Raw genomic sequence first — 57,671 nt, 5'->3', positions numbered from 1 at the left:
AGGACGAAAGCGATGAGTCCGATGGCGGCTGTGGGGAAGAAAATCTGATGGGCGATTAGCGAGATCGCCATCACGCGGCGCGTCAGGCTCCATGGCGAACGCCAGATCGGCAGGACGGTCTTTTGCGCGACCTGCACGAATCCGTTCGACCATCGCCTTTGCTGGCGGCGGAAATCGCGGATTCCCTCCGGCACCTGACCGGGAATCGCCGGCTCCGAGACAAAAAGCCCATGCCATCCCTGGAGCGCCGCGCGCACGGTGAGGTCGAGGTCCTCGCAGAGCGAATAGTCGGACCAGCCGCCGGCGTCCTCGACCGTCGCGCGTCGCCAGATTCCGCCGGTGCCGTTGAATTGAAAGAGCCATCCCGCATGCGCGCGTGAGCGCTGTTCGACGAGATAATGGCCGTCCTGCACGAGGCCCTGGGCGCGCGTCAGCCAGTTTTTCTCGAAATTCTGGAACTCGCAGCGCGACTGCACGAAGCCGATGCGCTCGTCGGTCAAAAAAAGCGGGACCGTTCGCTTGAGCCAGTTGGGCGGCGGACGGAAGTCGGCGTCGAGCATGGCGACAAAGGGTTCGTCGGTGAGCGTCAGGCCATGCGCGCAGGCGCCCGCCTTGAAGCCCGAGCGATCGGCGCGCCGCACATGGTCGATCACCGCGCCGCCGATGCGCAGCTCCGCCGCCACCGCGTCCGCCCGAGCGCTTGTCTCATCCGTCGAATCATCGAGAAGCTGAATGCGCAGTCTGTCCTTGGGCCAATCGAGGAGCGCGACGCAGCGCAACGACTGCTCGGTGACGAGCGGCTCGTTGAAGACAGGAATTTGAAGCACGACCCGCGGCAGATCCGTGTCTGCGATGGCAGGCGCTTCGGGATCGCGCACGCCGCGCAGCTGGTCATAACAGAAGCGGCCGATGACGATCAGATAGCCGATTCCGATCGCCATCAGGATCGAAGCGCAGACCATCGCGACCGAGTCGACGAGGAATTGAAAAAGCCCCAGCAAACGGCCTATCCTTCTTCGTGCGGAACCGGCGAGGGCTTCGCCCCGGCGCGCGCATTCACGCTGTCCTTCGCCCAAACCACCTGGTCAGTGACCCAGGCGTTCAACCAGACCGCCAGCATCGTCGCCTCGCGAACCACAAACACCGCGGGCGCGGCCCACGATAACTGCCATCCTTTGGCCACGGAAAGCAATGTCTCAAGCGCAAACCACAGCATAAGCGTCGCCGACCCGGCGACAATTGGCGCGATCCCGACGAGCGGCGCCGCGAGCGCCGAAGCGATAACTGCTGGAACCGCTTGGCATATTGGCTCGGCAAGGAAGGAGATGAGCTCATTGCTGCGGCGAACGACGCTCCAGCGCAATTGCCGCTGGTAAACATCTTCGAACAGGCGCGCGCCGAGTTCCTGGCGCACCAGCCTGTGAGAAAACACCGGCCGTTTGCCGATCCGCCGCATCGCTTTGGCCAAGGCGTTGTCTTCGCCGACCGTATGGGAAATCGCGTCAAAGCCTCCCGCGCGCAGGAAGTCCGAACGTCGAAACAACATAATCTTGCCGACGCCATGCCCCTGCCCCAGCGCCGAGGCGAGAAACAGCATGCGGGCGTGCGGACCGTTAATGATCGCGGCCTCGACTTGGGCGGCGAAATTTTCAAGGCGCGCGCAATAGGGAATGGCGCAGACCAGCCCGACCTCGTCCGTCAGCTGCCTGACGTGCTGCGCCAGCGCGTCGGGCTCGAGCAGCACATTGGCGTCCTTCATCAGTATGACGTCGTGCGTCGCCTGCATGAACGGCGCATAAAGATTGTCGACCTTCGGACTGACGGCGAATTTCGCTGTCGAACGCAGAATGCGCGCGGGCACAGACGGGTGAAGCGCGAGAATGGCGCGCATGCGCTCGACTGCCGGCCCCTCGACGTCGGTTGCGGAGACGGTCACGTCGAAATCGCCGTAGTGCTGCGTCAGCGCCGACTCTTGCGTGCGGTCGAACTGGTCTTCGAGCATCTTAACGGGAAGCACGATCGAGACCGGCGGCTGGTCGCGGCGCGTGGCGCGGCGCGCGGCGAGCCAGGGCTGCGCGACCGTCGCCGCGACAGAGACGACAAGCAACACGACGGCGATCGTCCAATAGGCGCCTGCGGCCCACGCGAGGACGCTGTAGGCCGTCACGAAATCTCCCGTTCCGGCGTCTCTGGGACTTCGGCGGGAAACTGGCGCATGACGCCGTCCACGAGCGCCGCCGGCAAGAGCGAGAAGAGGCGCATCGCCCAATACATGTAACGCGGAAAGGCGATGACGTTGCGGCGGCGTTCCAGCCCGTTCTTGATGATGCGCGCGGCTTCTGCGTCGGACATGGCGCCGGGTTGCCAGGATTCGACGCCCGCCGACGCTGACGTTTCTTTGGCGCGCGCCGAAAAAGGCGTCTTCACGATGGTGCGCGCCGACATGGGCGTCTTCACATACCCTGGCACGATCAGCGCGACATGCACGCCATGGGCTGCGAGCTGGGCGCGTAGGCTGTCCGCCCACATGTGCACGCACGCCTTCGCCGCACAATAGGCCGGCGAATGCGGGAGCGCGCGCACGCCGGCCATCGAGCCGACAATGGCGATCCTGCCGCTCTTTCGGGCGCACATCGGCACAATCGCCGGCTCGACCGTGTTGAAGACGCCCTCGACATTGATCTTGAGCATTGCTCGGACCGCCTCGGGCGTTTCAAGAAGCTGGCCGGGCGAAAGGCCCGTCGCGACGCCGGCGTTGGCGACCAGAATGTCGATCGGGCGCTTTTCATGCGCAGATCGAACGATGCGCGCCATGGCTTCGCGATCCCGCACATCGGCGATGTGAGTCTCCGCCTCCTCTGCGCCGGCCGCGAGACAGGCGCGCGCGGCGGCCTCGAGCCGCTCGGCGTCGCGGCCAAGCAAGACAAGGCTTGCGCCTTCGCTCGCATAGGCGAGCGCCAAGGCGCGTCCGATGCCGCTTGAGGCGCCGGTGATAAGAACCCGAACAGCGCTCTTAGCCATATGCGCGCCCCGCCCTGCGGCGCAGCCGATCGTTCATGTGGTTGGCCCCGGCCGCAAGGTCGCTTCGCCGACGATGCCGGGCGCCCGCGCCGCGCCATAGGCCACCAGACGGACGAAAATCTCGTTTTCAGTCGCGCGCAGCACGCGCCCCGACAGCCTGACGGTCTCGCCGCGCAGGATCGGTTGCACGAACTTCCCGGCGATGGAAGAGATGACGAGGTCGCCGCGCCACGCCCTCAGCATTGGTTCAAACGCGGCCAGGAGCTTCATGCCATGTACCGGCGGCGCGGCAAGCCCGATCGCCGCCGCCACGGCGTCGTCGAGATGCAATGGATTTGCGTCGCCCGAGACCTCGGCGTAGCGCGCAAGCGAAGGCGCGTCGAACGGACCAATGACGCTCTCCGGCAGCTTGTCGCCGACTTTGATGGGGTCGCTCATGACGCGCTCCCAAATCCCGCGCGCGGCACGAGCCGCAATATGGTTTCGATCCGTGCGCAGGGCTCGCCTTGGGGCGTTGCGACTGTCCCGACCATCGTCAGACGCGGCGGCGTTTCCTCGCTGCTCATGGTGACGCTCAAGTCGTAGCTCTCGCCCGCGACGAGCGGCGCGTCATAGGAAAAGCTCTGCGACTCATGCACCGGCACGACGTCGCGCTTCGCGCACAGGTCGCGCACAACTGAAAAAAGTGAAGGCTCGGCGAGCCAGATCGCCGGATAGGCGAGCGGAACGCTCGCGCCATCGCCGCCGGTCTCGCGCGCATAGGCCGCGGCGCGCGCCGGATCGACACGCAACCGAAAAGGTCCCAGCGCAAGCGGCGGGTCAGACGGCATGACGCACGATCAACACGGCGTTGATCCCTCCGAAGGCGAAGGAGTTCGACATGGCCGCGTCGATCTTGTGCTTGCGCGCCGCGTTCGGGACGACGTCGAGCGGGCACCTCGGATCGTGCTCCAGGAAGTTGATGGTCGGCGGGACGATTTGTTCGTGCAACGCGTTTATCGTAATCGCGAGCTCCAAGCCGCCGCTGGCGCCGAGCGCGTGGCCGTGAATAGGTTTCGTGGACGAGACCGGCACGACCCGTCCATAATCGCCAAACACGCGCAGAATCGCTTCGGCTTCGGTGATGTCATTGGCGTGGGTCGCGGTGCCGTGCGCGTTGACGTAATGAATCTCCCGCGGAGCCATTCCGGCATCTTCGAGCGCCAAAGCGATTGCGCTCGACGCGCCTTCAAGATCCGGCCGCACGGGGTCCTTGGCGTCGCTCGTCGTGCCGTAGCCGACGAGTTCGCATAGGGGCGCGTGGCCGCGGGCCCGCGCCGCCTCCTCCGTTTCCAGAACGAAAACCGCCGCGCCTTCGCCAAGCGACATGCCGTTGCGGCCTTTGGAGAAGGGGCGGCACAAATTCGGGCTCAGCACGCGAAGGCCTTCCCACGCGCGGATCGTCGCGTTGATGACGCAAGCCTCGGCGCCGCCGACGATGGCCTTGTCCACAAGGCCCTGTCGGATCATCTGCATGCCAAGTCCGATCGACTGCGACGCCGAGGAGCAGGCGCTGCCGATCGCGAATGTCGGGCCTTGGCAAGAATAGCGCATCCCCAGCGTCGCAGGCGCCGCGCTCGGGATGAGCTTGGGAACGCTCAACATCTCGGGCCGCGTGCCTTCGACGTAATAGCGGTAGATGCCGTCCTCGATCGTCGTCATGCCGCCGATGCCGGAGCCGATGATGACGGCCGTTCTCGGCCCGGCGACGTCCTTGCGTCCGAAACCCGCCTGCGCCACCGCTTCGTCGGCGGCGACGATGCAGAACTGCGTAAAGGGATCGCAGAACGGAAGAACGTTGGGTTCGATATAGTCGGCGGGATTGAAGTCGGGGACCTGCGCCGCGATCTTGATGCGCCCGTCATAAGGGCGCTCCGTCTTGAGCGGACGTATCTGGGCGACGCCGTCGCGCGCCGCTTCCCATAGCTTTTGCGCGCCGACTCCAGAGGCGCAGACCGCGCCCATGCCAGAAATAACGACGCGGCGCCCCTCGGCCCGCGCTCGCGAGAATGCCATTTACTGCTTCTCGCGCTCTTTCTGGATGTGGTCGGCGATCGCCTCGATCAGACTTTTGACGTCCTTGGCTTCCTGCAGCGACCCGTCCATGGGGATGTAGACGTTGAACTTTTCCTCGAGCGCCGTGAGAATCATAACGATGTCGACGGATTTGAGGTCGAGGCTCTCGATCGACGCGTCAGGGGTGATCTTGCTTTTGTCGACCATGCCTTCCGACGCGATCACTTCGATGATCTCGTCGACGAGCTGATTCTTGTCCTGCGGATTATCAGTCACGAATCCCTCCGTTTCAGGCTCTTCGCCGCCCGGCGACAACCCGCGCTCGCGCGCGACGCATTGACGCGGCGGCGCCGATCCGACGCCTTAATTCCGGGCGCGTGGCCAGAACCGCCCGCCTCTGGCTCTTCTCGCTCCAGCGCCCCGTTCCCGCCCTCGGGCGCAGTCGGCACTGGTTAAGGCGTTTGGCCTCGAAAATAAAGCCCGCCGCGCTCCCGGCCGATTTGCAGTGGCCCGGCGGAGCGCTTCATGCGAAAACGCCGCCCGAAACAACGGAGGGCGACAGCGAAAATGACGGGACAGGAGACGGCGCTGGCGGGGGTGTTTCCGCAGGCCACCGACGCGCAGTGGCGCACCCTTGTTGAGCGGGCGCTTAAAGGCGCGTCCTTCGAAACGCTCGTCTCCAAGAGCTACGACGGGCTTTCCCTTGAGCCCATCTACGCTCGCGCCGCTGGTTCGCCCTTCCCGGTCCTGCGCAAAAACCCCGGCCGCTGGGCGATTCTCGCGCGCGTCGACGTCCCCAACGCTGACGCCGCCAACCGCTTGGCGCTGCAGGACCTCGACGGCGGCGCCGACGGATTGCATCTGGTTTTCGCCGGCTCGATCGGCGCCTACGGCGGGGGGCTCGTTGGCGACGACGATGACGCCATCGCTCACGCGCTCGCCAATGTTCGCCTCGACTACGGCATTCCGCTGTCGCTCGACTCGTCGCCGCGCGCGCCTGGCGCCGCGCAGGCGCTCATGCGTTTCGTCGATCGCCAACATATTGAACCGTCGCTCACCCGCGTCTCGATGGGCTTCGATCCGCTGGGCGCGCAGGCGCGGCACGGATTCGCTGCTGACCCCTGGGCGCAAGCATCCAAGAACTTCGCGCGGGACGTGAAGGCGGCCGCCGACGCCGGCTTCGTTTACGCGACCGCCGTCGCCGACGCCCGCGTCGTGCATTCGGCGGGCGGGACCGAGTCGCAGGAGCTGGCTTTCGCGCTTTCGTCGGCGCTCGCCTATTTACGCGCGCTGGCGGACGCCGGAGTCGACCTCGACGCAGCGCGCGGACTGATCGCGTTTCGATTCTGCGCCGATGCCGACGAATTGCTGGGCGTGGCGAAATTCCGCGCCGCGCGGCGCCTTTGGGCGCGCGTTGAAGAGGCCTGCGGCCTCTCTCCCAAACCAGCGTTGGTCTTCGCCGAGACAGCGTGGCGGATGATGTCGCGGCGCGACCCATGGAACAATATTTTGCGCGGGACGCTCGCCGCGTTCTCGGCGGCGATCGGCGGCGCCGACGCCGTCGCCGTTCTCCCCTTCACCCAGCCGCTCGGCGCCCCCGACGAATTCGCGCGACGACTGGCGCGAGACACCCAGCTCGTGCTGCAGGACGAATCGCATATCGACGCCGTCGACGATCCGACGAGCGGCGCAGGCGGCTTCGAGGCGCTGACCGACGCGCTGTGCGCGCGGGCGTGGGGACTTTTTCAGCAGATCGAGGCCGATGGCGGCCTTCCCACAGCGTTGGAGACGGGAGTGTTTCAGGCGGGAGTCGCCGAAGCGGCCGCGTTGCGGGCGAAAAACGTCGCGCGCGCCAAGGATAAGCTCACCGGCGCGAACCAGTTTCCCGACATTCACGAGGGGGCGCTCGACGTCCTCGCGCCCTATGACGCTGCGGCTGAAACCATTGAGCCGCCGACTGGCGCGCGAAAGAGCGCTCCGCTCGCGCCGCGCCGTCTCGCCGAGCCCTTCGAGCTTTTGCGTGAAGAGTCGGACGTCCGCCTTGCCGAGTTAGGCGATCGCCCCAAGATATTTCTCGCAAATCTCGGCCCCGTCGCCGCATTCACCGCGCGGGCGAATTTCGCGAAGAACTTTTTTGAAGCCGGCGGCGTCGAAGCGGTTTTTGGACCTGAAACGGAAACCACGACCGAATTGGTCGACGCCTACCGGGAGTCTGGCGCCAAACTCGCTTGCCTCTGTTCGTCCGACAGGATCTACGGAGACTCGGCGGAAACGGCGGCGCTGGCGCTAAGGGGCGCAGGCGCAGGGCTTTATCTCGCCGGCCGGCCGGGCGAACTCGAGGAGCGTCTGCGCCATGCGGGCGTGATGGAGTTCATCTACGCGGGCTGCGACATGCACGGCGCGCTGCGGCGCGCGCTTTCGGAGGCCAAATGAGAATTTTAGCGTTGGCGCTTGCGGTCTGCTTAGCGGCCGCGGGAGCGTCCGCCAAGCAGCCGCGCAGCCAAAAGGCCAACAACGAACAAGCCCTGTCCGGCCGGGTCGGCGATCCAAACGGCAGATGGAATATCGAAGCGACGACGACCGTTGGAGAGTGTCGCAGTCTCATTCCGCCGTCTTTCGACATCGTCGGCAATAAAATCGCGGCGGCGCCAGGGCCGGCTGCCTCAATTTGGGGCTATGTCGATGACAAAGGCACCATCGTGGCGCGATTCACCGGCGACGGCGAGCGGGTCGTGCGCTTCCACGGAACGCTGCGGGGCGGCATGGGTTCCGGGCCTTGGTCATCGTCTACCGACCTTTGCGGCGGAACCTGGCGCGCTTCGCGCAGCGCCGCTGCGGCGCAATAGGGCCGCAGTTTTACCGGGTGCGCTCCTCGAAATAGCTGTCGTCATCGCTCGGGAACAGCCCTTCGCCGCGCACCGGACGCGCCGCCTGCACCACCGGCGCCGGCGTATCGGCGCCGGCGGACCGCACGCCGAGGCCGTCGCGCTGGTAGATGTCGTCGCGAAACTGCGTGACGCCGTCCGGCGCCGCCCATGCCGTAATGTAGACCCAGTAGACCGGCACGGCCGGCGTGATCTTGACGTCCACGCGTTCGCCTGAGGCGATGACCTGGTCAATATGGTCGCGGTCCCAGCCGGGCGTCTCCTTCAGCAGCCAGGCGACATAGTCGCGAACATTCTGAAGCCGGATGCAGCCCGAAGAGACGAAGCGGAAGTCGTCGCCAAAAACGCCTTTAGCGGGCGTATCGTGCATGTAGACGCCGTAGGGGTTGGCGATGTCGATGCGCACGACGCCAAGCGAGTTGAAGTCGCCGCCGATGTCCTGGCGGAAGCGGAAATTAAGCGCGTCGAGCGAGCGCCAATTGATCTGCTCGGGCTGCAGCTCCTGATTGTCCTTGCTGTAGACACGGATGTGATTGGCGTTGAGATAGTTTGGATCCGCCTGCATCTTGGGGATCAGATCCTTGCGGATCACCGACGCCGGCACCGTCCAGAACGGATTGAAATTGACCTGGATCGCCTTGGTCTGCATCACCGGCGACTGGCGGTCGATCTTGCCCACTCCCGCCATGTGATGGGTGACGACCTCGTCGTTTTCGACTGTCTCGACCGACGCGGCCGGGATGTTGGCGGTGACGTAGCGGTTGCCGAGGCCGTGCGAAAAACTGCGCAGACGCACCAGATTGGTCTCGAGCTGCTTCAGCCGGGTTTCGGCCGGCACATTCAACGCCTGAACGGTCTGCTGATTGACGACGCCGGTCGAAATGATGCCGTGGCGCGCCTGGAACCGGCGCACCGCCGCTTCGACATAGGAGTCGAACACCGGGCTCGCGCCGGTTTCGGCCCCAATGTCCCCGGAAACGATCAGGCGGCGGCGTAACGCCGAGACCGCCGGACTGTTCGAGCCTAGCCGCAGCTGTTGGCCGCCCGGCACCTGTGGCCAGCCGCCATTGGCCGCGATTTCGCGCAAACGCTCGATCGCCGCTTCCGTGGCGGCCACCGTATGAGTCGACAGGATGGGGGTCGTCGATCGCGACACGGTCAAGCGGGCGTCGGCGTCATAGCGCTGCGCCCATTCAGCCTGTCCGTCCTGGTCCCAGGCGGCTGCGGCGGGCGTGAGAGCGACCGCGCCAAGGACGAGCGCGGCGCCGGCAAACTGGAAAATTGCGGATTCTCGCACAGATCGCTCCAATCGCATCGCCGGATGCATGCTCCGGCGGTCAAGCCGAAAGACGACGCCGCCTAGAGGACCGCGCCGGCTCTTTCGATCGAGTTGTGCATCTTCGACGTTAACAAGGCGCGAATAGTCCGGCGATTTTGTGGCCTGCCGGCGCGCGGCGAACGGCCGCCGCCAAGCCTTAGCCCATTCCTGCGGCTAGTCCACGCGGACCCAGCCGCTCATGCCCAGGCGCTCTTGAGGCAGGAAGCGCGACTTATATTCCATCTTGCGCGAACCTTCGACCCAATAGCCAAGGTACACATGCGGCAGACCAAAGGCGCGGGCGCGCTCCGCATGATCCAGAATCATGAAGACCCCGAGGGATTTGTGCTCGAGTTCAGGCTCATAGAAGGAATAGACCATCGACAGCCCGTCCGAGAGCCGGTCGGTCAAGCAGCAGGCGACCAGCGCGCCGCTCTCGCCATTGCCTTGGGCGAGACGATATTCGACGAGCCGCGTGTCGACGTGGCTGTCTTCGATCATCATCTGATAGTCGATCATGCTCATGTCGGCCATTCCGCCGTCGGAATGGCGGGCGCTGACGTAGCGGCGAAACAAGGCGTATTGCTCCTGCGTCGCCCGCGCCGGCCGTGTTTCGATGACAAGCTCGGCGTTACGCCGGCGGACGCGACGCATGCCGTGCGACGGCGTGAATTCGTCGATCTTGACTCGCACCGACACGCAGGCTCGGCACTGCTCACAAGCGGGGCGGTAGGCGATGGTCTGCGAGCGACGGAAGCCGGATTGCGTCAGCGTGTCGTTGAGCGCCGGCGCGCGCAGCCCGATCAGATGCGTAAAAACCTTCCGCTCCTCGCGGCCCGGCAAATAGGGGCACGGAGCCGGAGAGGTCAGATAGAATTGCGGCGCGTCGCGCGGCTCTTTCGTCACGCTCTAAAATCCCAAATCCCAAAAATTATCTAGAGCGCCCACCCGGCGCGCGCCAAGGGCAGATTCGGCGTCGAAGTTGCGGATTTTAAGACGAGCGCCGCAAGACGATGACGTCCGCCAGCATGTCGTGCAGGCAGCGCTTGTCGCCTGCAAACAGCGAAACGAGCAGCAGCGGCGGGAACAGCCATGTGACATAAAACAGCACGGCGTGGACGGCCGCCTGCAGAAACGGCACCGGGTCTCCGTCCATCGTGCGCATCTCCAGGTCCATGAAGGCCATACCGGGCGTCGCCATCCTCCGCCCCGACACCGTCAGGCCATTGTAGAAAAAGGCGACGATCGGGAACAGAGGCGGCAGGATGAACGCCGACAATCCGGCGCTGAGGATGAAGAGAGCGACGAACAGCGCCGCCGACATGCCGGAGACGAGGATCAAATCGAGCATCACGGCGCCGATGCGGCGCGTGCGCACGCCCTCGAGCGCCTGTGGCGGTATGTAAGGCGCGGCGCGCGCCCCGATGGGGGCCATGGGGCGCTCGCGACTGGAAAAGGGATCCCGCTCGGTCATCAATTTACGGCCTTTCTGGTGGCCCGCCAAAGATCGGCGACCTTAAGGCCGGTTTCAAGTGCGCCGCTCGGGGTGCGGAATTCGGGGATTAGTGGCCCTGCCGCCTTGACGAGCGCCGCTGGTTTGTCGCAAGGCTCCCGCCCAGCCGGCGCGCGCCCCGCCCGCCCGGAGCAGCCTCGGGAATTGCACATGACCAGCAACGCCGTCGACGGCGGACATTTGCGCGCCTTCATCGAGCGGATCGAGAAGCTCGAGGAGGAAAAGCGTGCGATCAGCGATGACATCAAGGATGTCTACGCGGAAGCGAAAGGGACCGGGTTCGACCCCAAGGTGATGCGCAAGATCGTGTCGATACGCCGTTTGGATAAGCACAAGCGGGAGGAGGAGGAGGAAATCCTCGACCTCTATCTTTCCGCGCTCGGCATGGAATAGGCTCAATCAAACCCAAGGCGGCCGCGGGGGACGGTTCGCCTCACGCACGGCGTCAGTGGGCGCGAGTTCCGAGACTCCATATGGATTTTGGCGCGCAAGATGAAGTCGTGCGCTTTCTCGCCTCGCTCGAAGGCGGCGCGGAGCGAATCGTCACGACTCACATTTCGGTCGTCGCGCTCTGCGGAACGCGCGCCTACAAGCTGAAGAAAGCGGTGCGCTTCCCCTATCTCGACTTTTCGACGCCGAGCCGCCGATGGGAGATGTGCGCGCGGGAAGCGACGCTCAACGCGAGCTTCGCGCCCGAACTATATCTCGGCGCGCATCGCGTGACCCGCGAGAGGGACGGCCGGCTGGCGCTCGACGGCGCGGGCGAGATGATCGACGCCGTGGTCGTCATGCGGCGCTTCGCCGACGAAGACCTCTTGGAGCAGATTGCGAAGGACGGCCGCCTGACGCACGTGATGGTGGAGGCCCTGGCGCGCCAAATCGCGAAGACCCATGACGCGGCGGCGCCGAACTATGAAAAGGGCGGCGCGGCGGCGATGCGCCGAACGCTGGACGATACGGCTTTGAGCTTGCGCAATGCGGCGGCTGCAAGCGCGGAACAAATCGGTTCGCTTATCGCCCGGCTTAACGGAGCCCTCGACGCGCAAGGGGCTCTTCTCGACGCGCGCAAGACGCGGGGCAAGGTGCGCCGCTGCCACGGCGATCTGACGCTACGCAACATCTGTCTGTTCGAGGGCGTCCCGACGCTCTTCGACTGTCTCGAATTCGACGACGAGATCGCGACGATCGACGTGCTGTATGACGTCAGCTTCCTGCTGATGGATCTCTGGCGGGTCGGCGCGTTCGGCTGCGCCAATCTGGCGTTCAACCGCTATCTCGACGCCCGCGACGAAACTGATGGCCTGCCGCTGCTTCCCTTCTTCATGTCGCTGCGCGCCGCCATCCGCGCGCATGTCGAGGCGTCGCAGCAAAACTTGGAACGCGCGCGCCTCTATTTCGATTTGGCGATGGCGCTGCTCGCGCCGGCCACAGGCGCCGTCATCGCGATCGGGGGGCTGAGCGGATCAGGAAAATCGAGCGTCGCCGCGGCGCTCGCCGCGAGCATCGGTAGTCCGCCCGGCGCGCGCGTCATCAACAGCGATCGCATGCGCAAACGGCTCTTCGGCGTCGCGCCGACCGCGCGTCTTCCGCAGGAAGCCTACGCGAGCGCCGTGTCGGCGCAGGTCTATGGCGAAATGTTCGACGCCGTGGCGCGATCGGCCGCGCGCGGCTGGCCCGTCATCGTCGACGCCGTCTTCGACCGTTCTCAAGATCGCGAAGCAATAAAAACCGCGGCGGAGCGTGCGCGAGCGCCGTTCCTCGGGGTCTGGCTCGATCTCGATCTCGACCGGCGCGCGGCGCGCGTCGATGCGCGCGTCAACGACGTGTCGGACGCGACGCGCGACGTGCTCGAAGCGCAGATGGAGAAGCCGAGCGGCGAAATCGAATGGATCAAGATCGACGCGTCGAAAGACACGGCGATCATCGCCGCCCAAATAAGAAAGGCCTTTGAGTCCCGCCACGCATTGCCCTCACGGGAATGATGCAGGCGTTATGCGTCGTCATTGCGAGCCGAAGGCGAAGCAATCCAGAATCGCGCAACAGCGTGGATTGCTTCGGCGCTGTCGCGCCTCGCAATGACGGGAAACATGTCAAAGTCTAATGCAGCGCTGTCCTATGGAATCAGCACCGCGGCGCCTTGCAGCCGACCCTCGCGCAGATCGGCGAGCGCCTCATTCGCCTGCGCCAGAGGATAGCGCGTCGCATGCATGTTCAGCGGAATCGTCGGCGCGAGCGCAAGAAACTCGCGCGCGTCTTCGCGCGTAAGATTCGCCACAGAGAGCAGTCGTCGCTCCTCCCAAAGCAGCGCGTATGGAAAACTCGGAATGTCGCTCATGTGAATGCCGCCGCACACGACCGCGCCGCCTTTTTTCGTCGCGGCGAGCGCGCGCGGAACGAGCGCGCCGACGGGCGCGAAGATCAGCGCGACGTCGAGCGGCTCTGGCGAGGGCGCGTCGGAATCCTGCGCCGAGGCCGCGCCGAGCGAGCGCGCGAATTCCGCCGCCGCCTGATCGCCCGGCCGCACAAATGCGTGAACGCGCTTGCCTTGAGCGATCGCAACCTGAGCAATGATGTGGGCGGCGGCGCCGAAGCCGTAGATGCCGATCGCTTCCGCCGGACCCGCCATCTTCAGCGTGCGCCAGCCGATGAGGCCCGCGCAGAGCAATGGCGCGAGCGTCGCCGGATCGCCAGTCTCCGGCAACGGAAAGCAGTAGGACGCATCCGCGACCGCATGCGACGCATAGCCGCCATCGCGCGTGTAGCCGGTGAAGAGCGGATCGTCGCATAAATTTTCGCGCGCGCTCATACAGTAGGGGCAATGCCCGCAGGTGTGGCCAAGCCAGGGAACGCCGACCCGCTGTCCAAGCGAGAAACCGCTCACGCCGCGACCGATCGCCTCGACGCGCCCGACGATTTCGTGGCCCGGAACGATCGGAAGCTTCGGCTCGGTCAGTTCGCCATCGACGACATGGAGATCGGTGCGACACACGCCGCAGGCCTCAACCTTGAGCCGCACGTCTCCGACGCCGGGCGACGGGGTCGGCCGCTCCTCCATGACGAGCGGCGCGTGGGGCCGCAGCAGGACCATGGCTGTCATGATCTCAGTCATCGGAAAAGCTTGCTTAGGGAGATGCGGCTGTGGCCCGGCGGAAAATCCGCGATTTCGCCCGCGCGCGCGAAGCCGAGCCTCTCATAGAATGCAGCGACGCGTTTCTCGAATGTGTCGATATAGACGCCGACGCAACCACGGTCCCGCGCGAGGCGCTCCGCCTCCCCCATCAGCCGGGCGCCGAGGCCCTGGCCGCGCCGCGACTCCGCCACCCAGAGATGGCGCACATAGGCCCATCGCCAATGGATGAGGCCATTGATCCCGCCGATCAGCGCGCCATCTTCCCCGCGCGCCAGAATGGAGAAAGGCGTTTCGTCCCGCACGCCGAAACGTTCGCCAAGCGCCGCGCCGAGACGCGCCGCAAGCTCCGCTGATTCCGCCGTTTCGATCGACAGAGCGAGCTTCTCAATCTCTTCTTTTTTTATCATGATCGGGCCGTGAGACGGGTCGTCGTTCTGCTATTGTGGACATGCGTAGCCGGCGCCGCAACGGCGCGCGGTGAAGACAGCGCCTGCGCTCCGGTCGAGATCATGCCCGGGGTTCCGCCGACGCGCGAGCGAGTGCGCGCCTATGCGCCGGTTTTCGAGAGCTGCGCGAGCGAAAGCGGCGCAGCGCGGCTGGCCATCCGGCGCATGAGCGTCGACGGGACGCCGCTGATCCTGACCGTCGATCCACAGTCGCTACAAACGTCGCTGGAGCGCGCCGCCTGCTGGCGCTGCCAGGAGACGAGCGATGCGGCGCAGGCCGAGACGCGCTATCTCAAAGCGCTGCATCCGCCGCAAGACCCGGCGCGTCCGCCGGCGCTCGTCAACGCCGGCCTCATTCACGGCGCCGGCGGCGGCGCCTTTGTGACCGGCGACCTCTGCCCGAGCCGCAAGCCGCTGGACCGCGCCTTTTTCGAAGAACTCGCCGCGCAGGGGCCGCGCACGCCCGTAATGCTCGCCGTCTCCGGCGGCTGGATCGCCCGCCACGGCGCCGACTTCGCCTGGCTGCGCGAGAAGGCGCGCAGCGGCGCGCTCGACATCGCCTGGGCCAATCATTCCTTCAGCCATCCCTATGTTCGCCGCCTTCCGGACGGGCGGAATTACTTCCTGCGGCCGGGCGTGGACGTCGATCGCGAGATTTTCGAGACGGAGAAGCTCATCATCGCCCAAGGCGAAACGCCGTCGGTTTTTTTCCGCTTTCCAGGTCTTGTCGCCGACGCCGCGCTGCTGGAGAACGTCCGCAGCCGGCATCTCATCGCGCTCGGCGCCGACTCCTGGCTGGCGCTCGGCTTAAGGCCCCGCCCGGGCTCGATCGTGCTCGTGCACCCGAACGGCAATGAGCCGGTCGGCATAAAGCAATTCTTGCGGCTGATGCAGTCGGGCGCGATGCCGTCGCCCCTGCGCCCGATCGATGAAGCGCCTTAACGCGGGAAAGGCCCTTCATTGACAAGGTTTCCGGCGGCTCTTATCTCTCGCGCGGAAACGCCGCGTCGGTCTCGGCGCCCCGCCGCCATTGGGTCGATGTCGCAGGCGTATGTTATTCATGCATTATGTGACGTTCCGCCGGCCGCCATTCCCCGGCGCGCCGAGAAGGCGGCAGACGCTGCGCGGGAGAAAGGTTCGCAAGAATGATCGGCGCACTCGCCAAGAAGATTTTCGGCACGGCGAATGATCGCCGGCTTAAGACCTACGCGCCGAAGGTCAACGCGATCAACGCCCTGGAGGCGGACGTCGAAGCGCTGACCGATGATGAGCTACGGGATCGCACCCGCCAGTTCCGCGAAGAGCACGCCGCCGGCAAGTCGCTCGACGATCTGCTCGTTCCGGCTTTCGCCACGGTGCGCGAGGCGGCCAAGCGCACCCTCGGCCAACGCCACTTTGACGTCCAGCTCATCGGCGGCATGGTGCTGCACGAAGGCGCGATCTCGGAGATGCGCACCGGCGAAGGCAAGACACTCGTCGCCACGCTCGCCGTCTATCTCAACGCGCTCGCCGGCAAAGGCGTCCATGTCGTCACGGTGAACGACTATCTCGCCAAGCGCGACTCCGAATGGATGGGGCAGATCTACAGATTTCTCGGCATGAGCGTCGGGGTCGTGGTGCATGACCTCATGGACGAGGATCGCGCCGCCGCCTACGCCTGCGACATCACCTACGGCACCAACAACGAATTCGGCTTCGACTATCTGCGCGACAATATGAAATATGAGTTCTCGCAGATGGTTCAGCGCGGACATAATTATGCGATCGTCGACGAAGTCGACTCGATCCTCATCGACGAGGCGCGCACGCCGCTCATCATCTCGGGCGCCATCGACGACAAGTCCGATCTCTACAATACGATCGACAAGCTGGTGCCCAAGCTCAACGCCGACGACTTCGAGCTCGACGAGAAGCAGCGCACGGTTCATCTGACCGACGCCGGCAATGAGCATATGGAAGAGCTGCTGACCGAGTCCGGCGCACTGACGGAAGGCGCGCTTTACGAAGCGCACAACGTGACGCTCGTGCATCACGTCAATCAGGCGCTGCGCGCGCATAAGCTCTTCCAGAAGGACAAGGATTACATCGTCCGCAAGGGCGAGGTGGTCATCATCGACGAATTCACCGGCCGCATGATGCCGGGCCGACGCTATTCGGAAGGCCTGCATCAGGCCCTCGAAGCGAAGGAGCGCGTTCAGGTTCAGCCTGAAAACGTCACCCTCGCGTCGATCACCTTCCAAAATTACTTTCGTCTCTACGGCAAGCTCGCTGGCATGACCGGCACGGCGGCCACGGAGGCGAATGAATTCGCCGAAATCTACAAGCTGGACGTCGTCGAAATTCCGACGAACCGCGACGTCTGCCGGCTCGATGAAGATGACGAGGTTTATCGCAGCGCCAAGGAAAAGCTCGGCGCGATCGCCGCCGAAATCCAGGACGCAAACGGGCGCATGCAGCCGCTTCTCGTCGGCACAACGTCGATCGAGAAGTCGGAGCAGCTGGCGGAGTTCCTGCTCGCGCAGGGCTATACGATGATCGACTTCGCCGATCCCAAGGGGCTGACGGGACTCTACGCAGCGGCGCGGTCCGGCAAGCCGTCGAAGCTTTTCGCGGTGCTCAATGCGCGCTTCCACGAGCAGGAAGCCTATATCGTCGCGGAAGCCGGCGTGCCCGGCGCGATCACCATCGCCACCAATATGGCTGGCCGCGGCACCGACATTCAGCTCGGCGGCAACGTCGAGATGCGCGTGATGCAGGAATGCGCCGGGCTCGAAGGCGACGCGCGCGCCAAGAAGGAAGCCGAGATCCGCGAGGAAGTCGCGGACTTCAAGGAGAAGGCCATCGCCGCCGGCGGCCTTTACATCATCGGCACCGAGCGCCACGAGAGCCGACGCATCGACAATCAGCTTCGCGGCCGCTCCGGACGTCAGGGCGACCCTGGCCGCTCGAAATTTTTCCTGTCGCTGCAGGACGATCTCATGCGCATCTTCGGCTCCGAGCGCATGGACTCGATGCTGGTGAAGCTCGGCCTGCAGGAGGGCGAAGCCATCGTCCATCCTTGGATCAACAAGGCGATCGAGAAGGCGCAGCATAAGGTCGAGGCGCGCAACTTCGACATCCGCAAGAACATCCTCAAGTTCGACAACGTCATGAACGACCAGCGCAAGGTGATCTTCGAGCGCCGGCGCGAAATCATGGACGAAGAGAGCGTCGAGGAGCAGACCGCCGACATGCGCGCCGATGTTGTCGACGCGATGGTGTCGCTGCACATTCCGCATGACGCCTACGCCGAGGCCTGGGACGTGAACGGGCTGGCGGAAGACGTCAAAGCGAAGCTCAATCTCGATCTGCCGGTCGTCGGCTGGGCGAAGGAAGAAGGCATCGCCGACGAGGAGCTCAAGGAGCGCCTGCTCGAGGCGGCCGACGCCGCTTACGCCGAGCGCGTCGAAAAGAACACTGAGCCGCTGATGCGCATGATCGAGAAGCAGGTCGTCCTGCAGTCTCTCGATACGCTGTGGCGCGAACATCTCGTCGCGCTCGACCACCTTCGTCAGGTGATCGGCTGGCGCGGCCTGGCGCAGCGCGACCCGCTTAACGAGTACAAGTCCGAAGCGCTCGAGCTGTTCAAAAGCCTGATGACGCGGTGGGATGAAACGGTGACCACGCAATTGATGCGCGTGGAAGTGTCCTTCGAGGCCCCGCCTTCCGCGCCGCCGGAGCTGCCGCCGATGGAAATGTCGCATCCCAATCCCGAGGCGCTGATCGGCGGCGGCGCGCAGCTTGCGCTCGATGATCTCAATACGCGTCTCGCGGGGGCCGATTTCTCGGCGCGCGGGCTCTCGGTCAGCGAGGCGCCCGTTGCGCGCGACGCAACCAATCCCGCCACTTGGGGCAAGGTGGGCCGCAATGAGCCCTGCCCTTGCGGTTCGGGTAAGAAATATAAGCATTGCCACGGCGCTCTTGTCTAAGCCGGGGATGCGGGCGGCGATGTGGAAGATCAGCGTCTCGGCTCTCCTGTCGACGCTGGCGTCTTCCGCATCGGCCCGCGCCGAGTGGGTGCAGGTCTCCAAGGACGATTTCTCGACCGTCTATCTGGACGCCGGCTCGCGTCGGACCTCGCCCGACGGAATCGTCACGGTCGACGCGCTCACCGATTACAACGCCGCCTCGCCAAAAGCCGCGGCGTTCGGCCTTGCCGAAAAGGGGCTATCGGAAATCGAGAAAGTGTCGCTCGATTGCGCCAATCGGAAATACAGGTCCGAAGGCGGCGGCTGGCGGCAGGGCCAGATGGGCGAAGGAAACATCACCAAGCCCTATCCGCCGAAAGACGAATGGTCGCCGGTGCCGCCCTATTACGATGGACTCTTCGCCAAAGTCTGCGCGCGCACGTCCTCGGATGAGCGGCCGGAACGATTTGAACCGCCTCGCGCCTGAGAATATAAGCGCAGCGCGGTTGGAGCGCCGCCGTCTCGCGTTCGCGAGAAAGCGGCCGCCGCGGGTTTCCAGGAGCTTGTCGTGACCGCCATTGATTTTTCTAAAGTGCTCGTCGCTCAGGGCGGCGGCCCCACCGCCGTCATCAATCAGTCGCTCGTCGGGGCCGTGCTGGAGTCCCGCAAATTTCGCGAGGTCGAGCGAGTTTATGGCGCCTTCCACGGCGTTCGCGGCATCGTCAACGAGGATTTCGTCGACCTCACGCAGGAGACGACCCATAATCTCGAGCTCGTCGCCTGCACGCCGTCTTCGGCGCTCGGCTCGACGCGCGACAAGCCGGATCTCAAATATTGTCAGGAAATCTTCCGCGTCCTGCGCGCGCATGGGGTCGGCTGCTTTTTCTATATCGGCGGCAATGATTCCTCGGACACGGTGCGCATCGTCTCGCAGGAAGCCCAAAGCGCCGGCTATCCGCTGCGGACGGTGCACATTCCAAAAACCATCGACAACGATCTGATGGTCAACGACCACACGCCCGGCTTTCCCTCGGCGGCGCGCTGGGTGGCGCAGGCGTTCGCCGGCGCCAATCTCGACAATTGGGCTCTCCCCGGCGTATATATCGCCGTCGTCATGGGCCGGCACGCGGGCTTTCTGACCGCCGCCTCGGCGCTCGGCAAGAAATTCCCCGACGACGGCCCGCATCTCATCTACATCCCTGAGCGCGCCTTCATCATCGACAAATTCCTCGCCGACGTTAAGGCGACGATGACGAAATACGGCCGCTGCGTCGTTGCGGTGTCAGAAGGCGTCTGCGACGAAAACCATACCCCCATCGCCGAAAAGCTCGCCACGGCCGTGGAGCGCGACGATCACGGCAATGTCCATCTCGGCGGCGGCGCGCTGGCCGACGAACTCACCCGCCTCGTGAAGGACAGGCTCGGATTCAAGCGGGTGCGGGCCGATACATTCGGCTATGTGCAAAGGAGCTTCGTCGGTTGCGTTTCCGACGTCGACCAGCGCGAGGCGCGCGAGGTCGGCGAAAAGGCCGTGCAATACGCCATTTGGGGCGACCGCGACGGCTCGGTGACGATCCACCGGACCGGCTTTTATTCGGTCGATTATCAGTTGACGCCGCTTGAAGCGATCGCTGGAAAGACAAAAGTCATGCCGGACGAATACATTAGCCCCTGCGGCACGGACGTCACCGACGCCTTCCGGATGTATCTTCGCCCCTTGCTTGGAAGCGGCATGCCGGACGCCTATCGGCTACGGCTCAATCGAGTTCCCAAGATCGTTACCGCCTGAGCTGCCGGCGAGGGCGCCTTTCTTGCTTCGACAGAGTTTCCGGCGAAGGTTGCAATTTGGCCGTCGTGTAAAATACACTAACTAGTCATGGTTCTCGGGCGCTCGTCGCTGACGACCGAAACTGGATGGGAACGGGCACGCCAGCCGCTTCCACTTTTTGTTAGTCTGGCGCCGGTAACACAGGTGTTCGGGCCGATTCGCCCGGCAGGCCGGCCCGATAGGAGAGCAATATGAGCAAGGTCGGCGGCGGCGATTCCAAGAACACGCTTTACTGCTCCTTTTGCGGCAAGAGCCAGCACGAGGTCCGTAAGCTCATCGCCGGACCGACGGTGTTCATCTGCGATGAATGCGTCGAACTGTGCATGGACATCATCCGCGAGGAGAACAAATCCTCGCTGGTCAAGCAGCGCGACGGCATTCCTACCCCGCGGGAAATTTGTAAGGTTCTGGACGACTATGTCATCGGCCAGTCCCAGGCCAAGCGCGTTCTCTCGGTGGCGGTCCACAACCATTACAAGCGCCTCAACCATGCCACCAAGCATGGCGACGTGGAGCTGGCGAAGTCCAACATTCTGCTGATCGGACCGACCGGCGTGGGCAAGACCATGCTGGCGCAGACTCTGGCGCGCATCCTGGATGTTCCGTTCACCATGGCCGACGCCACGACCCTGACCGAAGCGGGCTACGTCGGCGAGGATGTCGAGAACATCATTCTCAAGCTTCTGCAGGCGTCGGACTATAATGTCGAGCGCGCCCAGCGCGGCATCGTCTATGTCGACGAAATCGACAAGATTTCGCGCAAGTCCGACAATCCTTCGATCACCCGCGACGTTTCGGGCGAAGGCGTGCAGCAGGCGCTGTTGAAGATCATGGAAGGCACCGTCGCCTCCGTGCCGCCCCAGGGCGGCCGCAAGCATCCGCAGCAGGAGTTCCTGCAGGTCGACACGACGAACATCCTGTTCATCTGTGGCGGCGCTTTCGCCGGGCTTGAAAAGATCATCTCCTCCCGCGGACGCAACACCTCGATCGGCTTCGCCGCCACCGTGCAGTCGCCCGACGAACGGCGCACCGGCGACATTTTTAGGCAAGTGCAGCCGGAAGACTTGCTGAAATTCGGGCTCATCCCCGAATTCGTCGGCCGTCTCCCGGTCATTGCGACGCTCGAGGATCTCGACGAGGACGCGCTCAAGCGGATCCTCACCGAGCCCAAGAACGCGCTGGTCAAGCAGTATCAACGACTCTTCGAGATGGAAAACGTCGAGCTCACCTTCCAGGACGACGCTCTTTCGTCCGTCGCGCGCAAGGCGATCGAACGCCATACCGGCGCGCGCGGCCTGCGCTCGATCATGGAAGGAATCTTGCTAGATACGATGTTCGATCTGCCAGGTCTGGAGGGAGTCGAACAGGTTGTGATCGGACCGGAAGTCGTCGAGGGCAAAGCCCGGCCGCTCTATATTTACGCCGAACGCAGCGAAAAGAGCGGCACGAGCGCCTGACGCGCGAAGACGAAGCAGCTATGCGGCGGCGACGCCGCGCGCCGGTTTAAGCTTGGGCGCCGCAGCGCCTTGAATCAATTATTCGCGTAACCATTTGCGTTAACGGGGCCGTCGGGCGCATCCGCCGGCGGTCTTTAATTGGCGCGAAATCGGCGGGCGACCGTATTCGCGGCCTAAACCCAAAAATCGCCCTGCGGTCTCGCGCCGCCGCTTTAGCGGGACGCGTCAAGGACAGGACAAAAAGAATGTCGAACGAAAAGCGAGACGCCGTCACCCCCGGAACCATCGAAAGCTATCCGGTGCTGCCGCTGCGCGACATTGTCGTCTTTCCGCACATGATCGTTCCTCTTTTTGTCGCGCGGGAGAAATCCATTCGCGCGCTTGAAGAGGTGACGAAATCCGACAGGCTCATTCTGCTGGCGACGCAGAAGAACGCCGGCGACGACGATCCCTCGGCCGACGCGATCTATCCGATCGGCACGCTCGCCTCGGTGTTGCAGCTTCTGAAGCTGCCCGACGGCACGGTGAAGGTGCTGGTCGAAGGCGTGGCGCGCGCCAGCGTTCGCACATATACGCGCGCGGACGATTATTACGAAGCGGACGCCGAAGTTGTCGCCGACGATCTCGCCTCTCCGGTGGAAGTCGAAGCGCTCGGCCGGTCGGTGATCGCTGAATTCGAAAGCTATGTGAAGCTCAACAAGCGGGTCTCTTCCGAGGTCGTCGGCGCGGTGACGCAGATCGACGACTATTCAAAGCTCGCCGACACGGTCGCATCTCACCTGTCGGTGAAGATCGCCGAGAAGCAGGACGTGCTTGAGACGGTCAGCGTCGCGCGCCGCCTCGAAAAATGTCTGTCGCTGATGGAGAGCGAGATCTCGGTCCTGCAGGTCGAGAAGCGCATTCGCACGCGCGTCAAGCGCCAGATGGAGAAGACGCAGCGCGAATATTATCTCAATGAGCAGATGAAGGCGATCCAGAAGGAGCTGGGCGACGAGGACGGCAAGGACGATCTCGCCGAGCTCGAGGAGCGCATCAAGAACACCAAGCTCTCAAAGGAAGCGCGCGACAAGGCCTTGGCCGAGTTCAAGAAGCTGCGGCAGATGTCGCCGATGTCCGCCGAAGCCACCGTCGTGAGGAACTATCTTGACTGGATCCTGTCGATCCCGTGGGGCAAGCGCTCCAAGGTGAAGCGGGATCTCGGACAGGCCGAGGAAGTGCTCGACGCCGAGCATTTCGGCCTCGAGAAGGTCAAGGAGCGCATCCTTGAATATCTCGCCGTGCAGAGCCGCGCCAACAAGCTGACGGGACCGATCCTGTGCCTCGTCGGGCCGCCTGGCGTCGGCAAGACCTCGCTCGGCAAGTCCATCGCCAAGGCCACGGGCCGCGACTTCGTGCGCATGTCGCTGGGCGGCGTGCGCGACGAAGCGGAAATCCGCGGTCATCGGCGCACTTACATCGGCTCAATGCCCGGCAAGATTATCCAGTCGATGCGCAAGGCGAAGACGTCCAATCCGCTCTTTCTCTTGGACGAGATTGACAAGATGGGCATGGACTTCCGCGGCGATCCGTCGTCGGCCTTGCTCGAAGTGCTGGACCCGGAGCAGAACGCGACGTTCAACGACCATTACCTCGAAGTCGACTACGACCTTTCGAATGTGATGTTCGTGACGACGGCGAATACGCTCAATATTCCGGCGCCGCTGATGGACCGCATGGAGATCATTCGCATCGCCGGCTACACGGAAGACGAGAAGGTCGAGATCGCGCGCAGGCACCTCCTTCCCAGCGCGGTGCATAAGCACGGCCTTTCGCCTGACGAATGGATGGTCGCCGACGACGGGCTGCTCACCATCATTCGCCGCTATACGCGCGAAGCGGGCGTTCGCAATCTGGAGCGCGAACTCTCCAATCTCGCGCGCAAGGCGGTGAAGGAAATCCTTCTCAAGAAGAAGGAGAAGATCCTCGTCACGAGCGAGAACATCGGCGATTATCTCGGCGTGCCGAAGTTCCGCTATGGCGAGGCCGAACTCGAAGATCAGGTCGGCGTCGTGACCGGACTCGCCTGGACCGAAGTCGGCGGCGAATTGCTGACGATCGAAGGCGTCATGATGCCCGGCAAGGGCAAGATGACCGTGACGGGCAATCTGCGCGACGTGATGAAGGAGTCGATCTCCGCGGCGGCGTCTTATGTGCGCTCGCGCGCGGTCGACTTCGGCGTCGAGCCGCCGGTCTTCGACCGACGCGATTTCCATGTGCACGTGCCGGAAGGCGCGACGCCCAAGGACGGACCGTCGGCCGGCGTGGCGATGGCGACCGCCATCGTCTCGATCATCACCGGCATTCCCGTTCGGCGCGAGATCGCCATGACCGGCGAGATCACGCTGCGCGGCCGCGTGTTGCCGATCGGCGGCTTGAAGGAGAAGCTGCTGGCGGCGCTGCGCGGCGGCTTGAAGAAAGTGCTGATCCCGGAGGAGAACGCCAAGGATTTGGCGGAAATTCCGGACGCGGTGAAGAACCGCCTGGAAATCGTGCCCGTCGCGCGCATGGAAGATGTGCTGCGGCACGCGCTGATCTCCCAGCCGACGCCGATCAAATGGCAGGAAGACGCCGCCGCGATCGCTAAACATGCCGTCGGCGACGATGACGGCACCGGCGTCCGCGCCCACTGATCGCAGATCGTACAACACACTCAAGAGCCCCGCTCCCCCAGAGCGGGGCTCTTTGCTTTTGGGCGGCTGATGCACGCTGCATCCCCCAGATTGTATGAGCATTTCGCGGCAGAGCCGCCATTTCCCCCGGAAAACCAGCGATTCCTGGCCTTTGGCGGCCGGTAAGCCTTGCTTTTCCTGCGATTCGCGACCAACACTCGCCATCGCTGCGCAACGCCGATTCGAGGTCGCGCATTCTTACGCCGGGCGGCTCGCAGTGAAGGAGAAGGAAAAGCCATGAACAAATTGGAACTCGTTGAGCACGTCGCGAGCGAGACGGACAGCTCGAAAGCGGCGGCGGCCGCCGCCATCGACGCCGTCATCGACGGCATCACGAAGGCCCTCAAGAAGGGCGACGAAGTTCGCCTCGTCGGCTTCGGCACTTTTTCGGTCAAGAAACGCGCCGCCGGCAAAGGCCGCAATCCGGCGACCGGCGAAGAAATCAAGATTCCCGCGTCCAAGAGCGCCCGCTTCAAGCCCGGCGCGACGCTGAAAGCCGCGCTCAACAAAGCCAAGTAGCTCAGCGCGCGAGGCCCTGGCGTCGCAGGCGTTTTTTGAAAGTTCGCACGACGGCCGTCGGAGCCCCGGCGGCCGTAGTTTTTGAACCGGCTTGCCTCCCGCGGCGCCCGCCCTTAAAACCCGGCGGGCGCGCATCATGTCAGGGCGGTTAGCTCAGTTGGTAGAGCATCTCGTTTACACCGAGAGGGTCGGCGGTTCGAGACCGTCACCGCCCACCACTGGCGCCCTCGAGACGGCACAGGGCTCGCCGCGGGAATTGGTGTTCCAAAGCCCAGGAATTCGCTTTAGCTTGCTGGGACAAAGAAGGCCGCCCGGATGAGATTGATCAAAACCGTTTTCATTGCGCTCTGCGTCGCCGCCTTCGTCCCCACCTTCGCGCATGCCGAAGAGATGAGCTTTCGCGTCGTCAGCGTGAATTCCGGCGGCTGCGGCGCAAACTGCCCACAGGTGATCGCGGCGCAAGGCGAAATCGGCCCGGAGACGCCCGACGCCTTCGTCGCCTTCGTGCGCGAAAACGCTCGCGGCGGCAATCTGCACGGAATTGTGCTGCTCGACTCGCCTGGCGGAAAGGTCGTCGCCTCGATGGAGCTCGGCCAGGCCATCCGCAAGCTCGGGATGGCGGTGATCGTCGCCCGTCCCGGGGCGGATCAATCGCGCACGATGGCGCTCGTATCGGGCCGCTGCTATTCGGCCTGCGTCTATGCGCTGATGGGCGGCAGGAGGCGCGTGATCCCGCCGCAGAGCAGCGTCGGCATTCACCGCATGTTCAATTATTCGACGAGTTTCGACATCGCCGAGGGCGGACTCGTGCGCGAGCGAAATTATGACGATGGCGGCATGCTCCAGACGCTTTCCCGCTACGCGGCGATGATGGGCGTGAGCACCGAACTCGTGAAGCTCGCCGAGCGAACGTCGCCCGATAAGCTTTACGTGCTGACCGGCGCCGACATCGCTCGTTGGCGGCTTGGGTCGCGCAAGCTCTAGACGCGCCGGATCACAGCCATAATCAGCAACCAGGGCAGCACATGAAACATATTTTCGACGGGCTTGAACGGCGGCGCGCGTCTGCGAGGCTTGGCGGCGGACAAAAGCGCATCGAAGCGCAGCACGCCCGCGGCAAGCTCACGGCGCGTGAGAGAATCGAACTGCTGCTCGATCACGGCTCGTTCGAAGAATTCGACATGTTCGTCGCCCACCGCTGCACCGATTTCGGCATGGATCAGGGCGAGAAAATCTCGGGCGACGGCGTCGTCACCGGTTGGGGGACGGTCAACGGCCGCGCCGTCTTCGTCTTCGCCAAGGACTTCACCGTCTTCGGCGGCTCTCTTTCCGAGACTCACGCGCAAAAGATCACCAAGCTGCAGGACATGGCGCTGAAAAATCGCGCCCCGATCATCGGCCTGTTCGACGCGGGCGGCGCGCGCATCCAGGAAGGCGTCGCGGCGCTCGGCGGCTATGGCGAGGTCTTCCAGCGTAATGTCATGGCCTCTGGCGTCATTCCGCAAATCTCGGTGATCATGGGCCCCTGCGCCGGCGGCGACGTCTACTCGCCGGCGATGACGGACTTCATCTTCATGGTGCGCGACACGAGCTATATGTTCGTGACCGGGCCCGACGTCGTGAAGACGGTGACGAACGAGACCGTCACGGCGGAAGAGCTCGGCGGCGCTTCGGTGCACACGACCAAAAGCTCGATCGCCGATCGCGCATATGACAACGACGTCGAAACGCTTCTGCAGATGCGCAGGCTGATCGATTTCCTGCCCTCCTCCAACCAGGACGAGGCGCCGGAATGGCCCGCTTTCGACGAGGTGGACCGGCTCGACGAATCACTCGACACGATTGTTCCGGATAATCCGAACAAGCCGTACGACATCAAGGAACTCATCCATAAGATTGTCGACGAGGCGGACTTCTTCGAGATACAGGATGCGCATGCGCGCAATATCGTGATCGGCTTTGGCCGCATCGAAGGGCGCACGGTCGGTTTCGTCGCTAATCAGCCTCTCGTGCTCGCCGGCGTGCTCGACATCGACGCCTCCAAGAAGGCGGCGCGTTTCGTGCGTTTTTGCGACTGCTTCAACATTCCGATCGTCACCTTTGTCGACGTGCCCGGATTCCTGCCCGGCACGGCGCAAGAATATGGCGGCCTGATCAAGCATGGCGCGAAGCTGCTGTTCGCATACGCCGAAGCGACGGTGCCGAAAGTGACGGTCATCACGCGAAAGGCGTTCGGCGGCGCCTATGACGTTATGGCGTCAAAACATCTCCGCGGCGACGTCAACTACGCCTGGCCGTCGGCGCAGATCGCCGTCATGGGCGCAAAGGGCGCCGTCGAAATCATCTTCCGCGCCGATCTCGGCGATCCGGAGAAGATCGCTCAGCGCACAAAGGAGTATGAAGATCGCTTCTTGTCGCCATTTGTCGCCGCGGAGCGTGGTTATATCGACGAGGTGATTACGCCGCGTTCGACCCGCAAACGAATCGCTCGCGCGCTTGCGCTGCTTCGGCACAAGGAATTGGAGAATCCCTGGAAGAAGCACGACAACATTCCCTTGTAACGCGGCGCAATAACGAGCGCGGCGCCGTCGCAAATGTGATCGCGTCGCGCCATTGAGGCTGGGTCCGCGTGATCCGCCTAATTCAGCGGCGCCCGATCACAAAATTCGTCAAACTGCACATTTTTCAAGTGACAGTCCGCCCGTTTTGTCCTAGTGTTCGCTCGCCAGGTTGGTTGGGGTAAAAGCCTAAGCGTCGTATGCGTCGCAGGAATTAGGCCCAGCTACGGTCCAAGTCGGGGAGGACGCCGAACAGAACGCAGTTCGCCGAGGCTCGCAAGATGAGTCGGCGCGAACGGGGCTATCGGAGCGACTTAAGACTTCGGAGCTTGGCGTTTCAGTTTGGTTAAGGACGGGGTACCAAAGAGCGGGGAGCGGCGGGACGCCCTTCCCGCTCTTTGTGTTTTTTGTCGGCGCGCGGTGTTTTTATCGACGCGCGACACATACGTTTGCGACACATGCGTTTAATGAATCGCTAAGCGTCGCGGAATGATTCCGATCGGTCAGAACCTGAACTGCTTGGGACGTCGCCTTGACGGGCGATGGCGCGCTTCCTACGTTCCGCGCACGTCTAACGAAAAGCCCAATGGAAGGCCGGCCATGACCACGCAGAAAATCACTGACGCCACTTTCGAACAGGAAGTGCTCAAATCCGCCGAGCCGGTTGTTGTCGATTTTTGGGCGGAATGGTGCGGTCCCTGCCGCATGATCGCCCCGGCGCTGGAGGAGATCGCCGCGGAGATGAAGGGCAAGATCAAAGTCGTCAAGCTCAACATCGACGAAAATCCTGCCGTGGCGAGCAAGCTCGGCATCCGATCGATTCCGACGCTCATTCTGTTCAAGGACGGCAAGGCGGCCGCGCAAAAGGTCGGCGCCGCGCCCAAGGGCGAATTGTCGCGGTGGATCGCTGCAGCCGTGTGAACGATTCTTGCAATTGGGTCCGGCAATTGGGTCCAGCGGCCGGCGCATCGCAACAGGCATGCTCTCGAGCCATCAAACCTTGGGAGCTGCGTAGATGCGCCGACTGCATGATTTTCTCGCCGTCTGTTGCCTGATTGTGTTGACGCTCGCGCCGCTGCGCGCGGCGACAGCCGGCGAAATCACCATCGCGGCGGCGTCGGATCTCAAATTCGCGTTGCAGGAAATCGTCTCCAACTTTCAAGCCGCCCATAAGGGCGACAAGGTCGATGTTATTTACGGCTCTTCCGGCAAGCTGCAGACGCAGATCCGCGAGGGCGCCCCCTTCGACATTTTCTTTTCGGCCGACATCGCCTATGCGCGCGCGCTGCGCAAGGACGGCTTCGCGGCGACCGAGCCCATGCCCTACGCGGTCGGCAGGATCGTTTTGTGGAGCGCGACGCGCGACGCGACAAAAATGCGCTTGGAGGATCTTGCGGATCCCAAGATCGGCAAGATCGCGATCGCCAATCCGGCGCATGCGCCTTACGGCAGATGCGCGGAACAAGTGCTGCGCGCCGCCGGCCTTTGGGACAAGGTGAAGGACAAGCTCGTGTTCGGCGAGAACATCTCGCAGGCGACGCAATACGCCGAGACCGGCGCCGCCGATGTCGCGTTGACCGCTCTTTCGATCGCTTTGAGCAAGCAGGCGGCGGACAGAGGTGGTTATTCTCTGATCCCTGAGACGCTGCATTCACGACTCGAACAGGCCTATGTCGTGACCCGCCAGGGCGCCGACAAACCTTTGGCGAAGACCTTTCTCGACTATCTCAAGACCGGACAGTCGCAGACGATCATGATAAAGTTTGGCTTCGCGCCCCCCGGCCAGGCCGCGCGGTAGGCCGTTCCGCGCGTGCACGATTCCGCTAAAATGTGGAACAGGCGGACGCTGACCGTCTTCCGCCTGTCCTAACCTTACCGCCGCCGCTCGCCGGCAGGTCTCACATGCCGACATCTGAAGATTTCGCGGCGATCTGGCTGACGCTCAAGCTCGCGACGATCGTCACCTGTCTGCTGCTCCTGATCGGCGCGCCATTGGCGTGGTGGCTGGCGCGGACGCGGTCCTGGCTCAAAGGTCCATTGGGCGCCGTCGTGGCGCTGCCGCTGGTTCTGCCGCCGACGGTGCTGGGCTTCTATCTGCTGCTGACCATGGGCCCGCATGGACCCTTGGGCAGGCTCACGGCGTTCCTCGGCGTCGCGCCTTTGCCCTTCACCTTCGCCGGCCTCGTCGTGGCGTCGCTTTTTTATTCGCTGCCTTTCGTCGTGCAGCCGATCCAGAACGCCTTCGAGGCGATGGGCGATCGTCCGCTGGAGGCCGCCGCCACCTTGCGCGCGAGCCCGCTCGACGCTTTCTTCACGGTGGCGCTGCCGCTCGCCAGACCCGGTCTCGTCACCGCGGCGATCCTCGGCTTCGCGCATACGGTCGGTGAATTCGGCGTCGTTCTGATGATCGGCGGCGCCATTCCGGACAAGACGCGGGTGGTGTCGGTGCTGATCTATGACCAGGTCGAGTCGATGAACTACGAGCGCGCACATTGGCTCGCGGGGGGCATGCTGCTGTTCAGTTTCTGCGTTCTGCTCGCGCTCTATGGGCGCCGACGGAACGGCCGCTATGGCTGACGGCGCCATCGCCGCGCGTTTCCGGCTCGCCTATCCTGGCTTCGCGCTCGACGTTGACCTCGAGCTGCCGGGACGCGGCGTCACAGCGCTCTTTGGCCCTTCCGGCTCCGGCAAGACCACCGCCCTGCGCTGCATGGCGGGGCTGGCGCGCGCGCCCGACGGGCTTCTCAAGATCGGCGGCGACGTCTGGCAAGACGAGGCGCGGGGCGTCTTCGTGCCGACGCATCGCCGCGCGCTCGGCATGGTGTTCCAGGACGCGAGCCTTTTTTCGCATCTCACCGTCAAAGGAAATCTCGACTATGGAATGACCCGCGCGCGCGTCACCGCGGCCGAAGCGGGCCGCGACGCGATCTGCGAAATGCTCGACATCGCCGCTCTCGCGCAGCGCTGGCCGGATACGCTTTCCGGCGGCGAGCGACAGAGAGTGGCGATCGCCCGCGCCCTGCTGACGCGCCCGCAACTGCTGCTGATGGATGAGCCGCTGGCGTCGCTCGACGTGGCGCGCCGTCTCGACGTGTTGCCCTATCTCGAACGGCTACGCGACGAACTCGACATCCCGATCATCTATGTCAGCCATGCGCCGGAGGAGGTCACGCGCATCGCCGACGAGGCCGTCGTGCTCGATCGCGGCCATGTCGTCGCGCGCGGCGCGCCGCTCGACGTGCTGCCAAGCGCGAGCCGTCTTGTCGAAGGCGGCCGATTCGGCGTGGTCAACGCGCTCAAAGCGCGCGTCGTCGCCGTCGACGACGCTTACGGCGTCACGCGGCTCGCCCATCCGGCGGGCGAGATCTTGATCGCTGCGCGTCTGACGACGCAGCGCGAGGCGCGCGTCGTCATGCGCGCGACAGACGTTGCGCTTGCGATGTCCGAACCCCGCGACACCAGCGTGCGCACGATCTTGCGCGGCCGCATCGAGAAGATCGATGCGTCCGAGAGCGCCCTCGCCTTCGTCACGCTGACGCTCATCGGCGGCGACCGTCTTGTCTCGGCGATCACGCGCCTCGCGCTCGACGAGTTGCGGCTGACCGTCGGCGCGGACGTATTCGCCCTGGTGAAGTCTGTCGCTCTCGACGAGCGCGGTTTATAGGCGAGCGAAATCCGCCAACCACAACGCCGCGAGCGCGCCGGCGACGGCGAGAGCGGAAGCCGCGGCCAGTCTTTGGCCCATCGCGGCGCCGCCGATAACCCAGCCCATCACGACTTTCGACGCCGTATTCGACAGCAGCGCCAGCAGCACCGCTCCCGCCGCGGCCTTTATGCCGATCTCGGATGCGCCGAGCCGCGCCATGGTCAACCCGATCGCGTCAACGTCGACGATGCCGGAGATGGCCGCGAGGGCATAGGCGCCGGCGCTTCCGGCGAAATGAGTCGCGAGCCGCGAGAGGATCATCACGGTCGCGAGGAGCGCGCCGAATTTCAGCACCGCCATCAGATCCAGCGGATTGCCAACAGAAAAGCCGCTCGATTCTGCAGGCCGCTCGCTTCGTCGCAGGAGAAAGACTCCGGCGAGCGCGAAGAGCACGCCGCCCGCAACGACCGGCGGCGCCAAGCGCCACGCGAGCGTCGGATTGATGACCGCGATGACGGCGATGATTCGCGGCGCCATCACCGCATTGGCGAAGATTGCGCCCGCCGCCGAAGCGCCAATCTGCTCGGGATGTTCCCGCGCCAGCCGCGACATCGCCGCTGTCGCGGCCGTCGACGACGCCAGTCCTCCCGCCATGCCGGCGATTGCGACGCCGCGGCGGTAGCCGATGATTCGAACGGCGACGTAGCCGACGAACGAAATCACGCCGATCAGCACGGTCATCAGCCACAATTCAAAAGGGTTCACCGCTTGCCACGGGTCAATGGCGCGATTCGGCAAAACCGGCAGCAAGATGAAGCTCATCGCCAGCAACGCCAGCCCGGAGCGCAGCTCGTCCCAGGTGATGCGCTTGACGAAGCCGTGGAGAAACCCTTTGAGCGCCAGGATCGCCGTCGTCGCCACCGCTGCGGCGGCGGCCGCCTGTATGTCCCCAATCACGGCGAAGGCGCCGAGGGAAAAGGCTAGCGACGCCGCGACGACGGTCGTCGCGCCAAAGGTCTCATCATGAACATTTTCGCGATAGCGATAGACGCCGATCAACGCGCCGACGAAGACAAGCGTGATCGCCAAAGCGACCACGCCGACGCCGCCGTAAGGCTGAACGATGGCGCCCCATACGCCGCCGAGCAGTCCGGCAAGCCCATGCGTGCGAAGACCGGCGGCGCGCTCGCCTTCCGACTCGTCGCGTGACGTCCAGCCTCGTTCGAGACCGATGAGAAGGCCGATCGCCAGGGCGATCGACAGTCTCTGAATCAGCTCGGCGGCGCTTAATTCGTACATTTGTTTTTCTTTTTGGTCGTTTTCTTTGTGGCGTGGCGCCAAGCCGTTTCAAGCGCGTCGCGCAGCTCCGAGACATCCATCGCTGCGAGCAGAATCGTCGTCCATCCCTGCCGCCCCCAGGCGTTGGGAACAGGCGCAAAGGCATGCGGCGCCATCATGGATTTGAACGACTGCTCTTCGGGCGCCAGTTTCACGTTGGCCGTCAGTCCCGTCGGCGGCGAGAGTTGCGTAGATCCGCGCGACCTTAAAAGCAGTTCTGTCGAAATGCGGCGCTTCGCGCGTTCCCTCGAGCGACAGTGCGATGCGCCGGAAATCACGGCTGGTGGCCACGACTACTCCATCAAGACCTGACGCGGCGTGCGCCGCTCAAGATCATATGGCGCGTGGCGGCCAGAGCGTGCGCCTGACTGAGATTAGCAATAGAAGGCTTGTATGAACGTACCCCTACCCCCATCCCGTCGCTCCCATATCGCGCCTTTCATGGCGATGGACGTGCTGCGCGACGCGAAAGCCTTGGAGCGCGCCGGCCGCAGCATCATCCATTTGGAGCTTGGCGAACCTGGGGTCCCCGCGCCGCGCCGCGTGCGCGAGGCCGCCGCCGAGTCGCTTGCCCACGGCTCGATCGGCTATGGCGAGGCTCTCGGCGACGCGCCGCTGCGCGATCGCATCGCGCGCCACTATCGCGAGCGCTATGGCGTCGAGGTCGCGCCCGACCGCGTCATCGCCACGACGGGCTCATCCGGCGGCTTTCTGCTCACCTTCCTCGCCGCGTTCGATCCGGGAGCGCGCATCGCCGTCACCGCGCCTGGCTATCCGGCCTATGCGAACATCCTTTCGGCGCTCGGCTTGGAGCCGGTCCTGCTCGACGTCGGCCAAGAGACGCGCTTTGCGCCCACCGCGGCCATGCTCGAAGCCACCCATCGCGACAGGAAGCTTCACGGCGCGCTCTTCATGAGTCCCGCCAATCCGACCGGCGCGATGATCGCGGGCGATGAATTGGCGCGGATCTGCGCCTTCTGCGACGAAGCCGAAATAGTTTTCGTCTCCGACGAGATCTATCACGGACTCGAATATGAGATGCGCGCGGAGACCGCGCTGCGGTTCTCGCAACGCGCCCTCGTCATCAATTCCTTCTCGAAATATTACGCGATGACCGGATGGCGGCTCGGGTGGCTTGTCGCGCCGGCCGAATTGATGCGTCCGCTCGAGCGCTTGCAGCAGTCGCTGGCGATCTGCGCCCCGACCTTGTCGCAGCGGGCGGCCCTCGCCGCTTTCGACGCGGGCGACGAATTGGAGGCGAACCGCGCCGCCTATGCGCGGAACCGGGCGCTTCTACTCGACCGGCTTCCCAAACTGGGATTGGACAATTTCGCCCCGCCCGACGGCGCTTTTTACATCTACGCCGACATCTCGCGTTTCACCGAAGATTCGATCGGGTTCTGTCGGCGGATGTTGCACGAGGCCGGCGTCGCGACGACGCCCGGCCTCGATTTTGATCCGCGCCGCGGCGCAAAAACGCTGCGGCTTTCTTACGCCGGGCCGGAGGCGGACGTGCGCGAGGGCCTCGCCCGCCTAGAAGCCTGGCTGCGGCCCTGAAGCAGGTTCCAAAAAAGTCGACGGACTTTTTCGATGAGAACCTGCTCCAGCGTTTTGACTTTGAGCGATTCCTTTTCGATCACACGAGTCCGTGTGATCGGGAAGCGCTCTAACTTCCGAAAGGCGTGCGCACGCGCTGCCACCAGCCGCCCTTCTTCGGGCGGTCGGGGTCCGCTTGCGTAATGACCACTTCCGTGGGCTCGCGCGGGGCGACCGGCTGCGGGGCGGGCTCGGGCGTCGGCGCCGCCGCCTGAGGCGGAGCGATCTGGGCGACCGGCTCGCTTGAGCGCACTTGGGAGGGCGGCTGGGGGGGCCGCGCAATCTCGGCGCCGTTTACCGGCGGCGGCGCCGGCAAAGGCTCCGGATAGTCCGGCATCTGCGCTCCACGCGGAGAGATCAGCGCCTCAGCGTCCTCTCCACCCTCGTCGAACGCGAAGACTGCGGAAGGATCCTTGAATTCCTCGGCCAGGGGGGCGGATCGCCGCCAACGGCCAGGACCGCGATCTGAACCGCGATCTGGACTGCGGCCGCCGCCGCGTCGGCCGCCGCGGCGGTCAGACCGCTCCTCGGCAGGCGCCGGCGCGCCCTCAATCGCCGCCATGATCGCAAGACCTTCATCGGACGGCTGCTCGGCGCCGGGCGGCAAGGGCTCGCCGCCCTGTGCGCCGCCGCCACGGCCTCGACGACGGCGACGGCGACGGCCGCGCGATGCGTCTTCTTCCGCGCCCAAGCGCGATCGTTCGCCGTTCTCGTCACGCTGGTCGCCGTTCGACTCGACGGTTTCCTCTTCCACCTCGACGATTTCGCCGCCGATCACATCTTCCGGCGCCTCTTCCTCAAGAGGTTCGGCGCGCAGCGAATCGACCCGCAGAGGCGCGTCGCGCTGCGAAACGCGCGGACCGGTCGCGAGTTCTCCGCGCTCGAGCGCATGATAGGTCGCGCCCGTCAGCGTATCGTCGGCGGCCACCGTGATGTGGACGCCGAAGCGGCGCTCCAGCTCCTGCAAATGGGCGCGCTTCTGGTTGAGGATATAGAGCGCCACCACTGCGCGGGTGCGCAGCGTCACGTCATGCGCGGCGCTCTTGACCAGCGCCTCTTCGAGCACGCGCAGCACGTGCAGCGCGACGGAAGCGGTGGAGCGCACGTGACCGGCGCCGAGACAGTGCGGACATGGCACTGTCGAGCCTTCAACGACGCCCGCGCGGATGCGCTGGCGCGACATTTCGAGCAAGCCGAAATGCGAGATGCGGCCGACCTGAATGCGGGCGCGGTCGTTTTTCAGCGCGTCCTTGAGGCGTCGCTCAACAGCGCGATTGTTGCGACTCTCCTCCATGTCGATGAAGTCGACGACGATCAGCCCCGCGAGATCCCGCAGTCGTAACTGCCGCGCCACTTCGTCCGCGGCTTCGAGATTGGTGCGAACCGCCGTGTCCTCGATATTGTGCTCTCGCGTCGAACGTCCCGAGTTCACGTCGATGGCGACCAAGGCCTCGGTCTGGTTGATGACCAGATAGCCGCCCGATTTCAGCGTGACATGGTTGGAGAACATCGCATCGAGCTGGGCCTCGACGCCGCTTTCGGCGAAGATCGGAAAGGGCTCGCGATGCAGGCGCACGTTCTTGGCGTGGCTCGGCATCAGCATCCGCATGAAGTCTTTGGCCTCGCGATAGGCGTCTTCGCCGGAAACGACGACTTCCTCGACGTCGCGCCCATAAAGATCGCGAATCGCCCGCTTGATGAGCGAGCCTTCCTCATAGACGAGGGTCGGCGCCGCGGAGCGCAGGGTCAATTCGCGCACGCTCTCCCACAGCCGCAGCAAATATTCGAAATCGCGCTTGACCTCCTGCTTGGTCCGCGTCGCGCCGGCCGTTCGCAGGATGACGCCCATCCCCTCCGGCACTTCGAGATCATGCACGATCTCCTTCAACCGCTTGCGGTCCGCGCCGTCGGTGATCTTGCGCGAAATGCCCCCGCCACGGGCGGTGTTGGGCATGAGCACGGAATAACGGCCGGCGAGCGAAAGATAGGTGGTGAGGGCGGCGCCCTTGTTGCCGCGTTCTTCCTTGACGACCTGAACGAGCAGCACCTGGCGGCGCTTGATGACCTCTTGAATCTTGTACTGGCGACGGGCGCGCGGCGCGCGATAGGGCGCCTCGTCCATCGCGTCCCCGCCGATGTGCTCGACGTGATCGTCCTCGTCGTCGTGCTCTTCCTCGTCATGCTCCTCAGCCGGGGCGTTGACGCGGGCGTTGACCTCAGCCGTTTCGCCTTCCGAATCTTCGCGGGCGCGTTCCCGCGCCTCGTCGCGCTCGTCCTGGCGGCGCGCTTTCAGTTCGTGGTCAGGCTCCGGCGCCTCGAGGACAAACTCCTCGGCTTCGCCGGTCTCGACCGAACCGAAACCGGCCGGGTCGATGGAAATCCGCTCATGCTGCGCCGTAGCGCTCGGTTGATCGCCCGCCTCGGCCTCAACGTCCGTGCTCTCCGCCCGAAACTCGGCGGCTTCGGCGTTCCCGGCCTCGGGCTCCTCCGCCTCGACGTCTTGACCCCTCGATTCGGTCTCCGCGGGCACTGGCCGGGCTTCCAGATATTCTTGCGACTCAGCTTGGAGCGCGAACTCCGGCGCGGCTTCGGACCGTTCCTCAGCCGATTCGGCGAAGCCAGTTTCGGCCTGATCCTCAATGACGATCGGCGAAGCGCCCGCGTCGTCGAGGGGCTCGCTCGTCACAGCCTCATCGGCGCTCGCACGCTTCTCGGCGCCCTCGTGTTGGCGGCGGCGCGAACGGCGCCCGCGACCATGCGGAACCCGCTCTTCCTCGTCGGCCTGCTGATGGGCGCGGCTCTCTTCCTCGAGCAGCGCCTGACGGTCGGCGACGGGGATTTGATAGTAATCAGGGTGAATTTCGGCGAAGGCCAGAAAGCCGTGGCGATTTCCGCCATAGTCGACGAAAGCGGCCTGAAGTGACGGCTCAACCCGCGTGACCTTCGCGAGATAAATGTTGCCGCGCAGGGGTTTTTTGTCAGCAGCCTCGAAATCGAATTCCTGAACGCGGCTTCCACGTAGAACGACTACGCGGGTCTCCTCCGGATGGGAGGCGTCGATGAGCATCTTGTTAGCCATGGGGAACTCTTCTGCGGCGTCGCGCGCAATAACGCCGACGGGGCAAGCCTGAGTCCTCGAGGGGACTCGGCGACCGCTCTTTGGCGCATCCTGACGGCGCGAACGCTTCTTGTGAGGATAAGGGAGACAGGCCTGAGACCTGCGATACGCTTGCCGGCTTGGGAGCCGGCGGGACAAAGCGCATCGCGCCTCGTCCCCGTGAAATGACGAACGAGCCAAGAGGACATGTTTTTTGCTAGGCTGCGCCCTTCCGCGCGGACAAGCCACACGGAGGAAACGACTGCTCTCGCGCCTATCACGGTCCTGGCCATGAGATCGTCAAAAAACCTTTCGCACCGCCAAGTGGCGGCGACCAAACGTCACGACCTGCACGGGGCGGCGCAACGGAAAGCAACTGTCCGAAATTCTGTTGGCTCGACTTGACGGCCGCAATTTGCGGCAAATATCGCGCCGCAGAATTCCGCAGCTATCTCCTTACATATCGGTCGAAGTCGGCCGGTGCAAGCGCCGGCTCGGCTATTCACCGAAAAATTCGTGGAGAAATGTCCCGGAATCGACGGCTTTCAGATAAGCTAACGATGCGTTAACGGCGCTCTTCCAAAATGCCAATCGCCGGATCGAAACGCCGCGCGAAATTTGGGGACACGGGTGAGGAGGACAGCTTTGCGTGCAGGAGCGCCACGACCGTTGATCGTCTTGATCGTCATGGCGGCCGCGCTCCTCATGGCTCTGGGCGCGCGGCCCGCCGCCGCCGACGAGCAGCAGAAGGAGGTCTCTGCGCTGACCGCGCGAATCGAGGCGCTCCCCGATCGTTCCCGCCTCCTCTTCGATCTCACCGGCTTGCCGCCGGTGACCGCCCATCCCGTGGCGAACCCGCCGCGCATCATCGTCGATTTGCCGGAAGTGCTCTTCCGCATGGAGGCGAACGCCGGCCTGTCGCCCGGCGACAAGCTCATAAAATCCTATCGTTATGGCACCTTCGCGCCGGGACGCTCGCGCGTCGTGATCGATCTCGTGGGGCCCGCCAAGATTCTCAAGGCGGACAGCGAGGTCGCCGTCGGCGGACCGCGGCTCGTCATCGAACTCGCCCCGACCAGCGCCGGGCATTTCGCTTCGACCGTCGCCGAACAGGCGCGCCTGCAGCCCGCAGAACCGCCCAAACTGCCAGCGACGGCCGCCAAAGCGCCAACGGACAAGCCCATGGTGGTCATCGATCCGGGCCATGGCGGGGTCGATATGGGCGCAACCTCCAAGCACGGCGAAATGGAAAAGGACGTCGTGCTCGAGTTCGCGCGTGCGCTGCGGGACAAAATCCAGGAAACCGGGCGCGCGCGCGTGCTTTTAACCCGCGACCACGACATGTTTCTCCCGCTCGGCGAGCGGGTGCGAATCGGTCGCGAAAACAATGCGTCGCTGTTTATCTCGGTTCATGCGGACACGCTGTCCGCGTCCCGCGTCGAGGGCGCGACCGTGTACACGGTCTCCGAGCGCGCCTCGGACGCCGAAGCGGCGCGGATGGCCGAGAAGGAGAATCTCGCGGATCAGGCCGCCGGACTTGAAAGCAAGGCGGACGCCGAAGAGGTGGGCGACATATTGTTCGAACTCACGCGGCGCGAGACCCGCGGCTACAGTCGCCAGTTTTCGCATTCGCTGATCTCATTCTGGAAGGAAGTCGGGGCGCTCAACAAAAATCCAAGCCGTTCGGCGGGCTTCGTTGTGCTCAAAGCCTTTGACGTCCCCTCGGTGCTGCTCGAACTTGGATATCTTTCGAGCGAAAAGGATCTTTCCCGGCTGACGTCCCAGGACTGGCGCGAGCGCGCGGCGCAGAAAACCGCCGAAGCTGTTGACGCCTTTATCAGCGCGCGTAGCCGTGAAGCGCGGGCCCCCGCTGAAGCGCCCTCGGGCGCGGCGCGCCCACAATAAAACACAAAATCACGGCACATGGAGACAGTCGCGACGCACGATCGCCCGCGCGTCGCAGCCGCCGAAGAACGAGAAACGCAGACTCGGCGTCACACACTTGCGGATAAACGCTTCTCGCGTCGCGGCAATTTCGTGACCGGCGGCGTTCGCAGTCAAAGGCGCCGCGAGCCGGCGCCGGGAATTCGCCGAACGGTGGAATGATCCAAACGGGCGTTGTGAAAGAAAGCGACCCAAAAAGTGCGATCGCTCACTATATCTGAGCTGAACGAGTCGCTCTCGCGCGCCGGCCAGGCTCAGGCGCCCGCGGTTGCGACACGGACTTTGGCATTGAAACAATAGCCGACGCCAGCCGCCGGCCGCTCTAAGGGTGATATTTCATGCGAATGCTCGCAAGGTTTTTGGGCTTCGTCTTCGCGACCGCGACGATCGTTTTCCTCATCGGAGCGATCGCCGGGTCCGGGCTGATCTATTATTTTTCCAAGGATCTGCCCGACACAGCCCAGCTGCGCGACTACGAGCCGCCAGTGACGACGCGGTTGCACGCCGGCGACGGCTCGATCCTCGCCGAATATTCGCATGAACGCCGCCTGTTCCTGCCGAGCTCCGCCATTCCGCAGCTGGTGAAACAGGCGTTCATCTCCGCCGAAGACAAGAATTTCTACAACCACGTCGGCATCGATCCGGAAGGCGTGATGCGCGCCGTGACGGTGCTCGCCCAGGGCGGCCGCCATGTGCAAGGCGCCTCGACCATCACTCAGCAGGTCGCCAAGAACTTCCTCGTCGGCAACGAGCGTTCGATCGAACGCAAGATTCGCGAAGCGCTCGTCGCCTTCCGCATCGAAGCGGCCTATCCCAAGGACAAGATTCTCGAGCTTTATCTCAACGAGATCTATCTCGGCCTTGGAAACTACGGCGTCGCCGCCGCGGCGCTCAATTATTTCAACAAATCGGTCAATGAGCTCACGCTCGCCGAGGCGGCCTATCTCGCCGCGCTTCCCAAGGCGCCGAGCAATTATCATCCGTTTCAGAATCGCGAGCGCGCCCTCGAGCGTCGCAACTACGTCATCGATCGACTGATCGCCGACGGCTATGTGACCGCCGACGAAGGCGCGAAGGCGAAGGTGGAACCGCTTGGCGTCAATCCGCGCGTTCTCTCGCCCAACACTTATGTCGCGGGCTATTTCGCCGAGGAAGTACGCCGTCAATTGCTGGAGCAACAAAGCGAGAAGAAGCTCTACGAGGGCGGGCTGTCGGTTCGCACGACGCTCGACCCCAAGATGCAGGCCCTCACGCGAAAGGCCCTGGCCGACGGTCTCGTTCGCTACGACGAGGCGCATGGCTTCCGCGGCGCGATGAACCACATCGACATCTCCTCCGACTGGGGCGTGACGCTCGCCGCTATCCCCGCGCTTGGCGACGTCAAGCCATGGCGCCTCGCCGTCGTGCTCGATGTGACCGGCGACGCCGCGCGCATCGGCCTTCAGCCGGGACGCGAGAAATTCGGCGAAGTGGCGCGCGAACGCGAGACCGGCCTTCTCACGGCCGAAGGCATGCGCTGGAGCGGCCGCACGCCGCGAACGGCCTTGACGACGGGCGACGTGATCTACGTCGAGCCGCTCGCGGGACGCGCCGGCCAATATCGTCTGCGCCAGATCCCTGACATCTCCGGCGCGATGGTGGCCATGGACCCGCATACGGGCCGCGTCTTCTCCATGGTCGGCGGCTTTTCCTTCGACCAATCGTCGTTCAATCGCGCGACTCAGGCGTTGCGCCAGCCCGGCTCCTCGTTCAAGCCCTTCGTCTATGCGACGGCGCTCGACAATGGCTATACGCCGTCGTCGTCAATCCTCGACGAGCCGATTTCCATCCAGCAGGCGGACGGCACCTATTGGACGCCCGAGAATTTCGAAGGCGGCCACGGCACCGGCGCGCATCCGCTGCGCTACGGAATCGAGCATTCCAAGAACATGATGACGGTGCGTCTGGCGAAAGACGTCGGCATGCCGCTCATCGCCGAATACGCCAAACGCTTCGGCGTCTACGACGAGATGACGCCCTATCTCTCCATGGCGCTCGGCGCCGGCGAAACGACGCTTTTGCGCATGGTCACCGGCTATTCAATGCTGGCGAATGGCGGCAAGCGCATCAAGCCCACGCTGATTGACCGCATTCAGGATCGTTGGGGCAAGACGCTCTACCGCCACGATGAGCGGCAATGCATCGGCTGCGACTCCGCCAAATGGGAAAATCAGCTCGAACCGAAGCTCATCGACAAGCGCGAACAGGTGCTCGATCCGCTCACCGCCTATCAGATCACCTCGATCATGGAAGGCGTGATCCAGCGCGGCACCGGCGTCTCGATCCGGGCGGTGGGCAAGCACCTTGCCGGCAAGACCGGCACGACGAATGACGCCAAAGATCTCTGGTTCATCGGCTTTTCGCCCGATCTCGCGGTCGGCGTCTTCATCGGCTACGATCGGCCGCGCTCGCTCGGCAGCCACGCCCAGGCCGCGCAGTTCGCCGCGCCGATCTTCCGCGACTTCATGACGGTGGCTCTCAAAGACAAGCCGGATACGCCGTTCCGTGTGCCGCCGGGGATCAAGCTTATTTCCATCGACGTGCATTCCGGCCTGCGTTCGTCGGGAGCCGGCACGATTCTCGAAGCCTTCAAGCCGGGAACCGCGCCGCCCGACTCCTACTCCGGCGGCGGCGGCCCGCGTCAGCTCGATACGCCGCATGACGTGGATCAGCAGGTCGGCAGCGGCACCGGCGGCCTCTACTAAATCGCGCATGGCGGCACGGGACCTTTGGTTTGCGACCTTTGGTTTCCCGCCGCCGGGCTATATGTTCGAAGCGATGACCCTGGACGCCGAATCAACCGCGCGCGTGACGCTGGAGACCGCGGCTGGCGTCGCGACCCTGACGCTGAACAGCCCCGCCTCGCGCAACGCCCTATCTCTCGCGATGATCGACGCTCTCTCGGGCCGGCTCGACGCGCTTGCCGGCAGTGACGACGTTCGCGTCGTCGTGCTGCAGGCGGAAGGCCCCGCCTTCTGCGCCGGTCATGACCTCAAGGAGCTGACGGCGCATCGCAACGATCCCGACCGAGGCCGCGCCTTCTTCGATAGGACGATGCGCGCCTGCTCGGCGCTGATGCAGAAAATCGTGACGCTGCCTCAGCCGGTCGTCGCGGCTGTCGATGAGATGGCCACGGCCGCCGGCTGCCAGCTCGTCGCGAGCTGCGATCTCGCCGTTGCGGGCTCGCGCGCCCGCTTCTGCACGCCGGGCGTCAACATCGGCCTTTTTTGCTCGACGCCGGCCGTGGCGCTCTCGCGCAATGTCGCGCCAAAGCAGGCGATGGAGATGCTTCTCACCGGCGTTCCCATCGGCGCCGAGGAGGCGCTGCGCATCGGCCTCGTCAACCGCATGTCAGCCGATGGCGCGCGGGCCGGCGCGCTGGCGCTGGCGCGACTCATCGCGCAAAAATCTCCGCAAGCGATCCGCTTCGGCAAGAGGGCGTTCTACGCTCAACGCGAGAAGCCGCTTTCGGACGCCTATGAACTGGCGAGCGCCGTGATGGTCGAGAACATGCTGGCGGAAGACGCCAAGGAAGGCGTCGCGGCCTTTCTGGAGAAGCGGGCGCCCACATGGGCGGAAAAGTGAGAACTGGCCTTATACGCTGCTAAAAGTCGCGCCCCTATCAACAAGCGGCTCATGGCGATCGACCCAGGCGAAGCGGGCGCGCTCTCATGAAGAGTTGGGCGGGGCTGCATACCGGGCGTTCAGCTCTCGGCTGCGCCGCGACGCTGATCTTTCTTGCGCCTCTCTCAGCTAACCGGACGAGGCGCCGCACGCTATTTCGATCTTAAATGATGTTTGCCGCACGTGGCCTGTTGCGCTCGGCGCGTCTCTTTTGAAGGAAGACTAAAATGTCCAGATTGCGCAATCGCGCCCTGCATCTGGCGCTGCTCCTGGCGCTCGCGATCGCCTTTACGCTCGCCGCTTTTCCGGCGCGCGCAAGCTGACGGTTGAGCGCCGGCGCGAAATACGCGTCAGTTGCTTTAAGCGGGCGTCGATGACTTATCGCGCGTTTTTCAAAGCTCATTTTTTGGAGAGTGAAATGAATGCTTTTCGTCTTTCGATCGCGCTCGCCGTCGCATCCTGCGCTTTTGCGCCGCCCGCGAAGGCGGATTTTACGGTCTGCAACAGAACGCCCGATCAAATCACCGTCGCATCGGCCTGGGTAAGCCCCCGCGGCGGATTCACGTCGGAGGGATGGTGGAAGCTTCGCGCCTGCGGCGGCTGCGAAAGAGTCGTCCTGCGCAGCGAGACCTCCGATCCGCATAACTACTTCTTCTATGCTCACGGCGGCGGCAGGGAATGGCGCGGCGACTCAAATTTCTGCACGACGCCGGGGGCGTTCAAGATCGGCGACGCCAAGCGCTGCGTGTTTGGACGACGCGGGCAGATGAAGAACTTCGTCCATGTCACGAGCGGCAGCGGCAATCATACGCAGAGCCTCACCGGCCGCTCGAACAGCGGGCGCGTGTGCATCGATTGACGCTGCGACCTACTCGCCGAGATACCGCAGCGCCGCCGCGGCCGCGAAGGGGCAGAGCGCGAGAGCAGCGAGCGTGATCGCGCTGAGGATCGCGAAGGGCGCATAGAAGGGAACGGCGCCGCCGCTCGCCGCCTCCGCGGCGGAGACGCCGAAGATCAGCACCGGGATCGTCAGCGGCAGCACGAGCAGCGCCATCAGCAGTCCGCCGCGCCGCACTGTCACCGTCGCCGCCGCGCCGATCGCGCCGATCAGCGTGAGCGCCGGCGTGCCGACAAGCAGCGTCGCGACGACGCCGACGAGCGCCATCGCCTCCTGTTGCAGCATCAGCCCCAGAAACGGCGCGGCGATCACGAGCGGCAGGCCGGTCGCCGCCCAATGCGCCGCGCATTTGACGAGCACCGCCAATTCGAGCGGGGTCTCGGAAAGATGGAAAAGATCCAGAGAGCCATCCTCGGCGTCTGCCTGAAACAGGCGGTCGAGACAGAGCAGCGTCGCCAGCAGCGCCGCGATCCAGAGGATCGCCGGGCCGATGCGGGCAAGCAGATTGGGGTCTGGCCCGACGGCGAAGGGCACGATCGCGACGAGCGTCAGGAAGAACACGACGCCCATCGCGCCCGAGCCGCCGATGCGGCGCGCCACGCGCCATTCGCGCAGGAAAAGCGCTGAAAGCGGCGCGCTCACGAGGCGGAGCCCAAGGCAAGCGACGCCGCCTCTTCGAGCCCCAGCGGCTCATGCGTCGCGGCGACGATCAATCCCCCTTGGCCGCAATGATCGCTCATGGCGAGCGCGAATTTTTCGCGTGAGGCGCGGTCGAGCGCGGTCAGCGGCTCGTCGAGGAGCCAGAGCGGCCGGAAGGCGACGAGAAGTCGCGCCAAGGCCGCACGGCGCTTCTGGCCGGCGGACAGCACGCCGAACGGCGCGGCGGCGACATGGGAGAGGCCGACGACCCCGAGCGCCGCGCCGACCGTGCGGCTGCGCCGGTCAGGCTCCTGGGCCAAATAACGCGACCAGAAATCGAGATTCTCCTCAACCGTCAGCGCCGCCTTCATCCCATCGCTATGGGCAAGGTAATGCGCCTGCTGCGGCAGTTCGACGTCGCTCGGCCCGCCTTCGAGAGCGATCGAGCCGCCCGCGCGCGGCAGGAGTCCCGCCAAGGCCCGCAGCAGCGTCGATTTCCCGGCGCCGTTGGGACCCGTCACGATCAGCGCCTGCCCGGCGGCGAGCGAAAAGCTCAGGTGATCGAGCACGCGCCTGCCCCCGCGCAAAACGCCGAGATTATCGACGCAAAGACGTAAAGCGCCATCGACGGGCGGCTGAACGGGCGGCTGAACAGGCCCTGGGACATCGATCGACATGCGCTCCGCATAGAGCTTTGCGATCGACTCCGCCAGACAGGGCGGACAGAGAGCGTGTTTGGCGATGGCCCCGGCCGCGCGCGCCCCAAGCGCCCCCCTGCCCCGCTGGCCCCGCAGGGCGATCGGGTGAAGGGCTTCCTCATCCTGAGGAGCGTGCGTAGCGCGCGTCTCGAAGGACGAGGAAGCCCGTTTTCGTGCATTTTTCTTCACCCTCGTCCTTCGAGACGCCGCCTTCGATCTCGGGCCTGCCCGAGATCGACATTAAATTCGCAAGTCGGGTAAACCCGACTTGCGGGCGGCTCCTCAGGATGAGGGTGAGGAAAACAATCCTTCGCCCGATCGCCCACCCCTGCCCTGGCCGCCCGCTGGCGCAGACGGGACGGGAATGCTAAGCAGCGCAGACCTTTCTTGGGCGCTCAGCGGCCCAAGTTCTCGCCAATAGCGCGCGGCGCGCCCGTATTCAGGGATTGCCCAATAAGTGACGAAGCATAAGAGCTTAGAGGATTACGCGGCAAGGCGATTCCGTTTTGCTGGCAACGCCTTGCTGGAGTTCAGCGATCCGTTCTTCGCCCAGATCGACCGGCTGCGGACCGAATTCGAGGCGCAGGGCAAGCACTTCGTCAGCTTCGCCAATTACGACTATCTCGGGCTCGCGAATCACCCGCGGATCCGCGAGGAGGCAAAGCGCGAGATCGACGGCCTCGGAATCGGCGCGCTGGCTTCGCGGCTTGTCGGCGGCGAACGCACCACGCACAAGCCGTTCGAGGCGGAGATCGCCGAGTTTCTGGGCATGGAGAGCGCGCTGACGCTCGTCTCCGGCTATCTCTCCAATGTCACGACGATCGCCTGGCTGATGAGCGGCAAGCGCGACGCGATCTTCATCGACGAACTCGCGCATAACAGCATCGTCGCGGGCGCCGACGGCGCGTCGGCGCAGGTCGAAAAATTCCGCCACAACGACTTGGATCATCTCGACCATCTGCTTGCGCGCCACCGCGAGGAATACCGCAACGTCCTCGTCGTGGTGGAGGGCGTCTACAGCATGGACGGCGACACCGCGGACCTGCCGCGGCTCCTGGCCATCAAGGAAAAATACAAGGTCTGGCTGCTTGTCGACGAGGCGCATTCGCTGGGCGTGTTGGGCGACACGGGCCGCGGCCTCGCCGAACATCAGGGCGTCGATCCGGCGCGCATCGACCTCATCGTCGGCACCATGTCGAAGACGCTCGCGTCCTGCGGCGGCTATGTCTGCGGCAAGAAGCAGGTCATCGACTGGTTCCGCTATACGCTGCCGGGCTTCGTCTACAGCGTCGGCCTGTCGCCGGTCATTCTCGCCGCCGCGCGCACCGCGCTGCGGCTGATGCAGGAAGAGACCTGGCGCATCGCCAAACTCGCGGACAACGCCGAGCTCTTCCGCACCGTGGCGCATGAAGCGGGATTCTCGACCGGGCCGGCGATCGGCCGCGGCGTCGTGCCGATCCTGTTCTCGAGCGACGTCGAGACCATGTGGGCGTCGCAGCATCTGCTGGAGAACGGCTATTACGTGCCGCCGGTCGTGCGCATCGGCGTGCCGAAGGACGGGCCGCGGCTGCGCTTCTTCTTCTCCGCGAACCACAGCGAAGCGGAAATCCGCGGCGTCATCCAGATGCTGCGCGACATGCCGCCGGTGACGGAAGAGGCGCATCAGATCGTCGCCGCCGCCATGGCCGGCGGATAGGCCGTTCGCCGTATCCGCGTCACTTTGACGCTTTCGATTAAGGCCAGCGGCCGCTAGGACTTGCATATGGCGCGGATCGAGATTCTTCCGGTCGACGGCCCTTTGCGCTTTGCGACCTTCTGCAGGCTGCCACGGCTGCTTTACGCCGGCGCCGAAGGCTTCGCGCCGCCGCTCGACATCGAGCGCTGGAGCGTCTTCGCGCATAAGCTCAACCCGCATTACAAGCTCGTCGATGAGCAGAAATTTCTCGCCCGCCGTGACGGCCAGTGGGTCGGGCGCATCATGGCGCAGATCTACAAGCCCAGCGTCACGCCGGTCGGCGCCTCCAATGCGCAGTTCGGCGCGCTCGACGCCATCGACGACGTCGAGGTCGTGCGCGCGCTGACCCAGGCCGCCGAGGACTGGCTGCGCGCCAAGGGCGCGGAGCGGATCAACGGACCGTTCTCGCCGTCGGTCAACAAGGAGTGCGGACTTCTCGTCGATGGCTTCGACGCGACGCCGATGTTTTTCATGCCCTGGCATCCGCCCTATCTCTCGCGCCATCTCGAGGCGCTGGGCTATGAGAAGGCGCAAGACCTCTTGTCCTACCGCTTCGACATTTCGAGCGACGAGAGCGACAAGCCGGCGCGGATTTCAACGCGGCGCGAATGGCGCGATCGCTTGAAGCTCCGGCCGTTGAACATGAAGGCCTTGAAGCAGGGCGAAACCGCGCTGATGACCGAGCTGTTCAACGACGGCTGGAGCGGAAATTGGGGTTTCGTGCCCTTCACTAAGGAAGAATTCGACTCCGACGCCGACGCGCTGCAATATCTCGTGCCGGCGGATTTCGGCATCGTCGTCGAGCTTGACGGCGTTCCGCAGTCCTTTGCGATCGCGCTTCCCAATCTCAATGAGATTCTCGCCGATCTCAACGGACGCCTGTTCCCCTTCGGCTGGGCGCGCGCGTTCAAGCGCTTCCGCTCGCATCAGTTCAAATCGGCGCGGCTGTTGCTTCTTGGCACGCGCAAGACGCTACAAAAAAGCGCTACCGGCGGCGCGATCTTCCTGTCGCTGGTCGAAGAGATGCGGCGGCGCCACGCGAAGATCCGCGTTCCGCATCTCGAAGCGGGATGGGTGTTGGAAAGCAACGCCGACATGCGCCGGCCGATCGAAATATTCGGCGGCAAGGTCGACAAGATTCATCGCATCTATGAAAAGCGCCTCACCGCCGGCGATGGCGGCGAGGCGATGCGTATGCGCGACGGCGTTAGGGCGACTCAGCTACAGGATGCAACGTCATGAATGGCATATCCGTCACCGCCAATGGCGCCGACCGCTCGCATGTCGAGCGGCGCAAGCTGATCCTCGAAAAATATCCGAAGGTGCGCGAACTCTTCGGCAAGGACCCGGTGACCTTCAAGATCACGGCGGCGATTTTCGTCGGTCAGTTCGTCATCGCCGCGATCTTGGGTTCGCTCGGCCTTTCCTATTGGTGGCTGTCGCTCTTGATGGCGATCTGCGTCGGCGCCTTCGCCAATCACGCCAATTTCGTTATCATCCACGACGCGATCCACAATTGCGTCTTCGAGAGCCCGCTCGCCAACAAGTGGACGGCGATCCTCGCCGATCTTTCCAACGCCTTTCCGACGGCGATGGGCTTTCGCTGCTATCACATCAAGCATCATTCGCATCTGTCGGCCTATGACTATGACGCCGACATTCCGAGCCGCTGGGAGGTCGAATGGGTCGGCAATAGCGGCTGGCGCAAGGCGGTCTGGCTCTTCTTCTTCCCGGTCATTCAGCTTGCGCGCCTGTCGCGTCTGAAAGGCACGGTGCCGATCTTGGGAACCTGGACCTATATCAATATCGCCGTCATCGCCGTCTTCGATCTTCTCGTGCTCTGGGCGTTCGGGCCGAACGCGCTGCTCTATCTCTTCTTCTCCTTCTGGTTCTCGGTTGGCGGCCTGCATCCATTGAGCGCCCGCTGGCTGCAGGAGCATTTCGCCTTCGGCCCCGACCAGGGGACGTTCGACTATTACGGGCCGCTCAACACGCTCGCGCTCAACATCGGCTATCACAACGAACACCACGATTTTCACGAGATCCCGTGGAATCGTTTGCCTCAGCTGAAGGCGATGGCGCCGGAGTTCTATGACGATCTGCGATGCCATCGTTCCTGGACGGCGCTGCTCGTCACCTTCATCTTCGATCCGACCTATTCGCTCGGCACGCGGTCGGAAAATGTCACGCAGGCGGCGGAGCGCGTAGAGCCTGTCGTCGCGCCGGCGGAGTAAGTCATGACGCAGGACGTAAGAACGGAAGCGCTCGACGCTTCGCCCCGCCTCTTCGAGAGCGATCTTCTCGACAAACTGTCGCGGGTGCATCATTTGACGCCGGTGATCGTCTATTGCCCGATCATTCTCGGCCTGGTGATCTATTCGCTCACGTTCAACAGTCCGACGCTCGTCGTATTGGGTCTTGTCGTCGGCTATCTGGGCTGGACGCTGACCGAATATTTTGGCCATCGCTATCTCTTTCATACCGTGTTCGCGTTGCCGTTCGGGCTGGGGCCGCGCTTCCAGTTCCTCATCCACGGCGTGCATCACATCTATCCCAACGACCCGCTGCGGCTCGTCATGCCGCCGCTGCTCTCGGCGCCGATCATGCTGATCGCGCTCGTCTGCGCCCGCGTGCTCTTTGGCGCGACCTTCGCGTGGCCGGCGCTGGCCGGCTTCATCACGGGCTATGTGATCTATGATTGCGTGCACTACTGGACGCATCACGGGCAGCCGAAATCCGAGTTCGCCCGCATGGTGAAACGCCTGCACATGCTGCATCATTTCCGCGACGCCGAGAAAGGCTTCGGCGTTCACGCGATCTGGTGGGACTATGTGTTCGGCACCGCCTATCGGAAGGATGAGACGCCCGGCACGCGCGCGGTGTGAGGGCGCGCACTACCTCCCCCTTGCGGGGAGGTCGATCGCCGCAGGCGATCGGGTGGGGGTAATAGAATTCACCCCACCCGGCTTGCTTCGCAAGCCACCCTCCCCGTCGAGGGGAGGGAAACGCCCTATCTGCGACGAGCGCTGAATTTTACCCCTGCCCCGTCCGCGTAAACCACTCGTCTTCGCTGATCACTTCAATCCCCAACTCCGCAGCCTTTTTGAGCTTCGAGCCTGCGCCGGGACCAGCGACCACGAGATCGGTTTTCTTCGACACCGAGGCCGCGACATGCGCGCCGAAACGCTCGGCCTGCGCCTTCGCTTCATCGCGCGTGAGCCGCTCCAGCGCGCCGGTGAAGACGACGGTCTTGCCGGAGACGGGCGATGTGGACGCCACCGCCGGCATCGGCTCCAGCGTGATTTGTTTCAGAAGCGCGTCGAGCTCGCGCTCATTATGCGGCTCGGCAAAAAAATCGTGCAGCGCTTCGGCGACCACGGGGCCGACGCCATCGATTGAATCGATGCGCGCGCGCGCTTCGCTGCCGGGGACCGCATCATGCGCCGTCTCGCGCAGCGATTCAAAGTCGCCGAAATGGCGGGCCAGCCGGCGCGCATTGGTTTCGCCGACATGGCGCATCCCAAGCGCAAAGATGAAGCGATTGATCGGAACGCTTCGGCGCGCCTCGATCGCCGCAAAGAGATTGCGCACCGAGGTTTCGCCGAAGCCTTCGCGATTCTTGATTTTTGTGAGGCTCGCGCGGTCCCGCTCTTCCAGCGTGAAGATGTCGGAGGGCGTGCGGATGAGGCCCTCCTGAAAGAAAAGTTCGATCTGCTTGTCGCCGAGCCCTTCGATGTCCATGGCGTTACGCGAGGCGAAATGCTTTAGGCGCTCGATCGCCTGCGCCGGACAAACAAGCGATCCGGTGCAGCGGCGCACGACTTCTTGTTTGCCAGTTTTTGCGTCGAGTTCGCGCAGCGCAGCGGAATGACAAATCGGGCACTCGTGCGGAAACTTGTAACGCTTCGTGTTTTTTGGTCGTCTATCCTTCAGAACTTCAATTACTTGAGGGATGACGTCACCGGCACGCTGAACTACAATCCAATCCCCCTCACGCACGTCCCTTCGGTCAATCTCATCCTCGTTATGTAACGTCGCGCTGGAAACGACGACGCCACCAACGGTTACAGGTTCGAGCCTCGCGACGGGGGTAAGCGCACCGGTCCTACCGACCTGGATATCAATCTTTAATAGCCTTGTTGTAGCGCGCTCCGCCGGAAACTTATGTGCCACCGCCCAGCGAGGCGCGCGCGAGACGAATCCCAACCGTTCCTGCAGCGCGATGTCATCCACCTTGTAGACGACGCCGTCGATGTCATAGCCGAGCGTCGCGCGTTGCGCTTCGATCGCCCGGTAATGCGCCAGCATGTCTTCCGCGCTCTCGCAGAGCGTCGTCAGCGGATTGACCGGCAAGCCGTAACGGCGCAACGCCTCGAGCACGCCCATTTGCGTCTGCGCGGGAAGCGCCGAGGCCTCGCCCCAGCCATAGGCGAAGAAATGCAATGGTCGTGATGCAGTGATCTTCGGATCGAGCTGCCGCAGAGAGCCAGCGGCGGCGTTGCGCGGATTGGCGAAGAGTGTCTTGCCCAGCTCCTTCTGCCGCGCATTGAGCGCGGCGAAATCCTTGTGCGTCATATAGACTTCGCCGCGTACTTCAAGGACGTCCGAATGATCTCCGTGCAGGCGCTGTGGGATCTCGTCGACAGTACGGATATTGGCGGTGACGTCTTCGCCCTCGTAGCCGTCGCCGCGCGTCGCCGCCCGCACAAAATGGCCCTTCTCATAGCGCAGCGAACAGGAAAGCCCGTCGATCTTTGGTTCAAAGGTGAAACGCAGCGATCCATCACCCAGACCGAGAAAACGCCGCACGCGCGCGACGAAGTCGCGCACCTCTTCATCTGAAAATACGTTGCCGAGCGACAGCATCGGCACGGAATGACGAATTTTTTTAAATTTTTCGGACGGTGCGGCTCCGACGTCAAAAACTAATAGGCTCGCCTGAGTTGGCTTCCCCACCAAGACATCTACAGCGCGCCGCAAAAACTTGATGACGTCAAACTCTACGTCTTCGGCAAGAGGCGCGGCATTTTCATATGCTCTATCGAGCTCCGCCTTTAGCTCCTGCAACGCAACACGCGCTTTGGTCGAAGTTCTCGAATTTACTTCGTGTCCGACAGACTCGGCTAGCGGTGCCTCTGTCGAAACAGTTGAGCGAAACTCCGGACGATTCAGAACGTCCACGTTATGACTTAAAATCAGCTGTACTTTAGCTAATGTCGGAGTGTCGACGTGCCTTAATGCCGAGCTGACACTGCCCTCGCTGAACTGCGGAAATGCATGAGAAAAGACCCTCGCGACGGAACTCTCTAGTTCTTTCCGTCTTTCCGCTGCAGGCATCGTTATTCCCCGCTACGACGTTTCGGCAGCGGCGTGATTTGCTTCCATTCGCAGCCTTGATCACCTTAAATGAACAAGCTCGAGCAAAAGAGCAAGATTAAGCCGCTTCGGGCGCGGCGCCAACAAGACGCCTCGCATCCCGCGCGCTGATCGGGCGCCCGAAAGCATAGCCCTGCGCGAAGCCGCAGCCGAGCTGATAAAGCTCGATGGCGTCCTGCTCGGTCTCCGCGCCCTCGGCGACGACGTCCATGCCGAGATCCTGCGCCAGCGCAATGACCGAGCGCAGAATGATGGGGCGCGCGCCCTTGCCGGACTGCTTGATGAAGGAACGGTCGATCTTGATCGTGTCGAAGGGGAAGCGCTGCAAATAGGCCAGCGACGAATAGCCGGCGCCGAAATCGTCGAGCGACAGCCCCGCGCCGAGTTCCCTGATGCGCGCCAGCATCTGCGCGGCATATTCGGGATTCTCCATCACCAGATTCTCGGTCAGTTCGAGTTTCAGGCTGCCTTTGGCGATATCATTGCGCATCAACACGCTTTTGACGTCGCGCAGGAGGTCGTGGCGCAGGAGCTGGCGCGACGAGACGTTGACGGAGGCGAAGATCGGCGGATCGACAGCAAGCGCGCGTTGCCAGGCCGCGAGTTCGCGCGCCGTGCGCTCAAGCGCCAGAAGTCCGAGATCGACGATCAGTCCCGTCTGCTCGGCGATGGGCAGGAATTCGGAAGGCTCGAGCCGACCCAGGCGCACATGATCCCACCGCAGCAAGGCCTCGAAACCGGCGATGGTGCGATCCTCGAGCCTGACGATCGGCTGGAAGAACACCTTGATCTCGCCCCGCTCCAGCGCCCGCCGCAGATCGGCTTCGAGCGTCAGCCGGTCGGAGCGCTGCGCGCGCATGGCCGGGCGGAACACTTCGATGCGGTTGCCGCCCGAGCGCTTGGCGTGGCGCATCGCAATTTGGGCGTCTTCCAGCATGTCGCGGGCGCCGGGATGCGTCTGCTGATCGTAGAGCGCGATGCCGATCGAGGCGAACAGCGCGATCTCCTGGTCGGTGAAGCGCACCGGAATAGACAGCGCGCGGCGCACCGAATCGGCGATGGAGATGACGTGGTCGGCGTGCGACTCCGAAACGAGGATGATCGCGAATGTATCGCCGGAAAGCCGCGCCAGCGTGTCTTGTGGCTGCAGCAGCCGCGTCAGGCGATGCGCCACGGTGAGCAGAATGCTGTCGCCCATGGCCATGCCGACCTGCTCATTGATCTGCTTGAAGCGGTCGATGTCGATGACGAGGATCGTCGGGCGCACGTCCTTTTCCATGCGCGCGAGAATCAGCGCGGCCTCCAGCCGATCGAAGAACAATTCGCGGTTCGGCAGCCCGGTGAGATTGTCGTGCACGGCGTCGTGCAGCAGCCGTTCCTGGGCGTTGCGCTCGTCGGTCACGTCATTGAGCGTGCCGACGACGCGAATCACCTCGCCGTCGGGGCCGACGACGGGCCGCGCCCGCAGCCGGTAGCAGAGATAATGGCCGTCCGCTGCGCGCAGGCGGAAGTCCTGATTGATGCGGCCGCGCCGCTGCTCGAGAATGGCGTCGAGGCAGGCGCGATAGCGGTCCTGCTCGAAGGGATGCAGAAGATCGAGCCAGGAGGAGGCGGCGCCCTCGAGGCCGCCGCGGTCGAGCCCGAGGGCCGCTTCCGCCTCAGGGCTGACGTAGATGTGGTCCGACGGAACGTCCCAATCGAACACGATCTCATTGGCGCCGGTCAGCGCCAGGGCCTTGCGCTCGACGTCGCTGATGGCCCCGTGCGACAGCCCGCCGGCGGCGAAGGCGTTTTGCATCACCGTGAATCCGATCAGCATCACGATGAGCACCAGGCCCCCGACGAGCGCAGGAGACACCAGATCATTGGTGATCCAGCCGGCCACCGCAAATCCCGCCGTCGCGACCCACACGGCCAGCAGGAACCACGTCGGGATCAGCATGATGGCCCGATCGAAGCCATGCGTCGCGAGATAGAGAATCAGCACGAAGCCGACGACGGCGGCCGTCGCCAGCGAGATGCGCGCAACGCCGGCGGCGACGGGCGCGTCGAACACCGCCAGGCCGACGAGGTCCAACAGAATCAGCAGCCACAGGGCGGCGACGTGCCAGGCGCGCACATGCCAGCGGTTGAGGTTCAGATAGGCGAAAAGGAAGACGACCAGCGTCGCCGACAGAACCGTTTCGGCGCCGGCCCGCCAGATGCGGTTGGCGTTGGCGTCAAAGCCGAAAATCTTGTCCCAGAAGCCGAAATCGATGCACACATAGGCCAGCACCGCCCAGGCGAGCGCCGCCGCCGCCGGGAAGATGACGGCGCCTTTCACCACGAAGACGATGGTCAGAAACAGCGCGAGCAGGCCGGCGATGCCGATGACGATGCCCTTGTAGAGCGTCAGGCTCGTCACCTTGTCCTTATAGGCGGCGGGCTCCCACAAATAGAGCTGCGGCAGGTTGGGCGTGCGCAGCTCCGCGACATAGGTGACCGTGGTGCCGGGGTCGAGCGTCAGCCGGAAAACGTCGGCGTCCGAGGCGTCTTCGGCCTCGGGCGGAAAGCCCTGGCTGGCCGTGATCGCGCTGATGCGCGTCGAGCCGAGATCGGGCCAGATGACGCCCGAGCCCTGCAGGCGGTAATGCGGGGCGACGATCAGGCGCTCGATCTGCTCATCCGTGTCGTTAGTGAGCGCGAAAACGATCCAGTTGGGCTGGCTGCCGGCCTCCTTGGCGCCGACCTCGATACGGCGGACGATGCCGTCCGAGCCCGGCGCGGTCGAGACCTGCAGCCGGTCGCCCTGCGAGGAATGTTTCTCGATGACATTGGTGAGATCAATCGCCCGCGCGCCTTGCGGCACCCGCACCGACTCCATGGCGACGGCCTGAGCCGAGAGGATGAACAAAAAGAGCGCAATTAGGTATTTTTTCAGACGCACGAACTCTCTTCTCGATGCCGCAGGCTCGGAGAACGCGTCTGGCGTGGCCGATGGCGGGCGCCAAGCGCGTGGGCGGGCTGTCATCGCCAGACTTTGATCGGAAAGTGGTAGATGCTTCGGGCCCTGCCGGCAAGCCGATTCGCCAAGCTTTGCAATAACGGTATGTTCCTTGCGTCGCTGCGCTTCTTGGCCGCGCTTGCGGAGCGCGGACGGCGCCAATATACGCTGCTTGAAGGCCACCGTCGCAATCTGCAGGCGCATGGCGGTTTTTTTGCGGTGTGCCAACCCGCGAAGTTCTAGGAAAACGGGAACGGATTGGATGCGAAGCGCTCTCGGCGGCCCTCGCCTTCTGCTGCGCCGACTCCGCGAAATCAGCGCGGAACCGGTGAGCGCACAGGCGCGGCTCGACAAGATCGTCGTGCAGATCGCCGCGAATATGGTCGCCGAGGTTTGTTCCGTTTATGTGCTGCGCGCCGACCAGCGCTTGGAGCTTTACGCCACGGAGGGCCTGAACCGCGAGGCCGTGCATCTCACCACGATGCACGCGGGCGAAGGACTTGTCGGCCTGATCGCCAAGAGCGCCGAGCCTCTGGCCCTCTCCGAGGCGCAGGAGCATCCCTCCTTCTCCTACAAGCCTGAGACGGGCGAAGACGCCTATCACTCCTTCCTTGGCGTGCCGATCCTGCGCGGCGGCAACACGCTCGGCGTGCTCGTCGTGCAGAACAAGGTGCGCCGCGTTTATTCGGAAGAAGAGATCGAGGCGCTGCAGACGACGGCGATGCTGCTCGCCGAGCTCATCGCCTCGGGCGAATTGCAGGCGATCGAAGACCCGCGCGATCTCGCGCTCTATCGTCCGGCGTCGCTGAGAGGCGCGCCGATGGCGGAAGGCGTCGGCCTCGGCCATGTGCTGCTGCACGAGCCGCGCGTCGTGATCAAGCAGCTCGTCGCCGAGGACATGCCCTCTGAACTCGCAAGGCTCGAACATGCGATCGACGCAATGCGCCAGTCGATCGACGAGCTCGTCGCGCATAGCGACCGCATCGCCGCCGGCGAGCCGCGCGACGTGCTCGAAACCGTGCGCATGGTCGCCTATGACCGCGGCTGGGTGCGCCGCCTGCGCGAAGCGGTGATGACCGGCCTGACGGCGGAGGCGGCGGTCGAGCGCGTCCAGAACGACGCGCGCGCGCGCATGCAGCGCCAGACAGATCCCTATCTGCGCGACCGCCTGCACGATCTCGACGATATCGCCAACCGCCTGCTGCATCAGCTGACGGGTCAGAGCTACGTCGCCGATCGCGACAGCGTGCCGGAAAACGCCATCATCGTGGCGCGCACCATGGGACCGGCGGCGCTTCTCGACTATGACCGGAAGCGGCTGCGCGGCCTCGTGCTGGAAGAAGGCGGGCCGACGAGCCACGTCGCGATTGTCGCGCGCGCGCTTGGCATCGCCACCGTGGGGCTCGTCGCCGGCCTGATCGACATCGTCGAAACCGGCGATCCGATCATCGTCGACGGCACGACCGGCGAAGTGCATGTCCGGCCGCAGCCCGACGTGCAGAGCGCCTATGCCGAAAAGGCGCGGCTGCGGGCGCGGCGCCAGGAGCAATACGCCAAGCTGCGCGATGTGCCGGCGGTCACCAAGGACGGCGTCGAAATCGGGCTGCAGATGAACGCCGGCCTGGCGATCGACATGCCGCATCTGCATGAGACCGGCGCGAATTCGATCGGACTCTTCCGCACCGAGTTGCAATTCATGCTCGCGCCGCGCTTTCCGCGCATGGACGAGCAGTATCGCTTCTACAAAGCCGTGCTCGACGCCGCGCCGGATAAGCCGATCACGTTTCGCACGCTCGACATCGGCTCCGACAAGATCCTTCCCTATATGGCGAAGATCGAAGAGGAGAACCCGGCGCTCGGTTGGCGCGCCATCCGCATCGGTCTCGACAGGCCGGGACTTTTGCGCATGCAGCTACGCGCGATGCTGAAGGCGGGCGCCCATCGCGATCTGCGCATCATGTTCCCGATGATCGCCAATGTCGCCGAATTTGACGCGGCGAAAGCGATTGCGCTGCGGGAACTCGACCACATCACGCATCATCGCCATCCGCTGCCGACGCGGTTGGAGCTCGGCGCGATGGTGGAAGTGCCGTCGCTCCTGTGGGAAATCGATCTTATCGCCGAGCGCGCGGATTTTCTGTCGGTCGGATCGAACGATCTCGTGCAATATATGTATGCGGCCGACCGCGATAACACGCGCGTCTCGAAGCGCTACGACAATCTCTCGCGGCCGGTGCTGCGCGCGCTCGAGCGCATCGTCACGGCGGGCGCGCGGCACAACGCGCCGGTGACGCTCTGCGGCGAGATGGGCGGCCGCCCGCTCGAGGCGCTGGCGCTGCTCGGCATCGGCTACCGCTCGCTGTCGATGGCCGCCTCCGCCATCGGTCCGGTCAAGTCAATGATCCTCAATCTCAATCTCGAAGAGGCGCAGATGTATCTCGCCTCGTTGCTCGCAGCGGACGACGGTAGCGCGTCGGTGCGCGAGCAATTGCGCGATTATGCGATTGCGCGCGGCGTGCCCTTGTAGCGAGCCTCCTTTCTTCACGCCGTCGCCCTCACCATTGCTCGGGAAGCCTCCTCCCCATGTTCGCTCAAGATAAGCTCGACCTCATTCTGCGCCGCTACGACGAGATCGGCGACAAGCTCGCCGTCGGCGCCGACGGGCAAGCGTTC

Annotated in this window: 47 protein-coding genes, 1 tRNA gene and 1 pseudogene (2 of these 49 cut by a window edge); 30 read left to right on the top strand and 19 right to left on the bottom strand. The window is 64.1% G+C overall.

Annotated elements, in window-relative coordinates:
- The 7 genes in view from IYY11_RS18280 to IYY11_RS18250 are tightly spaced (at most 33 nt apart) and all read right to left on the bottom strand, a layout consistent with a single transcriptional unit that may run on beyond the window.
- Window positions 1-1,001, bottom strand: the 5' portion of a protein-coding gene (locus tag IYY11_RS18280; RefSeq protein WP_196405167.1) for a glycosyltransferase family 2 protein. It extends 295 nt beyond the left edge of the window; 1,001 of the gene's 1,296 nt are visible here — the first part of the coding sequence; it begins with the start codon at window positions 999-1,001; the stop codon falls past the left edge of the window.
- Window positions 1,002-1,006: 5 nt separating this feature from the next.
- The gene (locus IYY11_RS18275; RefSeq protein ID WP_196405166.1) at window positions 1,007-2,167 is read right to left on the bottom strand and encodes a glycosyltransferase; all 1,161 of its coding nucleotides are present in this window, start codon (window positions 2,165-2,167) and stop codon (window positions 1,007-1,009) included.
- Entirely contained in the window at window positions 2,164-3,021 is an 858-nt protein-coding gene (locus IYY11_RS18270; protein WP_196405165.1) for an SDR family oxidoreductase, read from the bottom strand. The genes IYY11_RS18275 and IYY11_RS18270 overlap by 4 nt, the downstream gene beginning before the upstream one ends.
- A gap of 33 nt (window positions 3,022-3,054) precedes the next feature.
- Window positions 3,055-3,459, bottom strand: a complete 405-nt coding sequence (locus tag IYY11_RS18265; RefSeq protein WP_196405164.1) for a MaoC family dehydratase — start codon at window positions 3,457-3,459, stop codon at window positions 3,055-3,057.
- Window positions 3,456-3,851, bottom strand: coding sequence for a hypothetical protein (locus IYY11_RS18260; RefSeq protein WP_124738725.1), 396 nt, complete (start codon window positions 3,849-3,851; stop codon window positions 3,456-3,458). The genes IYY11_RS18265 and IYY11_RS18260 overlap by 4 nt, the downstream gene beginning before the upstream one ends.
- Window positions 3,841-5,076, bottom strand: a complete 1,236-nt coding sequence (locus IYY11_RS18255) for a beta-ketoacyl synthase (protein ID WP_196405163.1) — start codon at window positions 5,074-5,076, stop codon at window positions 3,841-3,843. The genes IYY11_RS18260 and IYY11_RS18255 overlap by 11 nt, the downstream gene beginning before the upstream one ends.
- The gene (locus IYY11_RS18250) at window positions 5,077-5,352 is read right to left on the bottom strand and encodes an acyl carrier protein (protein ID WP_014890237.1); all 276 of its coding nucleotides are present in this window, start codon (window positions 5,350-5,352) and stop codon (window positions 5,077-5,079) included.
- 291 nt (window positions 5,353-5,643) lie between these two features.
- Between IYY11_RS18250 and IYY11_RS18245 the strand changes: the two genes are divergently transcribed.
- Window positions 5,644-7,509: a methylmalonyl-CoA mutase subunit beta gene (locus tag IYY11_RS18245; RefSeq protein ID WP_196405162.1), complete on the top strand. Its 1,866-nt coding sequence runs from the start codon at window positions 5,644-5,646 to the stop codon at window positions 7,507-7,509.
- Window positions 7,506-7,922: a hypothetical protein gene (locus tag IYY11_RS18240; protein ID WP_196405161.1), complete on the top strand. Its 417-nt coding sequence runs from the start codon at window positions 7,506-7,508 to the stop codon at window positions 7,920-7,922. Before IYY11_RS18245 ends, IYY11_RS18240 begins: the two co-directional genes overlap by 4 nt.
- 10 nt (window positions 7,923-7,932) lie before the next feature.
- On the opposite strand, the gene IYY11_RS18235 is transcribed toward IYY11_RS18240, so the two are convergent.
- The 3 genes from IYY11_RS18235 to IYY11_RS18225 form a co-directional block, all read right to left on the bottom strand.
- Window positions 7,933-9,276: a murein L,D-transpeptidase gene (locus tag IYY11_RS18235; protein WP_196405386.1), complete on the bottom strand. Its 1,344-nt coding sequence runs from the start codon at window positions 9,274-9,276 to the stop codon at window positions 7,933-7,935.
- 177 nt (window positions 9,277-9,453) lie between these two features.
- The gene (locus IYY11_RS18230; RefSeq protein ID WP_196405160.1) at window positions 9,454-10,185 is read right to left on the bottom strand and encodes an arginyltransferase; all 732 of its coding nucleotides are present in this window, start codon (window positions 10,183-10,185) and stop codon (window positions 9,454-9,456) included.
- 85 nt (window positions 10,186-10,270) lie between these two features.
- A complete protein-coding gene (locus tag IYY11_RS18225) occupies window positions 10,271-10,714 on the bottom strand; it encodes an RDD family protein (protein ID WP_246720073.1) in 444 nt (147 codons plus the stop codon).
- Window positions 10,715-10,942: 228 nt separating this feature from the next.
- Here IYY11_RS18225 and IYY11_RS18220 point away from each other — a divergent pair, with 228 nt between their 5' ends.
- Window positions 10,943-11,185, top strand: coding sequence for a DUF2312 domain-containing protein (locus tag IYY11_RS18220; RefSeq protein WP_175092671.1), 243 nt, complete (start codon window positions 10,943-10,945; stop codon window positions 11,183-11,185).
- A gap of 80 nt (window positions 11,186-11,265) precedes the next feature.
- Window positions 11,266-12,774 (top strand): AAA family ATPase, encoded by a 1,509-nt coding sequence (locus IYY11_RS18215; protein WP_196405158.1) that lies wholly within the window; start codon window positions 11,266-11,268, stop codon window positions 12,772-12,774.
- Window positions 12,775-12,905: 131 nt separating this feature from the next.
- Here IYY11_RS18215 and IYY11_RS18210 read toward each other — a convergent pair whose 3' ends face one another.
- Window positions 12,906-13,889: a zinc-dependent alcohol dehydrogenase family protein gene (locus tag IYY11_RS18210; protein ID WP_196405157.1), complete on the bottom strand. Its 984-nt coding sequence runs from the start codon at window positions 13,887-13,889 to the stop codon at window positions 12,906-12,908.
- 8 nt (window positions 13,890-13,897) lie between these two features.
- Complete coding sequence (locus IYY11_RS18205; protein WP_196405156.1) at window positions 13,898-14,329, bottom strand: GNAT family N-acetyltransferase; 432 nt, start codon at window positions 14,327-14,329, stop codon at window positions 13,898-13,900.
- A gap of 9 nt (window positions 14,330-14,338) precedes the next feature.
- On the opposite strand from IYY11_RS18205, the gene IYY11_RS18200 reads away from it, so the two are divergent.
- The 14 genes from IYY11_RS18200 (at window position 14,339) to modC (ending at window position 31,049) form a co-directional block, all read left to right on the top strand.
- Window positions 14,339-15,310, top strand: a complete 972-nt coding sequence (locus tag IYY11_RS18200; protein WP_312029750.1) for a polysaccharide deacetylase — start codon at window positions 14,339-14,341, stop codon at window positions 15,308-15,310.
- Window positions 15,311-15,513: 203 nt separating this feature from the next.
- Window positions 15,514-18,336 (top strand): preprotein translocase subunit SecA, encoded by a 2,823-nt coding sequence (secA, locus tag IYY11_RS18195; RefSeq protein ID WP_196405155.1) that lies wholly within the window; start codon window positions 15,514-15,516, stop codon window positions 18,334-18,336.
- Window positions 18,329-18,802, top strand: a complete 474-nt coding sequence (locus IYY11_RS18190; protein ID WP_246720071.1) for a surface-adhesin E family protein — start codon at window positions 18,329-18,331, stop codon at window positions 18,800-18,802. The genes secA and IYY11_RS18190 overlap by 8 nt, the downstream gene beginning before the upstream one ends.
- 81 nt (window positions 18,803-18,883) lie before the next feature.
- The gene (locus IYY11_RS18185; RefSeq protein WP_196405154.1) at window positions 18,884-20,104 is read left to right on the top strand and encodes a 6-phosphofructokinase; all 1,221 of its coding nucleotides are present in this window, start codon (window positions 18,884-18,886) and stop codon (window positions 20,102-20,104) included.
- Between the two features lie 230 nt (window positions 20,105-20,334).
- Complete coding sequence (clpX, locus tag IYY11_RS18180) at window positions 20,335-21,600, top strand: ATP-dependent Clp protease ATP-binding subunit ClpX (protein WP_018408942.1); 1,266 nt, start codon at window positions 20,335-20,337, stop codon at window positions 21,598-21,600.
- Between the two features lie 245 nt (window positions 21,601-21,845).
- Window positions 21,846-24,269 (top strand): endopeptidase La, encoded by a 2,424-nt coding sequence (gene lon / locus IYY11_RS18175; RefSeq protein ID WP_196405153.1) that lies wholly within the window; start codon window positions 21,846-21,848, stop codon window positions 24,267-24,269.
- Between the two features lie 276 nt (window positions 24,270-24,545).
- Window positions 24,546-24,827 carry an HU family DNA-binding protein gene (locus tag IYY11_RS18170; protein WP_196405152.1) on the top strand — a complete coding sequence of 94 codons (282 nt, stop codon included), beginning with the start codon at window positions 24,546-24,548 and terminating at the stop codon, window positions 24,825-24,827.
- Window positions 24,828-24,969: 142 nt separating this feature from the next.
- A tRNA-Val gene (locus IYY11_RS18165) sits at window positions 24,970-25,045 on the top strand.
- A 97-nt stretch (window positions 25,046-25,142) separates the two neighbouring features.
- Window positions 25,143-25,811: a hypothetical protein gene (locus tag IYY11_RS18160; RefSeq protein WP_196405151.1), complete on the top strand. Its 669-nt coding sequence runs from the start codon at window positions 25,143-25,145 to the stop codon at window positions 25,809-25,811.
- A gap of 41 nt (window positions 25,812-25,852) precedes the next feature.
- Window positions 25,853-27,388 carry an acyl-CoA carboxylase subunit beta gene (locus IYY11_RS18155; RefSeq protein WP_196405150.1) on the top strand — a complete coding sequence of 512 codons (1,536 nt, stop codon included), beginning with the start codon at window positions 25,853-25,855 and terminating at the stop codon, window positions 27,386-27,388.
- Window positions 27,389-27,985: 597 nt separating this feature from the next.
- The gene (gene trxA / locus IYY11_RS18150) at window positions 27,986-28,306 is read left to right on the top strand and encodes a thioredoxin (protein ID WP_018408946.1); all 321 of its coding nucleotides are present in this window, start codon (window positions 27,986-27,988) and stop codon (window positions 28,304-28,306) included.
- 94 nt (window positions 28,307-28,400) lie between these two features.
- Window positions 28,401-29,183, top strand: coding sequence for a molybdate ABC transporter substrate-binding protein (modA, locus tag IYY11_RS18145; RefSeq protein ID WP_196405149.1), 783 nt, complete (start codon window positions 28,401-28,403; stop codon window positions 29,181-29,183).
- A gap of 104 nt (window positions 29,184-29,287) precedes the next feature.
- Window positions 29,288-29,962, top strand: coding sequence for a molybdate ABC transporter permease subunit (modB, locus tag IYY11_RS18140; protein ID WP_196405148.1), 675 nt, complete (start codon window positions 29,288-29,290; stop codon window positions 29,960-29,962).
- Entirely contained in the window at window positions 29,955-31,049 is a 1,095-nt protein-coding gene (modC, locus tag IYY11_RS18135) for a molybdenum ABC transporter ATP-binding protein (protein WP_246720070.1), read from the top strand. The genes modB and modC overlap by 8 nt, the downstream gene beginning before the upstream one ends.
- On the opposite strand, the gene IYY11_RS18130 is transcribed toward modC, so the two are convergent.
- Window positions 31,044-32,330, bottom strand: coding sequence for an MgtC/SapB family protein (locus tag IYY11_RS18130; RefSeq protein ID WP_196405146.1), 1,287 nt, complete (start codon window positions 32,328-32,330; stop codon window positions 31,044-31,046). The genes modC and IYY11_RS18130 overlap by 6 nt on opposite strands.
- Window positions 32,318-32,660: pseudogene (locus tag IYY11_RS18125) on the bottom strand (MmcQ/YjbR family DNA-binding protein). The gene IYY11_RS18130 and the pseudogene IYY11_RS18125 overlap by 13 nt, the downstream one beginning before the upstream one ends.
- 102 nt (window positions 32,661-32,762) lie before the next feature.
- Between IYY11_RS18125 and IYY11_RS18120 the strand changes: the two are divergent.
- The gene (locus IYY11_RS18120) at window positions 32,763-33,926 is read left to right on the top strand and encodes a pyridoxal phosphate-dependent aminotransferase (protein ID WP_196405145.1); all 1,164 of its coding nucleotides are present in this window, start codon (window positions 32,763-32,765) and stop codon (window positions 33,924-33,926) included.
- Between the two features lie 109 nt (window positions 33,927-34,035).
- Here IYY11_RS18120 and IYY11_RS18115 read toward each other — a convergent pair whose 3' ends face one another.
- The gene (locus tag IYY11_RS18115; RefSeq protein WP_196405144.1) at window positions 34,036-37,044 is read right to left on the bottom strand and encodes an Rne/Rng family ribonuclease; all 3,009 of its coding nucleotides are present in this window, start codon (window positions 37,042-37,044) and stop codon (window positions 34,036-34,038) included.
- 687 nt (window positions 37,045-37,731) lie between these two features.
- Here IYY11_RS18115 and IYY11_RS18110 point away from each other — a divergent pair.
- The 4 genes from IYY11_RS18110 to IYY11_RS18095 all read left to right on the top strand — a co-directional run bounded on the left by IYY11_RS18110 (window position 37,732) and on the right by IYY11_RS18095 (window position 43,528).
- Window positions 37,732-38,967 (top strand): N-acetylmuramoyl-L-alanine amidase, encoded by a 1,236-nt coding sequence (locus tag IYY11_RS18110; protein WP_246720069.1) that lies wholly within the window; start codon window positions 37,732-37,734, stop codon window positions 38,965-38,967.
- Between the two features lie 377 nt (window positions 38,968-39,344).
- Complete coding sequence (locus IYY11_RS18105) at window positions 39,345-41,750, top strand: penicillin-binding protein 1A (protein WP_196405143.1); 2,406 nt, start codon at window positions 39,345-39,347, stop codon at window positions 41,748-41,750.
- 73 nt (window positions 41,751-41,823) lie between these two features.
- Window positions 41,824-42,630, top strand: a complete 807-nt coding sequence (locus tag IYY11_RS18100) for an enoyl-CoA hydratase (protein WP_196405382.1) — start codon at window positions 41,824-41,826, stop codon at window positions 42,628-42,630.
- 457 nt (window positions 42,631-43,087) lie between these two features.
- Window positions 43,088-43,528, top strand: a complete 441-nt coding sequence (locus IYY11_RS18095) for a DUF1036 domain-containing protein (RefSeq protein ID WP_196405142.1) — start codon at window positions 43,088-43,090, stop codon at window positions 43,526-43,528.
- 9 nt (window positions 43,529-43,537) lie between these two features.
- On the opposite strand, the gene ccmB is transcribed toward IYY11_RS18095, so the two are convergent.
- Together ccmB and ccmA are read right to left on the bottom strand one after the other, a co-directional pair.
- Complete coding sequence (gene ccmB, locus IYY11_RS18090) at window positions 43,538-44,209, bottom strand: heme exporter protein CcmB (protein WP_196405141.1); 672 nt, start codon at window positions 44,207-44,209, stop codon at window positions 43,538-43,540.
- Window positions 44,206-44,883, bottom strand: a complete 678-nt coding sequence (gene ccmA, locus IYY11_RS18085; RefSeq protein ID WP_196405140.1) for a heme ABC exporter ATP-binding protein CcmA — start codon at window positions 44,881-44,883, stop codon at window positions 44,206-44,208. The genes ccmB and ccmA overlap by 4 nt, the downstream gene beginning before the upstream one ends.
- Before the next feature lie 478 nt (window positions 44,884-45,361).
- Between ccmA and IYY11_RS18080 the strand changes: the two genes are divergently transcribed.
- The 4 genes from IYY11_RS18080 (at window position 45,362) to IYY11_RS18065 (ending at window position 49,524) form a co-directional block, all read left to right on the top strand.
- A complete protein-coding gene (locus tag IYY11_RS18080) occupies window positions 45,362-46,600 on the top strand; it encodes an aminotransferase class I/II-fold pyridoxal phosphate-dependent enzyme (RefSeq protein ID WP_196405139.1) in 1,239 nt (412 codons plus the stop codon).
- 66 nt (window positions 46,601-46,666) lie between these two features.
- On the top strand, window positions 46,667-47,881 hold the full coding sequence (locus IYY11_RS18075; RefSeq protein WP_196405138.1) for a hypothetical protein: 1,215 nt from the start codon (window positions 46,667-46,669) through the stop codon (window positions 47,879-47,881).
- A complete protein-coding gene (locus IYY11_RS18070; protein ID WP_196405137.1) occupies window positions 47,878-48,873 on the top strand; it encodes a fatty acid desaturase in 996 nt (331 codons plus the stop codon). The genes IYY11_RS18075 and IYY11_RS18070 overlap by 4 nt, the downstream gene beginning before the upstream one ends.
- A gap of 3 nt (window positions 48,874-48,876) precedes the next feature.
- Entirely contained in the window at window positions 48,877-49,524 is a 648-nt protein-coding gene (locus IYY11_RS18065) for a sterol desaturase family protein (RefSeq protein WP_196405136.1), read from the top strand.
- A gap of 148 nt (window positions 49,525-49,672) precedes the next feature.
- Here the strand turns inward: IYY11_RS18065 and ligA are convergent, their stop codons facing one another.
- Window positions 49,673-51,706: an NAD-dependent DNA ligase LigA gene (gene ligA, locus IYY11_RS18060; protein WP_196405135.1), complete on the bottom strand. Its 2,034-nt coding sequence runs from the start codon at window positions 51,704-51,706 to the stop codon at window positions 49,673-49,675.
- A 367-nt stretch (window positions 51,707-52,073) separates the two neighbouring features.
- Window positions 52,074-54,941 (bottom strand): EAL domain-containing protein, encoded by a 2,868-nt coding sequence (locus IYY11_RS18055; RefSeq protein WP_196405134.1) that lies wholly within the window; start codon window positions 54,939-54,941, stop codon window positions 52,074-52,076.
- 111 nt (window positions 54,942-55,052) lie between these two features.
- Between IYY11_RS18055 and IYY11_RS18050 the strand changes: the two genes are divergently transcribed.
- The 3 genes in view from IYY11_RS18050 to prfA are tightly spaced (at most 56 nt apart) and all read left to right on the top strand, a layout consistent with a single transcriptional unit that may run on beyond the window.
- Window positions 55,053-55,241 carry a hypothetical protein gene (locus IYY11_RS18050; protein WP_196405133.1) on the top strand — a complete coding sequence of 63 codons (189 nt, stop codon included), beginning with the start codon at window positions 55,053-55,055 and terminating at the stop codon, window positions 55,239-55,241.
- A 19-nt stretch (window positions 55,242-55,260) separates the two neighbouring features.
- Window positions 55,261-57,525, top strand: coding sequence for a phosphoenolpyruvate--protein phosphotransferase (ptsP, locus tag IYY11_RS18045; protein ID WP_196405132.1), 2,265 nt, complete (start codon window positions 55,261-55,263; stop codon window positions 57,523-57,525).
- A gap of 56 nt (window positions 57,526-57,581) precedes the next feature.
- Window positions 57,582-57,671 carry the start of a peptide chain release factor 1 gene (prfA, locus tag IYY11_RS18040; protein ID WP_196405131.1) on the top strand. The gene runs 981 nt beyond the window's last position, so the window shows 90 of its 1,071 coding nt (coding positions 1-90); its start codon is at window positions 57,582-57,584; its stop codon lies off the right edge, out of view.

The sequence above is a fragment of the Methylocystis sp. H62 genome, from assembly GCF_015709515.1.
Lineage (GTDB): Bacteria > Pseudomonadota > Alphaproteobacteria > Rhizobiales > Beijerinckiaceae > Methylocystis.
The sequence above is the reverse complement of the archived record's forward strand: the minus strand, read 5'-3'. Positions and strand labels throughout refer to the sequence as shown.

Bases quoted from the DNA above. Each gene is read 5' to 3' on its own strand.
- IYY11_RS18105 (WP_196405143.1), top strand. From the start codon at position 39,345: ATGCGAATGCTCGCAAGGTTTTTGGGCTTCGTCTTCGCGACCGCGACG.
- ccmA (WP_196405140.1), bottom strand. From the start codon at position 44,883: ATGTCGATCGATGTCCCAGGGCCTGTTCAGCCGCCCGTTCAGCCGCCC.
- IYY11_RS18210 (WP_196405157.1), bottom strand. From the start codon at position 13,889: ATGACAGCCATGGTCCTGCTGCGGCCCCACGCGCCGCTCGTCATGGAG.
- trxA (WP_018408946.1), top strand. From the start codon at position 27,986: ATGACCACGCAGAAAATCACTGACGCCACTTTCGAACAGGAAGTGCTC.
- IYY11_RS18115 (WP_196405144.1), bottom strand. From the start codon at position 37,044: ATGGCTAACAAGATGCTCATCGACGCCTCCCATCCGGAGGAGACCCGC.
- IYY11_RS18130 (WP_196405146.1), bottom strand. From the start codon at position 32,330: ATGTACGAATTAAGCGCCGCCGAGCTGATTCAGAGACTGTCGATCGCC.
- ptsP (WP_196405132.1), top strand. From the start codon at position 55,261: ATGCGAAGCGCTCTCGGCGGCCCTCGCCTTCTGCTGCGCCGACTCCGC.
- modB (WP_196405148.1), top strand. From the start codon at position 29,288: ATGCCGACATCTGAAGATTTCGCGGCGATCTGGCTGACGCTCAAGCTC.
- IYY11_RS18220 (WP_175092671.1), top strand. From the start codon at position 10,943: ATGACCAGCAACGCCGTCGACGGCGGACATTTGCGCGCCTTCATCGAG.
- IYY11_RS18205 (WP_196405156.1), bottom strand. From the start codon at position 14,329: ATGATAAAAAAAGAAGAGATTGAGAAGCTCGCTCTGTCGATCGAAACG.
- clpX (WP_018408942.1), top strand. From the start codon at position 20,335: ATGAGCAAGGTCGGCGGCGGCGATTCCAAGAACACGCTTTACTGCTCC.
- IYY11_RS18155 (WP_196405150.1), top strand. From the start codon at position 25,853: ATGAAACATATTTTCGACGGGCTTGAACGGCGGCGCGCGTCTGCGAGG.
- IYY11_RS18245 (WP_196405162.1), top strand. From the start codon at position 5,644: ATGACGGGACAGGAGACGGCGCTGGCGGGGGTGTTTCCGCAGGCCACC.
- IYY11_RS18095 (WP_196405142.1), top strand. From the start codon at position 43,088: ATGAATGCTTTTCGTCTTTCGATCGCGCTCGCCGTCGCATCCTGCGCT.
- modC (WP_246720070.1), top strand. From the start codon at position 29,955: ATGGCTGACGGCGCCATCGCCGCGCGTTTCCGGCTCGCCTATCCTGGC.
- lon (WP_196405153.1), top strand. From the start codon at position 21,846: ATGTCGAACGAAAAGCGAGACGCCGTCACCCCCGGAACCATCGAAAGC.
- IYY11_RS18240 (WP_196405161.1), top strand. From the start codon at position 7,506: ATGAGAATTTTAGCGTTGGCGCTTGCGGTCTGCTTAGCGGCCGCGGGA.
- modA (WP_196405149.1), top strand. From the start codon at position 28,401: ATGCGCCGACTGCATGATTTTCTCGCCGTCTGTTGCCTGATTGTGTTG.
- IYY11_RS18270 (WP_196405165.1), bottom strand. From the start codon at position 3,021: ATGGCTAAGAGCGCTGTTCGGGTTCTTATCACCGGCGCCTCAAGCGGC.
- IYY11_RS18260 (WP_124738725.1), bottom strand. From the start codon at position 3,851: ATGCCGTCTGACCCGCCGCTTGCGCTGGGACCTTTTCGGTTGCGTGTC.
- IYY11_RS18120 (WP_196405145.1), top strand. From the start codon at position 32,763: ATGAACGTACCCCTACCCCCATCCCGTCGCTCCCATATCGCGCCTTTC.
- IYY11_RS18100 (WP_196405382.1), top strand. From the start codon at position 41,824: ATGACCCTGGACGCCGAATCAACCGCGCGCGTGACGCTGGAGACCGCG.
- IYY11_RS18070 (WP_196405137.1), top strand. From the start codon at position 47,878: ATGAATGGCATATCCGTCACCGCCAATGGCGCCGACCGCTCGCATGTC.
- IYY11_RS18225 (WP_246720073.1), bottom strand. From the start codon at position 10,714: ATGGCCCCCATCGGGGCGCGCGCCGCGCCTTACATACCGCCACAGGCG.
- secA (WP_196405155.1), top strand. From the start codon at position 15,514: ATGATCGGCGCACTCGCCAAGAAGATTTTCGGCACGGCGAATGATCGC.
- IYY11_RS18065 (WP_196405136.1), top strand. From the start codon at position 48,877: ATGACGCAGGACGTAAGAACGGAAGCGCTCGACGCTTCGCCCCGCCTC.
- IYY11_RS18160 (WP_196405151.1), top strand. From the start codon at position 25,143: ATGAGATTGATCAAAACCGTTTTCATTGCGCTCTGCGTCGCCGCCTTC.
- IYY11_RS18075 (WP_196405138.1), top strand. From the start codon at position 46,667: ATGGCGCGGATCGAGATTCTTCCGGTCGACGGCCCTTTGCGCTTTGCG.
- IYY11_RS18255 (WP_196405163.1), bottom strand. From the start codon at position 5,076: ATGGCATTCTCGCGAGCGCGGGCCGAGGGGCGCCGCGTCGTTATTTCT.
- IYY11_RS18050 (WP_196405133.1), top strand. From the start codon at position 55,053: ATGCTTCGGGCCCTGCCGGCAAGCCGATTCGCCAAGCTTTGCAATAAC.
- IYY11_RS18170 (WP_196405152.1), top strand. From the start codon at position 24,546: ATGAACAAATTGGAACTCGTTGAGCACGTCGCGAGCGAGACGGACAGC.
- IYY11_RS18235 (WP_196405386.1), bottom strand. From the start codon at position 9,276: ATGCGATTGGAGCGATCTGTGCGAGAATCCGCAATTTTCCAGTTTGCC.
- IYY11_RS18265 (WP_196405164.1), bottom strand. From the start codon at position 3,459: ATGAGCGACCCCATCAAAGTCGGCGACAAGCTGCCGGAGAGCGTCATT.
- IYY11_RS18215 (WP_196405158.1), top strand. From the start codon at position 11,266: ATGGATTTTGGCGCGCAAGATGAAGTCGTGCGCTTTCTCGCCTCGCTC.